This is a genomic window from Streptomyces sp. NPDC093109 (assembly GCF_040701725.1).
In the GTDB taxonomy this organism is placed as follows: Bacteria; Actinomycetota; Actinomycetes; order Streptomycetales; family Streptomycetaceae; genus Streptomyces.
On sequence record NZ_JBFBEZ010000053.1, the window covers coordinates 1 to 46676 of the forward strand.

Genomic DNA, 46676 nt, shown 5'->3' on the forward strand with positions numbered 1-46676 from the left:
TCCAGGGCTTCGCCGGTGAGCGCGGTCCGCTCCCACAGCCCGTGCACCAGCCACAGTGCCTTGGCTGCGACGGGGAGCCATGCGACGGCCAGCCACGCACCGGCGTTGTCCTCGGCGGTGAGAGCGTGTGCGATCAGGACGCCGGTCGCCAGCACCCCGAACGACCAGCCCACGGCGGTCACGCCGTTGGAGTGGTCGCCCTGCGCGGCCAAGCGCCGTTCGTAGGCGAGGGTGGCCAGCCATCCCCCGTCGATCCCGAGACCGACGACCAGCGCGACCGGCCACGGCATCGCCGTACCCAGCCACATCACGACCACGGCCAACGTCAGGACCATCGACACCACCGTCATCGCGACGGCGGGCAACGCGGTCTTGGCACTCATACCGCACCCCCGGCATGGTCGGGGTGCGTGCTGTAGCCGACCAGCCGGACCTGCGCGCCGGCGTAGTCGGCCCGCACACTCAGGACCCGCGTCCGGCCGCTGCTCTGCTCCCCGTACTCCACCGTCTCCGGGCTGATACCGAGAGCGGCGCGCCATGTCTCGAACGCGGCGAAGTCGTCGTGGAACGAGACGGTCAGCAGCTCGGGGTAGATGGTGGAGACGGCCACGTCCGCGGCGGGCAGGGTGGGGAAGTCCACGGCCAGCACCCGCAGCACGGCCAGCGGGGCGGCCATGTCGGTCATGGTCTGGGTGCTCATGCGGCACCTCCCGGCACGAACGCCGGCGCGTCCTGGTTGGCGAGCGCGAGGCGGGCGGCGAGCACCCGGCGGTGGGCCCGGCGGATCCGGCGGGTGTCCAGCTCGGTGAGCGGCCGGTCGAGGGTCATGATCAGCGCGTCGAGCAACTCGACGTCCGCCGCGATGACCGGCATCTCCAGCTCGATCGCGTCCAGCTCGGCGGCGGTGGGCTCCACCCCGTCCGCGAACGCGGTAACGGCCTGTTGAACAGTGACGATGTACGTCATGAGTCGGATCTCTCCTAGCGGATGTAACGGCTCAGGGCGGCTCCGGAGGTGCAACTCCGGGGCCGCTCACCGTTGGTGTGGGTGTGGGTGGTGGTCAGAGTCCGGCCTGTCGGGTGATCTCGGCGCGGATGTCGTCACGGGTCGCGCCGGCGGCGAGTGCGCGGGCCACGGCCCGGTCCCGGTACGCGTTGGCGCGCTTCCCGTGGAGCCCGGCGGGGCCGCTCTTGTCGAGGATCTCGGCGGCGGCGACCTGGGCGGCTTTCTTCCTGTTCACGACGACGCCCCCGGTTCAGACGGTCGCGATGATGAGCGCGGCAACCAGCAGCCACACATGGTGGAAGGACTGGTCAAGCGCGTAGGCGCCGGTCCCCAGATGCGCGGACGGGGTACCGGCGGCGGTGACCGGGTGCGCGGGGTGCGTGCCGGTACCGAGCGAGTAGAACTCGCTCTGGCCGGTGACCCGGGCCAGCCACGCGAGGGTGGAACGCCGGTCGGCCCACCCGTGCGATACGGCGTCGACCAGCAGACCGACGACCACACCCGTCACGGACAGGTCCAGTCCCAGCAGCACGCCGACCGGGGCGAGCAGGGCCGCCTTGGTCACGGTCAGGGTGGCGACGTGGCAGGCGGCGGCGAGGCGGCCGGTCCAGCCGGGCAGTCCCTTCGTGCAGGACTGATGTGAGGTCTGGACCCAGTGGTCACCCACCGAGTGCCCGACCCATAAAGCGATGAACACGGCGGCGAAGACGGAAGCGTGCACGCGGATTTCTCCCCGATCAGCGGCGGGCCGGACTGTCCGGCTCCCCTCACCACCCGTACGGGACGGGCGGATCGGGCAGCCGTCAGTGACCGGGCTGCGCGGTGTGACCAGCGGCGTTACCGGCCGCATTCTGATACGCGGCCTGGTAGTACGGCAGACTCCCCTGCGACGGATGCCCCGGCGTCGACGCGATCTCCTCACACCGCCGGGCCAGACCATCGGCCCGGTTCTGCTCCTCGGCGGCGAACGCCTCGGACGGCTCCTGCCGGCGGCCCATCACCGGGTCCCCTTCGCACGAGCATCGTTCCGGCTCTGCTCGTTCCGTTCGGCATTCCTGCGGGCCAACTCGGCCCGCTCCGCATCTGTCAGACTGACGAACATCAGGTGCCTCCACATCAGGTGCCTGGTACGCGGGTCCCGGGTCTAGCCACCCGGGGCCTGCACTCGTTTTGACCACTCGGCACGAGTAGCCACAGCCACCCGCAGCCGCGCCGTGGCGCGGGTGCCGGTGACTGTGATCACTGGTACGCGGACCGCCCGGTCATCAGGTGACCGGGCGGGCGGTATCGGCTGATCAGCACGAACGGCCACGACCCGGACGGCGAAACCGTCCGGCCCTGGGGCCGTAATGACTCGGGCGGGCCGCCGCCGTGCCGGTCCAGCCCGGCGGCGCCCTGCGTCTTCGGCGGATCACAACGGCCCCTTTCTTGTGACGTGGATGGTTTTGCGTGTCTCCTTCGGGAACACGAGCTCCCGTTTCAGGCAGAGACGTGACCTTTCGGTCTCGATGCCCTCCGGTTGACCAGGGGTCCGGGTCCCTCGGCCCGATCTGTCCCGGGCCCCTTGCTGTGCAGCTTTCGAAGCAGCCCAAAGAAGGGCCGTTCGCGCTCCGCTTTCTGGTGCGCACCAGAAGGTTGACATCTGGTGCGCACCAGAGTCAAGCGGTTCGGTGAGTCGAGCGCCGTACCTGCCTTGCGGTGCGGTTCCAGAAGACCGCGCAGGTGGGGGGTCCCGGTAGCCAACAGCCCTTAACCTCAACGGTGTTAACCCCTGTTGACCTGCGGCGATGTGAGGCATGCTGTGAGGGTCAGCGAGGATCGACCGGCGGGCGGTGGCCAGTGGGTGAAGGACTCCGGGGCGCGCGAAAATCTCGCGGGTGGTCCCAAGAGCGCCTGATTCGAGAGATCGAGGAGTACGCCCGGCGACACCTCACGGACGTCGCGGCCACATCGAGCCTGCGCGTCTACGTGTCCGAGTGGGAGAACAACAAGCGGACCATCTCGGACCGGTACGCCGTGATCCTGCGCCACTTGCTCGGAGTCACGGACGCGGAACTCCGGGCGGCCCCCGCCACGACCGGACCGACCATGGCCGACGGTTATGACGACCTGCTCGCCCGGATCGACTCGGCAAGCAGCGTGGGGGAGTCCATGGTCAAGACGTTCAACGACCAGACCGAGCTACTGCGGACCATGGACCGGCAGATGGGGGCGTCCGGCCTTATCGACCAGATGACCGGTCACCTCGCGGCCCTCGAAGAGGCGCTCAACTTCGCCGTTCTCCCGGGGACGCGGCGGCCCGTGGCGCTCGCGCTCGCCGGCGCGTCCACGCTCGCGGCGTGGCAGGCGCTCGACACGGGAGCGGTCGAACGGGCGTGGCGCCACTACGAACTCGCGAAGAGAGCGGCGCAGGACGCGGACGCGCCCATGTACCTCGCGCACGCCATGGCGGAACAGGCGTACGTGCTGTGCGAGGCGGGCCGTCCGGCGCTCGGGGTCTCCCTCGTACGGGACGCGCAACGGACCGTGGCGGGGAAAGCCTCCCCACGACTCCGGGCATGGCTGTACGCGGCCGAAGCGGAGTTGTGCGCTCAGGCCGGAATGCCGGACGACTGCCGGCGCGCCCTCGAAGCGGCGGCCGGCAGCATCCCGGCCGGGCCCGAAGACCGGGACCCGGACATGCTGAGCATCTTCCTCAACAGCGCTCACCTCGCACGCTGGAACGGCAACGTGCTCGCGATGCTTGGTGATGACGACGCCGTGGGCAGCCTGTACAGCGCGCTCGAAGTGCTGGACCCGTCCTTCGTGCGCGCACAGGCAGGGCTGCGCTGCGACTTGGCCCATGCCCACCTCGCGCGCGGCGAGTACGACCAGGCCAACACGCACCTACGGCAGGCGCGGCTGCTCGCGAACCGTACGGGGTCCGTACGGCAGCGTCGCCGGATCGATCTCCTCAGCGCCCGGCTGTAGCACCCTGAGTGCCACGGTTGGCCAGTACGTGAAGCAGCGCAACGAGCGTGCCGGATCCCATCAGGTCACCCTTGGCCATCAGGCCCGGCACGTCCGACAGCGGCACCCACTCGACATGGCCGGCCTCTTCGAGATCGGTGGGCTCTCCGACGCGCTCGGCACCACGGCCCACGAAGATCTCGTGCGGAGAGTCGACCATCCCGACCATCGGCTGATACGTCACGACGTGGTCCAGTGAGGTGGGGCGCCACCCGGTCTCTTCCTCGACTTCCCGGTACGCCGTGGCCCTGGCATCTTCCCCGGCGTCCACGATGCCGCCCGGGAGCTCCCAACCCCACTGCTGGGGTACGAAGCGATACCGCCACAGCATGAGGACGCGGTCCTGGTCGTCCAGCACGGCGGAGATCGCCACGCGCTGAAGCTTGACCACGTGATGCTCGAAGCGCTCCATGCCGGGAGGCTCTACGTCCCACAGGTCGAGCTTCACCCAACGGTTGTCGTAGACGGTTCGCTCGCCGTGAATCTTCCACGGCTCCAGCCCGGTCGGAGTCTCGACACTCACCCCACCGGGGACCCGGTAGGAACTGCGTCCCCGGACTTCCAAGGCGCCTTCCGAGACCAGCCGCGCGAGCACCTGCCGCAGCGCGGTACGGCCGATGCCCAGTTGTTCCACCAGGGTCCGTTCCGACGGGAGCTTGTCTCCCGGGGCAAGCTCTCCGTTGGCGAGCCAATCCCGGATCGTCTCGTAGACCTTCGTCGTCTTCGGTCCCATCTGTGGAGTACTCCCCGATCGCTCGTTGATTTCGCCCGCTGTCTCGCAACAGATTGCGTTCTTCCCAAGCCTCGCACGTCTTGTTTGCGCGCTGGTTCTCCACGTAGCTCTACGCCGGATCACATCCGGAGTCATGTGCGCCCCTGTGCGCCACTGATCCGTGCTTGTTCCCTTCCTTGTGACGTTTGGTTGTGCGGACACTGAGTGACGAACCAATTCCAGTTGGAATCTCCCGGCAACGTGAGGGGCTGATCGGGCATGGGGACACAGTCCAGGTGCGGAGCACCGACGAAATCAGGAGGGAGCTGCCGGCGGTTGGCGATGGTGGGAACGTCTCGTTGCCAGCAACACCAGGGGTCGTGGTCGGCGTACGACGTGGCCAAGCGCAAGGCTGAAGAGGCCAAGAAGAAGCTGAAGCAACGACGTAAGAAGTAGCTGGTCAGGGGCCCGCGCGGGAGGAGCGCCCGGGCCGGTCGCGGGGCCGTCTGTGGGCCGTCCGAGGCTCGCCAACGGTGACCGACAACGACCAATGACGACCACCCGACGGCAGGCCAGCACGGGCGGTGGGGTGGTCGTCCCAGGGGCATCAGGCGCCCCATGACTTCCTGCGCAACAAGAAGCAGGAGTGGGAGGAGTACCGCTCCGAGGTCACGGCCTTCGAGCTGAAGAAGAACCTGCCGGTGCTGTAGACGGCGGGTGCGGTACGGCCGGCGGGCCGGTGCGGAGCTTCGGCTCCCGCCGGCCCGCCGTGCGTCGCTCCACGGCTGCCGGCGCCGGCAGCACCCCCGTCGCTGCCGGCACCGTGGTCGGCCATCCTGGACCGGACGGTGCCTCCGCCGCCACTCAATTCACGAGAAACGCCAGCGCGTCTGGCCGTACGGGTCCTTGGCGAAGCCGAAGGCCGTGCGGGGGAAGACCGCGAAGACCAGGGCCGTGTTGCCGCCGTTGCCGGTGAAGGCGCCCTCCCGTACCTCGACATGCCAGTCCGGGCCGTACTTGGCCTCCCACGCCCCCGCCAGCGCCGTCAGCCGGCCCTCGTCGGCGACGCGTACGGCCGTTCCCTCGATCACGAGGTCGCAGCCGCCGCGGAGGGTGTTCGTGCCCGTCGTGAGGACGACCTCCGGGCTGTGGGCGAGGTTCCTGGCCTTCCGCTCGCCCGCGCCGGTGCAGAAGTAGAGCGCGCCGTCCCACCACAGGGCCAGCAGCGGGGTGACATGCGGGCGGCCCTCGGGCCGTACGGTCGTCAGCCAGAAGACCTCGGCCCCGGCCAGCAGCTCCACCGCCCGCGGCCAGGGGAGGGGCTCGGCCGCCGGGTCGCCGTAGCGGGGGTCCAGTTCGGTGCGGGGGTCCTTGGGGGAGTTCGGGGGCATGGGGGTGTCTGCCTCTCGTCGGTGCCGGGGTGCGGCTCGTGAGCCGTCCGCTTCCGGATGTATTGACCGTGCCCGTCGCCGCGACTCATCGGATCCTGCGGCTAGGCTCCATCGCAGGGTTTCCGGAGCGTTGAGGACATCCGGAGCGTGGACAGGAGACGGCTACCTATGGCACTGCCGGGGCGCAGAAGCAGTACGTTCACCCGCCTGCTGCGGCACGGCTTCACCGACCCGTCCGCCGCCGAGCGGCTGCTCGGGCTGCCCGAGCTGGCTTCCGTACGGTCCGAGCCGATGTTCCTCGACGCCCTCGGCGGCGCCGCCGACCCCGATCTCGCGCTGCGCTCGCTCGTCCGGCTGGCCGAGGCGCACCGGCCCGACGAGCGGCGGGTGCTGCTGGACACGGTGGTGACGGCGAAGCCCCTGCGGGACCGGCTGCTCGGGGTGCTGGGCGCCTCCGAGGCGCTCGGGGACCATCTGGCCAGGCACCCCGGCGACTGGCACGTCCTGGAGACGTACGAGCCCGCCGACCTGCATCCCGGGGTCCCCGAGTTCGAGCGCGTCCTCGCCGCGGCGACCGACCCCGTCTCGCTGCGGATCGCCTACCGCCGGAGCCTGCTCTCCATAGCGGCCAGGGACGTCTGCGGGACGACGGATGTCGCCGAGACCGCCGCCGAGCTGGCCGACCTCGCCACGGCGACCCTGCGCGCGGCCCTCGCGATCGCCAAGGCCGCCGCCCCCGAGGACGCCGCCGTCTGCCGGCTCGCGGTCATCGCGATGGGCAAGTGCGGCGGCCACGAGCTGAACTACGTCTCCGACGTGGACGTGATCTTCGTCGGGGAGCCGGCCGAGACCGCGGAGGGCGCTCCCGACGCCGACGAGGGCGCGGCCATCCGGGCGGCGACCCGGCTGGCGTCGCACCTGATGCGGATCTGCTCCGAGTCCAACATGGAGGGCACGATCTGGCCGGTCGACGCCAACCTCCGGCCCGAGGGGCGCAACGGACCGCTCGTACGGACACTCAGCAGCCATCTCGCCTACTACCAGCGCTGGGCCAAGACCTGGGAGTTCCAGGCGCTGCTCAAGGCCCGCGCGGTCGCCGGGGACCCGGAGCTCGGCGCGCGGTACATCGACGCCGTCTCGCCGCTGGTCTGGCAGGCCGCCGAGCGCGACCACTTCGTCCCCGACGTGCAGAAGATGCGCCGCCGGGTCGTCGACAACATCCCGCCCGGCCAGGTGGAGCGCGAGCTGAAGCTCGGCCCCGGCGGGCTGCGCGACGTCGAATTCGCCGTCCAGCTCCTCCAGTTGGTGCACGGCCGCAGCGACTCCACGCTGCGCGGCGGCTCCACGCTCGACGCGCTGGCCGCGCTCGCGGCGGGCGGCTACGTGGGCCGTACGGACGCGGCGCAGCTGGACGAGGCGTACCGCTTCCTGCGCGCGATGGAGCACCGGATCCAGCTCTACCGGCTCCGGCGCACGCATCTGGTGCCGGAGGACGAGGCGGACCTGCGGCGGCTCGGGCGCTCGCTCGGGCTGCGCGGCGATCCGGTCGCCGAGCTGAACCGGGCCTGGAAGCGGCACGCCGCCGTCGTCCGGCGGCTGCACGAGAAGATCTTCTACCGGCCGCTGCTCGACGCGGTCGCCCAGCTCGCCCCCGGCGAGACCCGGCTCTCCCCGAAGGCGGCGGGCCAGCGGCTGGAGGCGCTGGGGTACGCGGATCCGGTGGCGGCGCTGCGCCATCTGGAGGCGCTGTCGTCCGGGGTGACCCGCAAGGCGGCGATCCAGCGGACGCTGCTGCCGGTGCTGCTCGGCTGGTTCGCGGACTCGGCCGACCCCGACGCCGGGCTGCTCGGCTTCCGCAAGGTCTCGGACGCGCTGGGCAAGACGCCCTGGTATCTGCGGCTCCTGCGCGACGAGGGGGCCGCCGCCGAGAACCTCGCGCGCGTGCTGTCGGCCGGGCGGCTCGCCCCCGATCTGCTGCTGCGGGCGCCCGAGGCGGTGGCCATGCTCGGCGACCCCAACGGGCTGACACCGCGCGGCCGTGACCATCTGGAGCAGGAGGTCCTCGCGGCGGTCGGCCGCGCGGACACCGCCGAGGGCGCGGTCGAGTCGGCGCGCGGGGTGCGCAGGCGGGAGCTGTTCCGTACGACGGCCGCCGACATCATCGGCTCGTACGGTACGGAGGAGAGCCCGGCGGAGAAGGACCCGGGGGCGCTGGTCGACCGGGTGGGGAACGCGCTCACCGATCTCAACGCGGCCACCCTCGCGGGCGCCCTGCGCGCCGTCGTACGCACCCAGTGGGGCGACACACTGCCGACCCGGTTCGCGGTCATCGGCATGGGCCGGTTCGGCGGGCACGAGATGGGATACGGCTCGGACGCGGACGTGCTCTTCGTCCACGAACCGCGCGACGGCGTCGACGAGCAGGAGGCGGCCCGGGCGGCGAACGCGGTGGTGACCGAGATGCGGCGGCTGCTCCAAGTGCCCTCCTCCGAACCGCCGTTGCTGATCGACGCCGATCTGCGGCCGGAGGGCAAGAGCGGCCCGATGGTCCGGACGCTCGCCTCGTACGCCGCGTACTACCGCCGCTGGTCGCTGGGGTGGGAGAGCCAGGCGCTGCTGCGCGCCGAGCCGATGGCGGGCGACGCGGAGCTGGGCCGCCGCTTCATCGAGCTGATCGATCCGCTGCGCTATCCCGCCGAGGGCCTCGGCGACGAGGCGGTACGGGAGATCCGCCGGCTCAAGGCGCGTATGGAGACCGAGCGGCTGCCGCGTGGCGCGGACCGTACGCTCCACACCAAGCTGGGCAGGGGCGGGCTCTCCGACGTCGAGTGGACGGTCCAGCTCCTCCAGATGCGCCACGGTCACGCGGTCCCCGCGCTGCGCACCACCCGCACCCGCGCGGCGCTGGCGGCGGCCGGCGCGGCGGGGCTGCTCGCGCCGGAGGACGCGCGGATCCTCGACGACGCGTGGGTGCTGGCGACCCGGGTGCGCAACGGCGCGATGCTGGTCCGCGGCCGTCCTGGCGACACCTTCCCTTCGGACGCCCGCGAACTCGGCGCCATGGGCCGCTACCTGGGCTACGCACCCGGCCCCACCGCCTCCCAGGGCACCCGCCCGCCGGCCGCGCCCGCGTCGTACAGCGGGGACATGCTGGAGGACTACCGCCGTACGACGCGCCGGGCGCGCGCGGTGGTGGACAAGCTGTTCTACGGGACGGGGGACTGAGGGGCGGGGCGGGGGCCGAAGAGGGCGGGGCTCAGTCCGGGCAGCCGTTCGGGGAGCCGTCCGCCGTGGAGTCGATGGACACGCGGTAGCCGGATCCGGAGCTGAATTCGGGTCCGGGCTTGCGCTCTTCGTCGAGAGCGAGCACTCCCTCGGCCAGGAAGAAGACGTCCAGTATCGTGCTGTCGTCGTCCTTGCCGAGGGTGAAGCACAGATCCGCGGGTTCCCCCGCTTTCGCCCGCTCCCCGTACTCCCCGGAGGGATCGTAGGCGCCGGACAGCTTCCAGCCGTCGCGCTTCGCCGCCTCCCGGTAGTACGCGGTCACTTCGGCCTTGTCGCCGGGGAATACGTAGGTGCGGTCGGCCCACACATAGGCGGAGCCGCTGTCCGCCCAGCAGCCGGAGTCGACCTCCTCGAAGCCCTTCGGCACGATGGCGCCCTCCGGGTGGGAGCCGAGGACGCCATACGACTCCGCCTCCTCGATCCGGCGCTCGCTGTCCTCGCAGCCCCGGTCCAGCGCGGCGTCCAGAAGTTCGCAGCCGGTGAGCGCGCCGGTCGCGGTTATCAGCGACAGCAGAAGTGCGGCGTAACGGCTGTGACGGCCGTTACGGCCGGTTCCGGGGCGGGGTGCCAAGACGGCCAAGACGACTCCTGTGGTTCAGAGATCAGTACGCCTCCTGCCTCTCGGCGGGGCGTTCCGGGCGCTCTGTCGCGACCCGTCGCGGCAGACGGTACGGCAGCGAGCCGTACCAGAGGGCCGAGACGGCGAAGCCGAACGCCAGGCAGATCATGCCTCCCACGGCGTCCAGCCAGAAGTGGTTGGCGGTGGAGACGATCACCACCAGGGTGGCCGCGGGGTAGAGCAGGCCGAGGATTCTCGCCCAGGGCGCCTTGGCGAGCGCGAAGATGGTCAGGCCGCACCAGAGCGACCAGCCGATGTGCATCGACGGCATCGCCGCGTACTGGTTCGACATGTTCTTGAGGTTGCCGGAGGCCATCGACCCCCATGTCTGGTGGTGCGCGACCGTGTCGATGAAGCCCTCGCCGGTCATCAGCCGGGGCGGCGCCAGCGGATACAGGTAGTAACCGAGCAGGGCCACCAGCGTGGTCGAGAAGAGCACCAGCCGGGTCGCCGCGTAACGGCCGGGATGGCTCCGGAAGAGCCAGATCAGCACACCGATCGTGACAATGAAATGCAAGGTCGCGTAGTAGTAGTTCATGCCGATGATCAACCACGTCACCGAATCCACCGCGTGATTGATCGAACGCTCCACCGCGATACCGAGCGTGTGTTCCGTACGCCAGATCCAGTCCGCGTTACTGAGCGCTTTCGCTTTCTGTTCCGGGACCGCGTTACGGATCAGCGAGTAGGTGTAGTAACTCACCGCGATCAGCAGGATCTCGAACCAGATGCGCGGGCGACGGGGCGTCCGCAGGCGCCGGTGCCAGGCTGTCCGGGGGCCGGCGGCCTCGGGAGGGCCGGGCGGATCTTCGGTCGCCGGGCGGGCCGCCTCGTCAGGGATGGGTGACGGAGGAGTGGCCGTTCGGCTTTCCTGTGTGTTCACGGTGGATTCACCCATGGTGGGAAAGTCTGCCAGATTCGAGCCCCCGACCGATCATCCCTCGGTCCTGTTCGGGGCGCATTCGCTACTACTCAAGTACGACTCACTCCTCAGTACGAGAGCCGAGCCACCGCGTCACCGAGCCATCGCGTCACCGCGGCACGGCGGGGGCCGGACCCGAGGCGGTGGAACCGCGTACGACCAGCTCCGGCATGAAGACGAATTCACTGTGCGGCGCGGGCGTACCGCCGATCTCCTCCAGGAGCGTGCGCACCGCGGCCTGGCCCATCGCCGGCACCGGCTTGCGTACCGTCGTCAGCGGCGGATCCGTGAACGCTATGAGAGGCGAGTCGTCGAAGCCGACGACCGACAGATCCCTGGGCACCTCCAGACCGAGCCGGCGCGCGGCCCTGATCGCGCCGAGCGCCATCATGTCGCTGGCGCACACCACCGCCGTACAGCCGCGCTCGATCAGCGCGGAGGCCGCCGCCTGGCCGCCCTCCAGGGTGAACAGCGACTGCTGGATCAGCTCCTCGGTCTCCTCGGCGGACAGCCCCAGCAGCTCCGGTACGACCGTACGGAACCCCTCGATCTTGCGGAGTACGGGGACGAAGCGCTTCGGACCCACCGCGAGGCCGATCCGCTGGTGGCCGAGCGAGACGAGATGGGTCACCGCGAGCCGGACGGCCGCGCGGTCGTCGGGGGAGATGAACGGCGCCCGCACCTTCGGCGAGAAGCCGTCCACGAGGACGAACGGCACGCCCTGGGAGCCCAGTTTCTCGTACCGCCGCATGTCGGCCGACGTATCGGCGTGCAGCCCGGAGACGAAGATGATGCCGGCGACGTCCCGTTCGACGAGCATCTCCGTCAACTCGTCCTCGGTCGAGCCGCCGGGGGTCTGGGTCGCCAGCACCGGGGTGTAGCCCTGGCGGGTCAGCGCCTGGCCGATGACCTGGGCGAGCGCCGGGAAGATCGGGTTCTCCAGCTCGGGCGTGATCAGCCCGACGAGCCCCGCGCTGCGGCGGCGCAGACGTACGGGGCGTTCGTATCCGAGGACGTCGAGCGCGGCGAGTACGGACTCGCGGGTGGTCGCGGCAACCCCGGGTTTGCCGTTCAGAACGCGGCTGACCGTCGCTTCACTGACCCCCGCCTGAGCTGCGATATCGGCAAGCCGTGCGGTCATGGGAGTGGACTGTACCGGGCGTGTGTCGGATTGCCCACCACGCATGGCTTCCGACCGCGGCAGCAAGCTCTTGCAAGATCTTGCGAACCCTCCGCCGATCGCCCTGTCAGCTCAAGGCCCTCCAGTCAAGGGATTGGCCAACACTCGCCAACGTACGCACGGGACACACCCCGGTAACGATCGGCACTTCTTGCAGAAATATTCCGCAAGGTCTTTCGGCGTTCTTGCATCGCTGTTAACTTCACCACCGACCCGGCGCCGCGACGGAGCGGTACGGCAGTTGTAAGGAGTTCGGATGCGACGTGGCATAACGGCCACCGCCCTGGCCGCGATCCTGGCCCTCGCGGCGACCGCCTGCGGAAGTGACGGCGACTCAGGAAGCGCCGGTGGCAAGGGTGGTGAGCTGTCGGGGACGGTCACCTGGTGGGACACCTCGACCGTCGGCAGCGAGGACAAGGTCTTCAGGAAGCTGGCCGAGGGCTTCACCGCCCAGCACCCGAAGGTCAAGGTCAACTACGTCAACGTGCCCTTCGGCGACGCCCAGAACAAGTTCAAGAACGCCGCGCAGTCCGGCTCCGGCGCGCCCGACGTCATCCGCTCCGAGGTCGCCTGGACCCCCGAGTTCGCCGACCTCGGCTACCTCGCGCCGCTGGACGGCACGCCCGCGCTCAAGGACGAGAAGGACTTCCTGCCGCAGGCCGCCGCCTCGACCCGGTACGACGACAAGACCTACGCGGCGCCGCAGGTCATCGACTCCATGGGCATCTTCTACAACAAGAAGATCTTCAAGGAGGCGGGGGTGGAAGTGCCCGGGACCGTCGACGAGTTGAAGAGCGTCTCGAAGAAGATCAAGAGCAGGACCGGCAAGACCGGCCTCTATCTGCGCGGCGACGACGCCTACTGGTTCCTGTCGTTCCTGTACGGCGAGGGCGGCAACCTGGTCGACGCCAAGTCCAAGACCGTCACCGTCGACGACCCCGCCGGCGTCAAGGCCATGACCGTCGTCAAGGACCTCGTCGACTCCGGCGCGGCCAAGACCGACGCCACCGACGGCTGGGAGAACATGCAGGCGTCGTTCAAGGACGGCGATGTCGCGATGATCATCAACGGCCCGTGGGCCGTCGCCGACACCTACGGCGGCGCGCAGTTCAAGGACAAGGCCAACCTCGGCATCGCGCCCGTACCGGCCGGATCCGCCGGGCAGGGCGCCCCGCAGGGCGGCCACAACCTCGCGGTGTACGCCGGTTCCAAGAACCTCGACGCCTCCTACGCCTTCACCGCGTACATGACGTCCGCCGAGAGCCAGGCCAAGGTCGCCGAGGAGCTCAGCCTGCTCCCGACCCGTACCTCGGTCTACGCGCGCCCGGAGGTCGCGAAGAACGAGATCGTCGGCTTCTTCAAGCCCGTCGTCGACAAGGCCATCGAGCGCCCCTGGATCCCGGAGACCGGCAGCCTGTTCGCGCCGCTCGTCACCGAGTACACCAAGGTCCTCACCGGCCAGACCACCCCGGAGAAGGGCGTCGAGTCCACCGGGGACGCCTACCGCAAGCTGCTCAAGGGCTGGAAGTAGCCATGGCTGTCCACACCGGCCAGTCGGTGGCACCGGCCGCGGACGGTACCCCCGTCCGCGGCCGGAGCCGCGGCACTGGCGACCCGGCCGGGAAGACCCGGACCGACGGCGGGTTCCGGCGCGCCCTCGCGACCCACTGGTACGCCTGGACCATGGTCGCCCCGGTCGTCGTCGTGATCGGCGTGATCATCGGATACCCGCTGCTGCGCGGCGTCTATCTGTCGCTCACCGACGCCAATGAGCGCAACGTCGAGCGGAACATCGGCGTCAACCACATCCCGGCGACCTACGAGTTCGTCGGACTCGACAACTACGCCGACGCTCTGACGGGCAGTCAGTTCCTGGCCACGCTCGGCTGGACCCTGGTGTGGACGGTCTCCTGCGTCAGCGTCACCTTCGCGCTCGGCCTGGGGCTGGCCACCCTCCTCAACCGCCGGATCGCCGGCCGCTCCCTCTACCGGATGCTGCTGATCCTGCCCTGGGCCGTACCGGGCTTCGTCTCCGTCTTCGCCTGGCGCTTCCTCTACAACGAGGACCGCGGCTTCCTGAACAAGCTGCTTGCGGGCGGCGGCATCGACGCGGTGCCCTGGCTCAACGACCCCACCTGGGCCAAGTTCTCGGTCATCGCCGTCAACGTCTGGCTCGGCGTGCCCTTCATGATGGTCGCGCTGCTCGGCGGGCTCCAGGCCATCCCCGGGGAGATGTACGAGGCCGCCGAGATGGACGGCGCGAACGCCCGGCAGCGGTTCCGCCACATCACCGTGCCGGCGCTGCGGCCGGTCAGCACGACCGTGATCCTGCTCTCCACCATCTGGACGTTCAACATGTTCCCGGTGATCTTCCTGCTCACCCGGGGCGGGCCGGGCGAGGCGACCCAGATCCTGGTCACCCAGGCGTACAAGTTCTCCTTCGAGATCAGCCCGCGCGACTACGCGCAGTCCTCCACCTGGGGCGTGCTGATCCTCGTCCTCCTGATGCTCTTCGCCGCGGTCTACCGGCGAGTCCTCCGCAAGCAGGGAGATACGTGGTGACCACCGCCACCGCCACGGCCCGCGCCACCGCCCGCGCCGTCGCTCCGACCGCCAACACGCCGCGCCGCGGGCGGCGTTCGCCGCTCGCCTCCGTCGCGCTGCACATCACGCTCGTCGTCGCGTCCGTCATCGCCGTCTTCCCGGTGCTCTGGGTCTTCCTGACCTCGCTCAAGCCCGCGAGCTACGCGACGACCACCGACTTCTTCCGCGACACGACGTTCGAGAACTACACCGACCTGCTGCGCGACACCCCGTTCCTCACCTGGTTCGGCAACTCGCTCCTCGTCGCCGGCCTCACCACCCTCCTCGGGGTGTTCACCGCCGCCACCACCGGCTACGCGGTCAGCCGCTTCCGCTTCCCCGGCAAGCGCGGACTGATGTGGACGCTGCTGGTCACCCAGATGTTCCCGGTCGCCGTCCTCATCGTGCCGATCTACAACATCATGGCGGGGCTCGGGCTGCTCAACAGGTCCGCCGGCCTGGTCATCACCTACCTGACCATCTCCGTGCCGTTCTGCGCCTGGATGATGAAGGGCTTCTTCGACACCATCCCCCGGGAGATCGACGAGTCCGGCATGGTCGACGGACTGAACCCCTTCGGCACCTTCTTCCGGCTGATCCTGCCGCTCGCGCAGCCGGGGCTCGCGGTGACCGCGTTCTACTCCTTCATCACCGCCTGGGGCGAAGTCGCCTACGCCTCGGCCTTCATGGTCGGCGACGAGAACCTCACGCTCGCCGGCGGCCTCCAGAAGTTCGTCAACCAGTACGGCGCCCAGTGGGGCCCGATGACCGCCGCGTCCGTCCTGATCGCGATCCCCGCCGCGCTGGTCTTCCTCTTCGCGCAGCGGCATCTCGTCACCGGGATGTCGGCCGGGGCGGTCAAGGGCTGACCGGCCGTACGTCTCCTTCAAGACCCAGATATGTCAGACACCCCAGACACCCCAGGGACACCATGACCCAGCACCTCGCTGCCCCTTTCACCGGCACGTCCGACGACGCCCCGGGCCACCGCCACGGCTGGTGGCAGGACGCGGTGATCTACCAGGTCTATCCACGCAGCTTCGCCGACGGCAACGGCGACGGGATGGGCGACCTCGACGGGGTGCGGCGCCGCCTCCCGTACCTCGCCGAGCTGGGCGTCGACGCCGTCTGGCTCAGCCCGTTCTACGCCTCCCCGCAGGCCGACGCGGGGTACGACGTGGCCGACTACCGCGCCATCGACCCGATGTTCGGCACCCTGCTGGACGCCGACGCGCTGATCCGTGACGCCCACGAACTGAATCTGCGGATCATCGTGGACCTCGTCCCCAACCACTCCTCGTCGGAGCACGAGTGGTTCAAGCGCGCCCTGCGCGAAGGGCCGGGCTCCGCGCTGCGCGAGCGCTACCACTTCCGGCCGGGGAAGGGCCAGGACGGCGAACTGCCGCCCAACGACTGGGATTCCATCTTCGGCGGCCCCGCCTGGACGCGGACCACCGACCCGGACGGCGCCCCCGGCGACTGGTATCTGCACCTCTTCGCGCCCGAGCAGCCCGACTTCAACTGGGACCACCCGGCCGTCGCCGACGAGTTCCGCTCCATCCTGCGCTTCTGGCTCGACATGGGCGTCGACGGCTTCCGCGTGGACGTCGCCCACGGGCTGGTCAAGGAGGCAGGACTGCCCGACATCGGCGCGGGCGGCCAGCTGCGGCTGCTCGGCAACGACGTCATGCCGTTCTTCGACCAGGACGGGGTGCACGAGGTCTACCGGCAGTGGCGCACCATCCTCGACGAGTACCCCGGCGACCGCATCGCCGTCGCCGAGGCCTGGACCCCCACCGTCGAGCGCACCGCCAACTACGTACGCCCCGACGAACTCCACCAGGCGTTCAACTTCCAGTACCTGGGCACCTCCTGGGAGGCGTCCGCGCTGCGCGAGGTCATCGAGGTCTCGCTCGCCGCGATGCGCCCGGTCGGCGCCCCGGCCACCTGGGTGCTCTCCAACCACGATGTGACCCGGCACGCCACCCGCTTCGCGAGCCCGCCCGGCGTCGGCACCCAGACCCGGCTGGCCGGCGACCGTACGCTCGGACTGCGCCGGGCCCGCGCGGCGACGCTGCTCATGCTGGCCCTGCCCGGTTCCGCCTATCTCTACCAGGGCGAGGAGCTGGGGCTGCCCGACGTCACCGACCTGCCCGACGAGGCACGCCAGGACCCGTCGTTCTTCCGCGCGGACGGCCAGGACGGCTTCCGCGACGGGTGCCGGGTGCCCATCCCCTGGACGCGCGAGGGGAGTTCGTACGGCTTCGGCGACGGCGGCAGCTGGCTTCCGCAGCCGGCCGGCTGGGGCGCGCACTCCGTCGAGGCGCAGACCGGCGACCCGGACTCCACGCTGGAGCTGTACCGGGCGGCCCTGACCGTACGCAAGGAGCACCCGGGGCTCGGCGCGGGCACGGACGTGGAGTGGTACGAGGCGCCCGAGGGCGTGCTCGCGCTCGGCCGGCCCGGTTTCCGCTGCACGGTCAACACGACGGACGCGCCGGTACGGATCGCGACGCCCGGCCGCCCGCTGCTGGCCAGCGGCCCGGTCCCGGGCGCGGTCCCGGTCCAGGCCGGGGACGACGGCGGCCACACCGAGCTGCCCGCCGACACCACGGTGTGGTGGGCCGTGTAACCGGCCCAGCCCCCCTTTGACGCACCACCCGCACTGCACCCGCACCTTCCCCACCAGTGTTGTTGGAGGAAACATGGCTCGCAGAGCCCGTGTCAGGGGCCCCCTGGCCGCCGCGCTGGCCCTCGTGGCCGGCGCGGCCGTCGCCCTGACGGTCCCCGCCCAGCCCGCCCAGGCCGCGCCGCCGGGGTCCAAGGACGTCACCGCCGTACTGTTCGAGTGGAAGTTCGACTCCATAGCCAAGGCGTGCACGGACACGCTCGGCCCGGCCGGCTACGGATACGTACAGGTCTCGCCGCCCCAGGAGCACATCCAGGGCGCCCAGTGGTGGACCTCGTACCAGCCCGTCAGCTACCGGATCGCCGGCCGGCTCGGCGACCGCGCCGCCTTCTCGAACATGGTCAGCACCTGCCACACGGCCGGTGTCAAGGTCGTCGCCGACACCGTCATCAACCACATGACGGCCGGCAGCGGCACCGGCACCGGCGGCTCCTCGTACACCAAGTACAGCTACCCGGGCACCTATTCGGACGCCGACTTCCACACCTGCCGGTCGGACATCACCAACTACAACGACCGCTCCAACGTCCAGAACTGCGAACTGGTCGGACTCTCGGACCTCGACACCGGTGCCGAGTACGTACGCGGCCGGATCGCCGCGTACCTGAACGACCTGCTCTCCCTCGGCGTCGACGGCTTCCGCATCGACGGCGCCAAGCACATGGCCGCCGCCGATCTCGCCAACATCAAGAGCAGGCTGAGCAGCCCGGGCGCGTACTGGAAGCAGGAGGCGATATACGGCGCCGGCGAGGCCGTCTCGCCGAGCGAGTACCTCGCTACCGGCGACGTCCAGGAGTTCCGGTACGCCCGTGACCTCAAGCGGGTCGTCACCGGGGAGAACCTCGCCTATCTGAAGAACTTCGGCGAGAGCTGGGGCTACATGGAGTCGGGCAGGTCGGCCGTCTTCGTCGACAACCACGACACCGAGCGCGGCGGCGACACCCTCAGCTACAAGGACGGCGCCAACTACACCCTCGCCAACGTCTTCATGCTGGCCTGGCCGTACGGTTCGCCCGACGTGCACTCCGGGTACGAGTTCACCGACCGGGACGCGGGCCCGCCCAACGGCGGTACGGTCAACGCCTGTTACAGCGACGGCTGGAAGTGCCAGCACGCCTGGCGCGAGATCGCCTCGATGGTCGGCTTCCGCAACACCACGCGCGGCCAGGCCGTCACCGACTGGTGGGACAACGGGGCGAACCGGATCGCCTTCGGGCGCGGCTCGGCCGGGTATGTCGCCCTCAACCACGAGAGCTCCGCGCTCACCCGCACCTTCCAGACCTCGCTGCCCGCCGGCGACTACTGCGATGTGCAGAGCGGCAACGCGGTGACCGTCAACGGCTCCGGTCAGTTCACCGCCACCCTCGGCGCCAACACGGCGCTCGCGCTGCACACGGGCGCGCGCACCTGCACAGCGACGCCCGGCGGCTCCGACCCGGATCCCGGCACGGGTACCTCGGGCGCGTCCTTCGGGGTGAGCGCGACCACGGTCCTCGGGCAGGACATCTACGTCACCGGCGACCAGTCCGCGCTCGGCAACTGGAACACCGGCAGCGCGCTGAAGCTCGGCCCGGCGGCCTACCCGGTGTGGAAGCTCGACGTGGCGCTGCCGGCCGGCACGTCCTTCGCGTACAAGTACCTCCGCAAGGACGCGGCGGGCAATGTGACGTGGGAGAGCGGCGCCAACCGTACGGCGACCGTGCCCGCGACCGGAAAGGTCACCCTCTCCGACACCTGGCGCGGCTGACCCGTCCCGCCCCGTTCGACAGGGGGCCGCCCGGTGTACAGCACGCCGGGCGGCCCTTCTGACTGATTTTCGGGCCTAATTGAGCGAGGGGGAGTGACTCTCGGTCGTTTTTGACCGCACACCGACAGGGGTGTCGGTCATGGCGCGAAACGGGTCCAGACTGTCTCCGTGGTGGGGAACATTCCCGAGGAAAAGACAAGCTTCGTGGGGCGCGGGACCGAGCTGGTCCTGCTGGCGCGCGCACTCGAAGAACACCGGCTGATCACACTGACCGGGAGCGGCGGCGTGGGCAAGACCAGGCTCGCGCTGCGGGCCGCGGAGGCCGCGCGGCGCGGCGCGCGCTACCCCGACGGGGTCTGGTGGGCCGACCTCTCGCCGCTCTACGACGAGCGCACCCTGCTCAGCACCGTCTCGGACGCCGTCGGCCTCTGGGACCACTCCCTGCGCACCCCCGTCGAGGCGCTCTGCGAATGGCTCGCCGACCGGCGCGTGCTGCTCGTCCTCGACTCGTGCGAACGCGTGGCCCCCGCCTGCCGGCACCTCGTCGGAGAGCTGCTCACCGCCGCGCCCGGCCTCACCGTCCTCACCACCAGCCGGCAGCCCCTCGACGGCCGGGGCGAACACCGGCTCGACGTACCGCCGTTGCCGCTGGAGGAGGACGACGAGGTCCTCCAGCTCTTCCGCGATCGCGCCGCCGCCTCCGCCCCCCGGCTCTCGCTCGACGACCCGGGTGCCGCCGCCGCGGCCGTCCAGATCTGCCACCGGCTCGAAGGCGTCCCGCTCGCCGTCGAACTCGCCTGCGCCCAGCTCGACAACGCCAACGCCCACGCCTCCGTGGAGCACATGGCCGACGTACTGACCTCCCGGCTCCGCTCCCGGCTCGACACGCTCGTCCACCACACCGGCTGGCCGCAGCGCCACCGCGCCCTGCGCACCGCCATCGGCTGGAGCCACGAGCTGTGCGCGCCCCTGGAACGCCTGCTGTGGGCCCGGCTCTCCGTCTTCCGCGGCGCCATCGGCGCGGCGGACGCGGCGGCGGTCTGCGCCGGCGGCCCGCTCACCGCCGGCGCCGTCGACCGGGCGCTGGCGGGGCTCGTCGCCCAGTCCGTACTGAGCAGGGAGGACGGCCGGTTCCGGATGCTCGACACCATCCGCGAGTACGGCGCGATGTGGCTGGCCGAACTCGGCGAGGAGAAGCTCCTGGCCGACCGGCACGCCGCCCACTTCGCCGGTCTCGCCCGCCGCGCCCACGCGGGCTGGATCGGACCCGAGCAGGTCGCCTGGTACACCAGGATCACCGCGAGCCACGCCGATCTCTGCGCCGCGCTCAACCACCTCCTCGACGCCGACCCCGAGGCCGCCGTCGAGATGGCCGGCCGCGTCGCCTTCTACTGGAGCTGCTGCGGCCACCTCCACGAGGCCCGGATCTATCTGGAGCGCGCCCTCGACGGCGCCCGCACCCGCGGACCGCACCGCACCCGCGCGCTCTGGGCGCTCGGCATCACCGTCATGCTCCAGGGCGACCACCAGGGCGCCCACCGGCTCGGCGAGCGGTGCACCAAGGCGGCCTGGCGCGACCAGGACCCGGAGTCGATGCTCTCCGCCGCGTACCTCCTCAGCATCACCTGTCTCATGATGGGCCGAGCCCAGGCCGCTTTCACCGTCTCCGACCGCGCCCTGCGCGAGCGGCCCGCCGACCCCTTCGACTCCCCGTCCCAGCTGCGCTGCCGGCTGGTGCGGATCTTCGCGCTCACCGCCCTCGGCCGGCTCGACGAGTCCAGCGCGGAGGCCACCGAGCTGCGCCGCGTCTGCCTGGAGCGCGGCGAGTGCTGGACCCGCGCCTACGCCGACTACCAGCTCGCGCTGGTGCATCTGTTCCAGGGCAGGCCGTACGAGGCCGAGGCCCACGCCCGCTCGATGGTCAGCGGCAAGGAGGAGCTGGGCGACAGCTTCGGGATCGCGCTCGGCCTCGACCTGCTGGCCGCCGCCGTCGCCGCGCAGGGCGACGGCGAACGGGCCGCGTACGCGTACGGTACGGGCCAGGCGTTCTGGCGCATGGTCGGCCACCCCCAGCGCGGCACCCCCGAACTGGCCGACGTACGCGCCGAGTGCGAACGCCAGGCCCGCGCGGCGGCGGGGAACCCGGCGTACGAGGACGCCTTCCACCGGGGGCTGGTGGACGACGGGGAGAGCGGCCTGGCCCGCGCGCTCCAGGGGCACTTCCCCGAGCCGTGATCCGGAGCCGTGATCCGGAGCCGTGATCCGGGTCCTCGACCTGCGGTTCTGACGTCGGCGCCTGGCCCAAACGCCATGTGGATCAAGGAAGTTGAGACGAAACTCTTACCTTGTGACCGTGTGAACCGGGCCGGGCGGGACATCAGGTGGGTATGACGTCCACCGACGCGAAACCGGAAGAGAGCCGGCGCGAGCAGCGACTCGCGCGGCTGCCCTGGTGGGGAAAGGTTCCCCTGGCCCTCGTCGTCGTGGCCGCGCTGCTGTTCCTCGGCAGCCGGCTCGACCTGCTGCCCGGCTTCGGCAACCTGTTCGGGGAGGAGACCCACGACCGGACCGGACCGACCCTGCTCCAGTCGATCCAGGACCTGGACCGGTACGAAGCGGCCTCCGGCAACTTCCAGGTCGTCGTGGACCTGGAGAAGGACACCAAGTATCTGCCCGACGCGATCAAGGGCAGCCGCACCCTCTTCGTGGGCGCCGGCACGGTCTCCTCGTACGTCGACTTCAGCGGTATCGGGGAGAAGAGCGTCCAGGTCGACGACGAGCGCACCACCGCGACGATCCGGCTGCCCCATGCGGTGCTCGGCAAGCCGGCGATGGACCCCGACCGCTCCTACGCCGTATCCAAGCAGCGCGGACTGATCGACCGGCTCGGGGATCTCTTCTCCGACAACCCGGCCGACGAACGCGCCGTGAACCAGCTCGCCGCCCGGCACATCGGCGAGGCGGCGGCGGAGAGCGAACTCACCGTCCGCGCCGAGAAGAACACCACCGCCATGCTCCAGGGGCTGCTGCACTCCCTGGGCTTCACCCAGGTCTCGGTCCGCTACGCCTGAACGCGCTGGCCGGGCACGCCCGTCACCGTATCCGCGGCCGTGCCTCCGGCGGGGGCCGCCAGGCCCGCGCCCAGCAGGGACAGCCGGCCGAGGAGATCACCGAAAGCGCCGTCGGCCGGCTCGTCCGCGACCCCGCGCAGCAGGACCGCGGCCATCTCCGCGTCGTACGCGGCGCTCACCGCGGCCAGCGCGCCGAAGTCGTGCACCAGCTGCAACTCCAGCTCGCGCCGCGGGATCCGGCGCCCGTCGAGCCAGAGCAGCGCCGTCGTCTCGGCCAGCGACACCCAGGACCGTACGACCAGCTGGAGCCGGGCGGGCGGCTCGGCGGGATCGACGTCGAGATGCGACAGGATCTGTACGCACGCGGCCTGCCGCACCTCGTCGATCATGGCGTTGGCCATGGAGGAGCCGCCCGCGGGACCGCCGCGCATCAGCGCGCTGAACCCCGGGCCGTGATCGTTGACGAAGTCGAAGAAGCGCCCCGTCACCCGCAGCAGCCGTGCACCCAGGGGCCCTTCGCGCGGTTCGACGAAGCTCGCCGCCAGTGTGTCGGCGGCCCGGCGCAGCGCCGCCTCGTACAGGCTCTGCTTGCCGGGGAAGTAGTGGTAGACGAGCGGGCGGGAGATACCGGCCGCGGCGGCGATCTCGTCGATGGAGACATCGTCGGGGGAGCGGTGGCTGAAGAGTTCGAGTGCCACCCCGATCAACTGCTGCTTGCGCTCCTCGACGCCCATCCTGCGGCGCACCCCGGTCGTCATACGAACAGCCTAACCGGCGGGGCAGGGAGGATCTCGGATACGCTCGCCCTCCATGAGCACATCTGACCAGGACACGGCTGTGGACACCCCGACTCCGGACCTCGACGGCCCGGCGCCGGAGGGGCCGTCGCACCCGGCGGTGGGCGCGGCGGCGGACCCGGCGGACCCGGCGGACTCCGCGGATCCGCTGGACCCGGCGGATCCCGCGTACGACGGACTGACGCCCCGTCAGGCGCGCCTGCTCGGCGTGGCGGTGGCGTCGGTGCTGCTCACCGGGCTGGCCGCGCTGCTGGTCGTACGGCTCGCGGAGCGCACGTCGGTGCTCGTGGTCGGGGTGTACGGGATCGCGATGATCATGTGCGGTGTGGTGATCGAGCTGAGCCGGCACGGGCGTACCCGGCTGGGCACCTGGCTGCTGGGGCTGACCCTGGTGTCGGCGCTGGGCGCGGACTGGCTGCTGCTGCCGTAACACCACCGGGTGTTCCCTCGGATGCGTGTGCCACCCGCTTCACTCGCGTCGCCCGCGCCACGCGTGCCCCATGTCTCTCACATATCCCGCCGTTCGTGGGCGCGGAGGCGGATTGAGGGAGGACGATGGTGCGTATGCGTAAGGAACGATCCCTGGTGGTACTGGCGGCCCTGACCCTGCTTCTCGCGGCGGGCTGTGGCGCGAACGAAGAGAAGGCTCCCGAGGTGCCGAAGGAGGCGACCGGGAGCCTGGAGAAGATTGCCGCGCAGGCGGAGTGCAAGCCGCACATAAGCAGCGAGGCGGCGGAGCTGAGGCAGGCCAACTGCACGACGGACGACGGCAAATGGGTGCTCGCCACTTTCACGACCGACCGCGGTCTGCGTGAGTGGATCAACGAGGCGAAGGACTACGGCGGTTCCTACCTCGTCGGACGGAAGTGGGTCGCCGTCGGTGAGGAGAAGGTCATAGAAGCACTGCGCGGCCGGCTCGGCGGGACCGTGGAGAGCGGCTCGTCGCACCACTCGGGTGAGAGTGGCGACAGTGGGGGGGACGAGGAGCATTCGGGTCACATGAGCTGACCGCGCAGCGCGAATGTGGGGGGCGCGGGGGGTGTGGGGGGAGAAGGAGGGGGAGTGGGCCGGGTCCCGGCCGGTCGGAATCCGTCCGATCGGGACCCGGCCCACTCCCTCACCGCCGCCGGTACCGGCCGACTACGCGTCGGCCGGCCGGCGTCACGGGTGCGTCACTTGCACTTACGGCCTTCGTTGATGCAGCTCACGAGCGTGTTCATGAGGTTCTCGTCGAAGACGTTGATGAAGTCACCGTGGTCGGTGACCGGCTTGTGCAGCTGCTCCGGGAAGGAGTCCACCGCGAAGCCCGGGCCCGGGGGCACGCTGTAGACGATGCGCTGCACGAGCTGCGGGATGGCCTGGAAGCCGTTCTGGCACTGGCCGTTGGCGCCGGCGAACGCGACGTGCGTACGGTGGTTGGCGCTGTCGATGTTCTGACCGTCCCAGCAGCTCTGGAACTTGAACGTACGGACGACCTGGCTGCCCTGCGGGCAGATCGGGTACTTGTCCTTCAGCTGGCGGTTCTCGAACCCGGTGCAGCTCCACGACGCGTTGGCGTTGGCGTTGCCGTTGACGAACGCCTTGGCGTCACCGGTGATGATGCGCAGCAACTTCGGCATGGCGACAACCTTGGACTTCGGGTTGCCGACGAACACGTTCGTCACCTGCGTCGGGCGCTGGATCTTGCCGACGTTGCCTTCGAGACCGCCGCCGTCCTTGTTGGCGTCGACCTCGTTCTCACCGTTCTGGAGGCGGATGACCGGCCAGAAGTACGAGGACTTGTCGCCCTGGTTCTTGCAGGAGGTCTGGCCGTTGGCGAGGGTCTCGTCGGTCGCGAACGCGTCGTTGTTCTGGTTACCGATGTAGTCGTGGAAGTGGTGCGCGCCGTTGCTCACACCGGGCGCCACGATCACATTGTCCGAGTTGAAAATCCCGTTCGCGTTGACACCGCAGTCGCTGCTGAAGGTGCCCTTCGAACCGCCCCGGCCGGTACGGACGTTCTTGACGTTGGGCTGGATGCTCTTGATGTCGGCGAAGTCGGAGGCTTCGGGGCCGTTACCGCCCTGGCCGCCGCCCTGACCGCCATCCTGGCCGCCATCCTGACCCTGGTTCGCACCGTCACCCTGACCGCCGTTCTGGCCCTGGTCGCCGCCGGTGTTGCCACCGGCGTTGTCGCCGCCGCCGGTGTTGCCACCGTTGCCGCCGTTGTTGTTGCCGCCGTTGTTCTGGCCGCCGTTGTTGCCGCCGCCGTTGTTGCCGTTGCCGCCGTTGTTACCGCCGTTGTTGCCGTTCCCCGCCTTCGGGGTGTTGTCGGCCTGAAGCGTGCAGGCGGACAGCGCGTCCAGGCCCGTCGGCTTCTGGGCGACCCGGCCGACCGCGATGGCGATCCGGTCGATGGTGGCGAAACGCTTGGACTGCAGCGGGCCCAGGATGGCGCTCTGCGCGAATCCGGGATCGCGGGCGATCTGCGCCTTCTCGTCGGCGAACCGCTTGTACGCCTCGGTGATCTGTGTGTCCAGCAGTGCGAGGTTGCGGTCCACCTCCGGCCGGGCAGCCTCCGGTACGTTCGCCAGCTGGCTCTGCGTGGCGATGTCCGGGCAACTGATGGTCGACCACGACTGCGCGGCGTTCTGGCTCTGCGCGGAAGATTTGTTCTCCCCCGCAGACGCGTAGACATTGGCCGCTACCAGCCCGCCCCCGCCAAGGAGCAAGGCAGCCCCGGCGGCGATCGCCCGGTTTGCCGTTGTGGAGCGTTTTCTCGATGTACGTGCCATGGAACTAACTCCTCAAGCTTCGTTGCCGGTTACAGGAAAATCGCGGCAGGGGGAGAAGCGAAGCGCTCCGTTCCATACGGGCTTCCTACACGAGGTGTTCAGCGGCTCCGGGAATTCATAGAAATCTCCATTAACAAACCGGGCGTATGCCGTCAATGCGCCCAAGAGGTCCGGACCGGAGGGGCCGGGGTGCCGCGTGCGGTCTCGGTTACGCCGTAAGGGAGTTGACGCGTACGGGCGGAGCGGCGTCCGGTGAGCACGCGGCCGGGGCCGTCCGTACATTCCGGCGTCCGGGGAGTGCCCGGGCACCACCCGGGGATGGGAGCATGTGCGGACCATGACAGACGCCCGGTCACCGATACGCGCCCTGCGCGCCGCCGTCTTCGCGGCGGTCTGCGTGACGCTCGCGGCGGTCGGGCACGCGCTCGCGTCCGGACCTACGGGGCCGCCGGGCGCGTCCGGCGCGTCCGCGCACGCGATGGCGCCCGGCGCGCTGTGGACCGCGTTCGCCGTCACCGGCGCGGTGGCGTGGCTCGCGGCCGGGCGCCACCGGGGCGCAGGGGCGATCGGCGCCGGGCTGCTCACCGTCCAGGCGCTGCTGCACCTGATCTTCGCCGGGGCGCTGCCGTACGGGCTCTCCGCGTCCGTGTCGACGGTCGCGCACACCGGCATGGACATGAGCACCGGTACCGGCACCGACACCGGGTCCGGTACCGCCGTCGACGCCGCCCCCGGGGCGGTGGCCGTCGCCGACGGCCTCCTCGGCGCCTCCGCCGGGATGCTCGCCGCCCACGTCCTCGCCGCCGCCGTCTGCGCCCTCTGGCTGGCCCGTGGCGAGGCCGCGCTGCTCCGGCTCGGGCGCGCCGCCTGCGCGCTGGCCTTCGCCCCGCTCCGGCTCCTCCTCGCCGCAGCCAGGCCGTCCGCCGTGCCCAGGCCGCCGAGGCCCGGCCCCGGCGCCCCGGCGGCGCACCGGCTGCGCGGGGCCGTCCTCGCGCACGCCCTGTCGCGGCGCGGCCCGCCCGTCGGCCGTACCCCCCGCGCCACAGCCCCGGGAGCCGCCGCCCTCAGCACTGTCTGACGTTGGCCGACGGCCGGGGCTCCTTCCCTCGTGCCGACGCCAACTCCTAGGACAGTCATGGCCATTGACGACCCCGTACAGGGGACCGACACCCCTTCCTCCGACACCCCTTCCGCGGCATCCGCATCCGCATCCGGATCCGCGCCGTCCGGATGGAGCGCGCTGCGCCCCCTCGTCCTGCGGCTCCACTTCTACGCGGGCCTGCTGATCGCCCCGCTGCTGCTGATCGCCGCCACCAGCGGCCTTCTCTACGCCCTCTCCATCCAGGGGGAGAAGGTCATCTACCGCCACGAGCTGCGGGCCCCGGTCGGCGACCGCGTCCAGCCGCTCTCCGACCAGCTCGCCGCCGCCCGCGCCGCGCACCCCGAGCGCACGATCACCGGCATACGCCTCCCGTCGGAGGAGGGCGCCACCACCCGGGTCCTGATGGCCGGGGCCAATGACGCGCCGTACACCTCCCTCGCCGTCTTCGTCGATCCGTACACCGCGAAGGTCCGGGGCGAGCTGGACAGCTACGGGAGCTCAGGATCCCTCCCGCTGCGCACCTGGATCTCCCATCTGCACCAGAATCTCCTCCTCGGCGAGTCCGGCCGCCTCTACAGCGAACTCGCCGCCAGCTGGCTCTGGGTGGTCGCCCTCGGCGGCCTGCTGCTCTGGACCGGCCGCCGACGGGCCTCGAAACGCGCGCTGCTCGTGCCCGAGCGCGGCGCCACGGGCCGGCGCAGGACGCTGTCCCTGCACGGCTCGGTCGGGCTGTGGGCGGTGACCGGGCTCGTTCTGCTCTCCGCCACCGGCCTGACCTGGTCGACGTACGCGGGCGAGAACATCAACGCCATCAAGGACCAGCTGGGCAGCGCCACCCCGGCCGTCTCCGCGACCCTCAAGGGCGCCGCCGGCTCCTCGGACGGCGGCGGCCACGCCGACCACGGCTCCACGGCGGACACGCCCGGCATGGAGGGCATGGACCACGGCAAGGACGTGGGGATCGATCTGGCCGTGGTCGCCGCCCGGCAGGCCGGCCTCGACGGCCCGATCGCGGTGACCCTCCCGACCGAGGGCACCGGCTATGTCATCGCGCAGACCGACAAGCAGTTCCCCGTACGGCTCGACTCCGTCGCCGTCGACCCCGCCAACGGCATGATCATCGACGAGCTGCGCTTCGCCGACTACCCCGTGCTCGCCCAGCTCACCCGGATCGGCATCGACGCCCACATGGGGCTCTTCCTCGGGATCTTCAACCAGCTGGTGCTCGTGGCCCTCGCGCTCTCCCTGATCCTGCTCATCGTCCTGGGCTACCGCATGTGGTGGCAGCGCCGCCCCACCAAGGAACGGAAGCTGAGCGCCGGCCGGCCCATCCCGCGCGGCACCTGGCGGAAGGTCCCGCTGACCTGGCTGCTGCCGCTCGCCGCGGTGACCGCGCTGGTCGGCTGGTTCGTACCGCTGCTCGGGATCAGCCTGCTGGTGTTCCTCGCCCTGGACGCGGTGCTCGGACTGGTCGCCCGGACCAGGAAGGACGCCCCCGAGGCGGCGGCGGACGCGTAACAGCGCCGGCCCGCGTCAACGACGGAGCCCCGCAGGCCGGAGATGTCCGGCCTGCGGGGCTCCACCCGTAACGTCCGCCCACAACCGCTGCCTCAGGGCGTGTACTTGTACCCCACCCGCCGCACGGTCTGGATGGTGTGCCGGTGCGCCGCGCCCAACTTGCGCCGCAGCCGCGCCACATGGACATCGACGGTCCTGCCGTCGCCCACATGCCCGTAGCCCCAGACCGTCGTCACCAGCTGGTCGCGCGTGTGCACCCGGTTCGGATGCGCCACCAGATGGGCCAGCAGCTCGAATTCGAGGTATGTGAGATCCAGTTGCTCGCCGTCCACGGCGGCGGTCCGCTGGACGCTGTCGACCCGTACGGACCCGCCGCCCGGCTCCGTACGCCCGGTGGTGTGCGAAACCGCGGCGGCCGGCGCGGCGGTGTGCTGGTCCGCCGGTACGAGCACCAGGTAGCCGATCATCGGCGGCTGCCCCGGCAGGGAGGGCAGGGTGTGCTGCGGCGCCGGCAGCCAGGTCGCGCCCGGCGGCAGGAAGTCCACGACATGGGCCGGTACGGAGGCGGGTACGGGCGGCGCGGTCTCGTCGCGGTCCACGGCCCGCAGCCGGCCCCGGCCGGTGGGCGCGGAGGGCGTGGTGGGTGCGGTGGCGGGAACGGCCGAGAAGGAAAGGGAGTTCGCCATGAGGGGTCAGCTCTTTCGCGCGAAGGAGTCGCCGGAACGACAGGAGGACGGACGGAGAGACGTACGTCTGCGCGGCGGCCGAAGGCCAGAGAATGGCTTTAGAGGGCCGACGCGTTCCTCGCGCGGCAACACACCCGGTCGAAGTCGTGATGCTGCCGGGACGGCCAGAACGGCTCCAGGTCGGTGCGACGACCTGTCACGGTGTGCTGGAAGCTGGCCATGAGTCCATTGAAGCAGACATCGCCGTCCCGCAGCACGCCCCTTTCACCTGTCGATACGAACACGCACCGGCGTCGCACGGCAGCGGGGGGCGACCGCCGTGCGGGCGGTCGCCCCCCGAAGGAGCCGGTGCGGCGCGGAGCCGCGGACCGGATCATCGTGCCATCGGCCGTCAGACGGCCGTCAGATCTGGCCGGCCTTCTCCAGCGCCGTGCAGCAGGTGTCCACGATCAGCCGCGTGACCAGGTACGGGTCGACGTTGGCGTTCGGACGGCGGTCCTCGATGTACCCCTTGCCGTCCTGCTCGACCTGCCACGGGATACGGACGGACGCGCCGCGGTTCGAGACGCCGTAGCTGTACTCGTTCCACGGGGCCGTCTCGTGCAGCCCGGTCAGCCGGTCGTCGATGCCCGCGCCGTAGTGCTTGACGTGGTCGAGCGGCTTGGAGCCCTCGCCCAGCGACTCGCACGCGGTGATGATCGCCTCGTACCCCTCGCGCATCGCCTTCGTCGAGAAGTTCGTGTGCGCGCCGGCGCCGTTCCAGTCGCCCTTCACCGGCTTCGGGTCGAGCGTCGCGGAGACGTCGAAGTCCTCGGCGGTGCGGTACAGCAGCCAGCGGGCGATCCACAGCTGGTCCGCGACCACCAGCGGCGCCAGCGGGCCGACCTGGAACTCCCACTGCCCCGGCATGACCTCGGCGTTGATCCCGGAGATGCCGAGCCCCGCCTTGAGGCAGTTGTCGAGGTGCGCCTCGACGATCGCCCGGCCGAAGATCTCGTCCGAGCCGACGCCGCAGTAGTAGCCGCCCTGCGCCGCCGGGAAACCGCCCTCGGGGAAGCCGAGCGGGCGCGCGCCCTTGAAGAAGGTGTACTCCTGCTCGATGCCGAAGATCGGCTCCTGGCCAGCGAACTTCTCCGCGACCTCGGTCAGCGCGGCCCGCGTGTTGGACTCGTGCGGCGTCATGTCGATGTTCAGGACCTCGCACAGGACGAGGACGTCGTCCCCGCCGCGGATCGGGTCCGGACAGGAGAAGACCGGCTTCAGCACGCGGTCGGAGGCGTGGCCCTCGGCCTGGTTCGTGCTCGACCCGTCGAAGCCCCAGATGGGCAGCTCGGCGCCGTCACTGAGGATCTTCGTCTTCGAGCGCAGCTTCGCGGTCGGCTCGGTTCCGTCGATCCAGATGTACTCAGCCTTGAACGTCACGGGGCCTCATCCTTTGCGGGTGCAGCAGGTTTGGCCCATAGCCTCGCAATATGTGATTTCCCTGCCGTTGCCCCTCCGTGAACCACGTGTTACTCGGGTTTCATTTGTTTCGCGGCGGTGTGTGCGGTTCGCGCGGAACGCGCCCCTTCAGCGGCGTCCCGAAGCAGCGCCCCGAAGCCCGCCGCGTGGATCCGCCGCACCAGCTCCTCGCGCCCGGTGCCCAGGGCCTCCGCCGTCCGGTCCAGGTGCCAGTCGTGCGCGGCCAGCCGGGACAGCAGATGGCCCCGCCTGATCTGCCCGTCGGAGAGCCGGAACGTCTTGAGATACGCGGTACGTCCCTTGTGGTCACTGATCACCTCCCCGATGTGCTGCTCCGCCTCGCGCCGCCCGTACCGCCCGGCGGCGTCACCGCGGTGGAACGACGGCAGGAAGCGCCGCAGCGTGAAGTCCCCCATCCGGTAGACCCGCTCGAAGGAGTACGAGGCGGAGAGCAGCTCCCGGGCCAGCAGCGGCGTGTACGTGTCCGCCCACGCCCGCTCCTGCGCCCGCGCCGCCGCCCGCAGATCGGCGAGCGTCTCCAGGTGCCGTCCGTCGCGGATCCGGGCCTCGAACTCCGGCACCCGGCCGCCGTAGAACGCGTACTGATGCACCAGCTCCCCGAACAGGTCCTGGAGCAGACTCGGGTGCAGCGCACGGTAGTCGTCGGGGTGCGGCACCACGAAGGCGGCGGCGAGCGCGTCCGCCGTGTGGATCAGCACACCGCACTGCCCGGGATGGATCTCGAAGACGCGCAGCGCGTCGCCGAGCCCCCGGACGGTGAGCCCGAGATACGCGTCCTCGGCGCGCGGCGAGAGCCCGTGCCGTACCGCCTGCCGGGACCATTCGTCCCAGGCGATGGACGGACCGCCGAAGTGCAGCGCGAGATAGCCCTCCAGGGCGAGGTGGAGCGGCAGGAAGCGGGCGCGCGTGACGGGGCCGCCTCCGCCTGAGTTCCCTGCCCCTTTGGGCAGGCGCTTCACCATCCGGTGATGGCGGTGCACGCGTACGGTCTCGGGCCGGCCGGTGCCGAGCTGGGTGCCGTACGCGGCGCCCTGCCCGCCGCCCTGCCCGCCGTCCTCCGGTCCTTCGCCGGACCAGTCGGCGACGAACCCGTGCGGTATGTACGACACGTAACGCGTCCCCGGATCCACCAGGACCTCGCCCGCACCGCCGTAGACCTCCCGGCGCAGCCGCAGGCCCGCCATCGGCTCGTCCCGCACCAGCGGTACGAGCCGGATGCCGCCCCAGACCTGCGCGGGACGGGCGGTCAGCCCGTCGAGATCGAGCCGGGGCATCGCCGTACCTCCTCAGCCGCTTCCGCTTCCGTTTCCGCCTCCGCCAGGAACCGCCGCACGCGGCCGTCCAGATACGCCCGCAGCTCGGCCGGGTCGGAACGCCCCTCCGCGAAGCGCGCGATCTCCACCAGGGCCGGCAGATCCTCGGCGTCCCGTATCCCCGCGGTCGGCACGCCAGGAGTGAGCCGGCGCACATCGAACGCGTCCGCGTCGTATACAGGGTTCAGATGCGTGACGGCCGTCCGGTGCTCCCGGTCGAGCCGGGTGCGCCACACCCGCAGCACCTCACCCGCCAGCCCCGGCGGGGCGTTGTCCCAGCCGTCGGAGACGATGACGAGCCGCTCCGGCGCGCCCTCCAGGGCGTCGAGGATCCGGCCGCCGAGCGGGGTCGGACCGTACGGCGCGACAAGCAGCGCATCCGTCCCGCCGGAGGTCCAGTGCGGCGCGTACGCTCCCGGCGCGGCCAGCGCCTCCAGCAGATAACCGCAGGCCAGGGCCGTCGCGAGCGGACGCCGGCGCTTCTCGCCCGAACCCGAGGAGGAGTAACTGTCGTCCAGTACGGCGGCGACCCGCCCCCACGTCCCGGCGTACGGTCCGGCCGCGCGCCTGGCTGCCGCACGCAGGGCGCCGGTCAGCTCCGCGCGGCGGCCGGCGCGTTCGGCCCGGGGCAGGGACAGGACGTACAGCGCGAGCCTGGTGAGCGGCATGACGGCCAGATCGGTACGGCCCCGGCTCTGGTTCCGGGGCTGGGTCCGGTTCTGGGTACGGAGCCGCTCCAGGCGGGTCATCCGGGGTGCCATCCGGGCCAGGAAGACCTCCCGGGCGATGCCGTGCCGGGCCGCGAACCCCTCGGCGGCGGTGAACGGCAGCTCGTACAGCGCGCCCTGCTCGAAGTGGGCGCGGCGGTGGGCGTCGAGGAGCGGGTGCGCGTACCGCTTGCGGCGGCCGGGCGCGAAGAGGAAGTCCCCCAGCTCGCCGTCGCGGGGAGAGGCGGGTGTGGGAGAGGCGGGTGTGGGAGAAGCGGGTGGGGGAGCGGCAGGTGGGTGAGCGGCGAGCGGCAGATGGAAATGGCGCGCGGCGTCCTTGAGTCCGGCGCGGTACTTCACCGCGTCGTACGCCGGATCGGGCCGCGCCGCCAGCCAGTCGCGCACGATCGCGCGCGTGCGGCGGTTGCCGACACCGGCGGTCCTGAGCGCGCGCAGCAGCCGGTAGACGCGCTGCGGCGGCAGCGAGGCCAGCCGGGCGGCGATCAGCCGGCCCTCCGTCCGCTTCTCCCCGGGGGTCGCCTCGCGCGCGGTCCGCAGCAGCTGCTCGATGATCAGGCAGGCGTTGTGGTCGTTGATGTCGAGGGCGAGCGTCGCCGCGTAGACCGGGCGGTAGTTGACCCGTACGTAGTCGTGCAGAAAGCCGAGCGACAGCCGCTGTTCCCGCTGCCCGGAGCGGAACTCGCGCTGTCCCGTCGCGGTGACGGCCGCGTTGACGAAGAGCAGGACGTCCTCGGCCGCGACCAGCTCGGCGAAGGTCTCCGCCATCGTCTTCCTCCCCTCCGGTGCTGCCCGGGTGCCGGCCGGGGCATGGGGGCGCGAACAGCGAAATCAACGCTTCATAGGCATGTCCCGGAAGTCGCGCCGAAGGCCCGCGGCCGGCCCCCGCAACGTAACACCGGCAAGGGGTGGCGCGGCCATTGGATTTCCGGTCCTGGCGGACCTGCCCGCCTCCGGTTTCCTCCCGGGGTGTCCCGTTCTCCGCTCCGACCCGGCACACTGGCCGTCATGACCACGAGCAAGCCACGTATCGGACTCCTCGGCACCGGCCCCTGGGCGGAACGCACCCACGCCCCCGCCCTCGCCGCCCACCCCGACATCGAGTTCAGCGGCGTCTGGGGGCGGCGGCCCGAGGCCGCCGCCGCGCTCGCCGCCGCACACGGCGTCACCGCGCACTCCGGCGAGGCCGGACTCGATGTCCTCTTCGCGGAGAACGACGCCGTGGCCTTCGCGCTGCCGCCCGACATCCAGGCGCCACTGGCGGTACGGGCCGCCGCCGCGGGCTGCCACCTGATCATGGACAAGCCGGTCGCGACGACCGTGGCGGGGGCCCGCGCGGTGGCGGACGCGGCGGCGGAGGCCGGGGTCGCGTCCGTGGTCTTCTGCACGCTGCGGTTCGCGGCGGAGACCGCGGAGTGGGTCGAGAAGCAGGCCGCGCGGGGCGGCTGGTACACGGCCCACGCCTACTGGCTCGGCGGCCTCTTCGCACCCGGCGCGGAGAGCCCGTTCGCCGACTCGCCCTGGCGCCGCGAGAAGGGCGGCCTGTGGGACGTCGGACCGCACGCGCTGTCCGCGCTGATCCCGCTGCTCGGCGACGTCACGGACGTACTGGCGACGCGTACCGGGCCCGACCTCACGCATCTCGTGCTGCGGCATGTGTCGGGTGCGGCCAGTACGGCGGCGCTGAGCCTGAGCGCCCCGCACGCGGGCGCGGGCACCGGGCTCGAACTCCGCGGTGAGCACGGCACGGCCGAACTGCCGGACGCCTGGGGCGATCCGGTCGACACCTTCAGCAGGGCGGTCGACGCGCTGCTCGAAGCGGTACGTACGGGACAGCCGCACGCCTGCGACGTCCGGTTCGGGCTGCGGCTGACGGAGATCCTCGCGGCGGCGGAGGCGCAGATGGAGGCAGGGGCGACGGCCGGATAGCCGGCCTTCGCCCTTTTCCCCGGCCGGTCGGTCAGCCGACGCTCCGGATCGGCTCCTGCGGTGTCGACTCGACGCTCTGGACCCGCTCGATCAGGGCCTTGCGGATCAGGAACTTGCCGTCCTCGCGGACCAGCTCGAACGCCGCGTCGTTGAGCAGGGCGCAGCTTCCGGACACCGAAGTGACCTCTACCGTCGTCGACTTGTTGTTGTCGAGGTTGGTCACCCGGAGGACCGTGCCGGCCGGGAACTGATTGCTGGACGCGGCCGGGGGGCCCGCCTCGCCGGAGAGCGTGACGGTCGAACCGGCGCAGACGACCTCGCCGGCCGCGTTCGCCGCGTCACCGGAACCGGAGCCCTGGGCGCCGCCGCCCGTACTCCCGGCCGCGTCCGAGTTTCCGCCCGCGCCCGCGCTCTCGCCCTCGCTCCCGTTTCCGCCCGCGTTCCCGCCCGCGTTCCCGCCCTCCGCGTCGCAGCCGGACGCCGTCTGCTTCAGCCGGATCTCCTCGATGACCGCGACCCGGTTGGCGATCCGCGCCTCGGACAGCGCGTCAGGGGTGGCGCGTTGAGCGGCGATGAAGCTCTCGTTGTTGCGCAGCGCCGTGGCCAGCCCGTCGCAGACCACCGACGCCTGACTCGTACCGGTCATGATCACCGCCGTACCGCCGGCCAGCGCCGCCGCACCGGCGAGCAGAGCGAGCTTCTTCCGGCCGCTGAAGGTCTTCTTACGGGACATGGGTGGGGGCTCCTGTTCCCGGCCGCGCACGGGCGGGGCCGGTGGGGGGTCGGTGCGCCGTTACATACGCGCGGCCCGCCCGGTCCGCTCAACGCCTCCTTCTCCGAGACCGTCAAATGCCCTCTGGCCAGGGGCGATTGTCAGTGGTGGACGGTAGAATGGAGGTAGTTCGTGAGGGTTCCACCACCGTGCCGGGAGGTCGCCGATGGCTGTTGCCACCATCACCACGAAGTCCGCCGGGAAGTCCGTGAGCAAGTCGGCTGCGAAGCCGGTCCGCACGTCCGCCCGCAAGCCGGGCAGGACACCGTCACCCCTGAAGCGCGCGCCCCTGCCCGCGGGCCGGCCCCGCGAGTGGTACGAGGAGCACAACCGCCGGCTGAAGGCCATGCGCCTGGCCATCGCCCTGCTCGACTCGGGCGTGTACCTGCCGGAGAAGGCGAGCAACCGGAGGATCCGGAGCACGGCGGTCCGGATCGGGATCCACCGTCCTTCCAACACCACCTGCCGCGTGGTGCGCACATTGATCGGCTGATCGGCTGATCGGCTGAACGGCTGAACGGCTGATCAAGGCCGGTGGTGGGCCGGCCGGTTCCGCGTCCGGCCCACCGCCCGCTCACCCGTCGAGGTGCCGCTGCCAGCGCACTTCACCGTCGTACCACTCGTCGGTGGGCGCCAGCCCGAGCGAGGCCGCGACGGCGGCCGACGCCCGGTGGTCCGGGTGGATATGGGCGCGCAGCGTCCGTACGTCCCGCTCCGCCAGCCAGCGGACGAGCCCGCGCGCCGCCTCCTTGGCGATACCGCGCCGCTGCCACGGGGTGCCGACCACCCAGGCGATCTCCGCGACGGGCCCGGCGCCGTGCCGCCCCGGGGCGACGGTCGCCTGCACATAACCGGCGAGCGGGGACCGCCCGTGTCCGTCCGGCATGTCCCGGCTGTCCCGCCCGTCCTCCGGCCGGACGCCGATCACCCAGTTGCACCAGGAGATGACCGGCAGCGGCGAACCCGCCACCATCGCGGCGTACTTACGGCGCAGCTCCTCCGCCGTCGCGGGCTCCCCGCCGATGAAGGTGTGCAGCGCGGGGTCGGCGAGGGCGGCGGCCATCTCCTCGGCGTGCGCCACCCGCAGGGGCAGCAGCGTCAGCCGCTCGGTCTCGATGGACGTCGTGCTCAGGGGTGTCATACGGATCGTCGTCACGCGGGCTCACCCGCCACGGCGTGCAGCCGGCCGTGCTCGATCGCGAAGCGCGGCAGCGAGACCCCGAACTCCGCCGCGACGGCCTCCAGAGCCTCGAACTCGTCGTCCGGATCCAGCGCGGCACCCCGTTCCGCCAGGGCACCCGGTTCCGCCAGGGCACCCGGTTCGGGCGGGCCATCCGGGGCCCCGGCCGGTTCCGTGCCGGGGAAGAGGTCCAGCGGATCGAGGCCCTCCGGGAGCGTGCCCCACCGCTCGAACCCGCCGCCGCGCACCGTGAATCCGTACACGCGCCGCCCGTCCTCCTCGTAGGAGAAGTGGAACGTGCCGCCGCCCGTACCGGTGGCGCTGCCGCTCTCACCGTCTCCCTGGTCGCACCACACCGTGACCGCCGCCGTGCCCCGCGACACCCTGTCGCCGAACCCGCCAGGCTCTCCGGAGAGGTGGTCGAAGTCGAAGGCGAAGCTCCAGCCGCTGCCCACACCCGCCCCCGACCACGCTCCCGCCTCGGTCCCGCACGCGCCGATCCGGGCCACCGCGCCCGCCTCCCGGGCCTCCCGCGCGTCGGCCGGCGCGAGCGGCGCCGCTCGCGGGCCGATCCGTCCGGCCAGCTCGCCCGGCGGGATGTCCCGCACGAGCACGAACCGGTACGGGCGCCGCCGCCGCCCGTCGTCCACGAGCCAGGCGAGCCCGTCCGACCCACCGCCCTCCCCGCTCGCGACCTCGTCCTCGTCCTCGTCCTCGTCCACGGCCTCGTCCGCGTACCGGCCCTCGCCGCGGGGCGTCTCCAGGATGTACCGGCCGCGCTCCGGGGTGATCACCGGACCGAGCAGCGGATCGGCCAGCAGCCCGACCGGGGCCAGCTGCTCGGACCCGTACGGCTCCCAGTCGGCCAGGGCCGTCGCGAGCGTGCGCCAGGCCGCGTCCGTGCCGCCCCAGCGGGCCTGCTCGCGGGCCACCACGACCGCGTCACCGAACGCCCCGGGAGCCTCGTACCGGAACGTACGGTCGCCGACCTCCCCCAGCACGGCGAGCGCCCGCTTCCGGCCGTCCGCGCCCGCCGCGTCGTACGGCCCGGCGAACGCCTCCTCGCCGTCGCCCTGGCGCCCCGCGCGCAACCGCCGCCACGCGGCCAGCGGCAGCAGCTCGCGCGCGTACAGCGGATCGTCCAGGCTCCCGACGGCCCAGGAGACCCCACCTCCATGACCGTCACCACCCCCGCCCCCGCCCCCGCCGCCGCCCTCACCCAGCAGCGCTTCCACCTGCGCCCGCAGCCCATGGGCCCGCGCCCGCCCGGATTCGGACGCCGTCACGAGCAGCCCGAGCGGGCCGTCGGCCTCCGCGCCCTCCAGACAGGCCACGCGCGCGTCCTCGACATCGGCGTCCAGCTCGCGCGTCGTCTCGGTCACGAAGCCGGGCGTGTCCCGGTGCGCGCGGTGGAACTCCCGGAACAGGGCCTGCATCAGCTCCATGAACGTCTCGTACCGCTCCGGCGCGAGCGAGCCCGGCACATGGTGCAGATAGGCCGCCCACTCCCCGTCGGCGTTCACCTCACTGGGAGCGAGCAGCGCGACCACATCGGCGGACTCCACGGACTCCACGGACTCCACGGACAGCCGAACCGCTGTGCCCCACGGGCCACCGCCGTTCCCCTCCAGGTACGGCCGCACGTCGTCCGCCGGACCCAGCAGCGCGACCCGCGAACCGGCCGGACGCCACCCGTCCGTCGTCGCCAGGAAGGACCGGTACGTCGGCGGCAGCGGCACACCGAGCCGCGCCTCCAGCGCGCCGATCCGCTCCTCCCCGGCCGCCGGAAAGCCCAGCCATTCCCCCAGCCATTCCCCCCGCCCCTCCCGCGACCGCTCCCGCGCGGCGGCAGGGGAGCAGCCCCAGTCCGCGCTCCACCGGTCGAGGAACGGACGCCAGTTGTAGGTCTTCATACGGGCATGGTGCCAGCGCCCACTGACAACCACCCGCCCCGCCCGGCTGGCCGCCCCCGCGAACCCGGGGCTAACCTGTCCGTACGGCGGCCTTCCGGGGCGGCCGTACGGCGGTGGGGCCCGCCGTACCCGAACCGCGGCGCCCGGCAGAGCCCGGCCCGCCGCCAACGGTCCCTACTTGCGATGACGCGCGCCCCGACCCGGCGCCCTGCGAGTAGGGAGAGACAGATGCCCCTGGGACACTCCCCACGGACCCCGGCGGTCGTGGCCATCGTGGCCCTGGGCGGCGCGACAGGCGCGGCGGCCCGCTACGGATCGTCCCTGATCTGGCCCACCGCCCCCGGCGCCCTCCCCTGGACGACGCTGGCCGTGAACGCGGCCGGGTGCGCGGTGATCGGTGTGTTCATGGTGGTGATCACCGACGTGTGGCGGGCGCACCCCCTCGTACGGCCGTTCTTCGGCACGGGCGTCCTGGGCGGGTTCACCACGTTCTCGACGTACGCGGTGGATGTCCAGCGGCTGGTGGCCGAGGGGCGGGCGCGCACGGGGCTGGCCTATCTGGGTCTGACACTGATCGCGGCGTTCGTCGCGGTGTGGAGTGCGGTGTGGCTGACACGCCGCGTACTGGCGTGGAGGCAGACATGACAAGGCCAACAGGCGCGGGCGCGCCGGTCCCCGCGCTGCGGATGACGGTCTACGTCGGCGAGTCCGATCTGTGGCACCACAGACCCGTCTACACCGAGATCGTGCACCGCGCGCACGCCGCCGGGCTGGCCGGAGCCAGTGTGTTCCGGGGGATCGAGGGGTTCGGGGCGTCCTCGCTGATCCATACGCAGCGGCTGCTGTCGCTGAGCGAGGAGCTGCCGGTGGCGGTGGTCGTCGTGGACACGGAGGAGAAGGTACGGGCGTTCCTGCCGGACCTGGCCGAGCTGGTCACCGAGGGCCTGGTGACGCTGGACGCGTGCGAGGTGGTCCGGTACGCGGGACGCGGCGAGCCCGAGGGCCGGGGCGGCGGCGAGGCCGGATGAACTGGCTGCTCGTCGTCCTGGGCGCGACGGTCGGCGCCCCGCTGCGCTATCTGACCGACCGTTCCGTACAGCGCGCGCACGACTCCGTGTTCCCGTGGGGGACGTTCACCGTCAACGTCGTGGGCTGTCTCGTCCTCGGGGTCGTCACCGGCGCGGTCACGGCGGGCGCGGCGTCGTCCCGCGTTCAACTGCTGCTCGGTACGGGGCTGTGCGGGGCGCTGACGACGTACTCGACGTTCAGCTACGAGACGCTGCGCCTGGCGGAGGACGGCGCGCGGTTCTACGCGGTGGCCAATGTGGTCGCGAGCGTGGTGGCGGGGCTGGGCGCGGTGTACGCGGGGGTGGCGCTGGCGCAGGCGGTGTGGCGGTGAGGGGCACCGCCACCGGAACGGAGAGGCTCAATCCCCCTCGGCCGGAACGGAGAGACCGAACGGCAGCTCGGGCCGGGCGTCGGCGATCTCCAGCAGCCGGTTGTACTTGGCGACATGCTCCCCGCGCGCGGGACCGCCCGACTTGAGCTGCCCGCAGCCCGCGCCGACGGCGAGATCGGCGATGAACGAGTCGTCCGTCTCGCCGGAGCGGTGGGAGACCATCTGCCGGTATCCGGCTCCCCGGCAGACCCCGATGGCGGCCATGGTCTCGGTGACGGTGCCGATCTGACTGACCTTGATCAGCGCGGAGTTGGCGACGTTCCGGCCGATCGCCTCCGCGATGACCGCCGGGTGCGTGGCGAACAGATCGTCGCCCATCAGCTGCACCCGGCCGCCCAGCCGCGCGGTCAGCCGCTCCCAGCCGTCCCAGTCGTCCTCGGCGAGACCGTCCTCGATGGACCACACGGGGAAGCGGTCGACGATCTCCTCGTACCGGTCGATGAGCTGGTCGGAGGTGAGTTCGTCGCCCGCGACGAGGTAACGGCCGTCCTCCGTACGCAGTCCGCCCGCCGCCGGGTCGAGCGCGATGGCCACACCGTCCCGGCCGGGGGAGTACCCGGCGTCGGTGATGGCGGCGACCATCTCCCGCAGTACGTCCTCGGGCCGCGAGAGCGCGGTCGCGAAGCCGCCCTCGTCGCCGAGGCCGACCGTATGCCCGCCGTCGGCGCCGGCGGCGAGGCGGGCCCCGAGCCGGGCGTGGATCTCCGCGCCCGCGCGTACGGCGTCACCGAGACCGGCCGCCCCGAGCGGAGCGACCATGTACTCCCGGAACCCGCCAAGTCCCGCACCCCCACCCCCACTCCCACCCCCACCCCTACCCCCACTCCCGCCCCCTCCGACGACGGTGAAGTGCGGCACAGGCAGCAGCGGGGGCGCGCCCGAGAGCGCGGCGAGCTGCTGCCAGAGCGCGCGGTCGTACTGCGCGGCCTCGGTACGGGCGGCGACCAGCGAGACCCCGATGAGCGCGTTGGCGCCCAGCCGGTGCTTGTCGGGGGTGCCGTCGAGGTCGATCAGGGTGGCGTCCAGCTCCTCCAGGGAGGAGAAGCGCTGGCCGGTGAGCGCCTGCGCGATCTCGCCGTTCACATGCCCCACCGCCCGCCGTACCCCCTGCCCGTCGTACCGTTCCGGATCGCCGTCACGCAGCTCGACGGCCTCCCGGGAACCGGTGGAGACCCCGGCGGGCACCCCGGCCCGCAGCCGCAGCCCGCTGTCGGTCTCCAGGGTGACGGCGAGGGTGGGGCGGGCGCGGGAGTCGAGGATCTCGATGGCGTGGAGCCGGGCGATACGGAGCACGGGGTCAACCGCCTTCGGACGGACGCCCACCGGCCCGGCCGGTGAGCGGTTCTCCGGCCAGCGGCTCCCGGGACAGCCGCTCCCGGGAAGCCGCGATCTCCGCGTACGCCTCCGCACGCCCCTCCCAGTGGGACCCCTCCACGGATTTGCCGGGCTCCAGCTCCTTGTAGACCTGGAAGAAGTGGGTGATCTCCAGCAGATCGAAGTGGGGGACGTCGCTGATCTCCCGCAGCCCGGCATGGCGGGGGTCGCCGGCGGGAACGCAGAGGACCTTCTCGTCGGGACCGGCCTCGTCGCGCATCATGAACATGCCGATGGCCCGGCACCGGATCACACACCCCGGAAACGTCGCCTGCCCCACCAGCACCAGAGCGTCCAGCGGCTCACCGTCCCGGCCGAGGGTGCCGTCGATGTACCCGTAGTCGGCGGGGTACCGGGTGGCGGTGAACAGCGTCCGGTCCAGCCGGATACGCCCGGCGCGGTGGTCCATCTCGTACTTGTTGCGGGACCCCTCCGGAATCTCCACGGTCACATCGAATGCGTCCACACCAGGATCCGACCACGCCCCGCCACGCCCCGCAGCCGCTGAGGCATTCGGCGCACAGGGAAAGGGCCATGGCGCCGCCCTCGTGGCTACCGCCGCCCTCGTGGCTACCGACACGAAGAAGGCCGCCGACCGCGCCTTGACGGCGGCGGTCGACGGCCTTGCCTCACGAACACCTGGGGGAGCGCCCCGGCTGTGGTCCGCGGCGTACCGGCTTAGATGTCGAAGAACTGATGCGCCGGTTCCGTCACCTGCGACGCGATCCGTCGGCAACGTTCTGACCTGCGTGGTTGTGGTCGTCGTTGGTCGTTGGTGGTCACCGCTGGGCCACCTCGGACGGCCCCACGACGGCCCGGCTGGCCCAACGGTGGCGGTCAGCCGAGAGCATCCGCGATGGCCTCCATCGAGTCGGTCACCGCGACGGCCCCGGCCGCCGCCAACTTGGCGTCCTTGCCCGGCTTGTTCGCGTAGCCGATGGTCGCCACCTCTGCGGCATGGCCGGCCTCTACGTCTCGCGCCGCATCCCCGATGAAGATGCACGACGCGGGTGCGGCGGACGCGACGGACAGGGCATCGAGTAGCAACCGGGGATTGGGCTTCATGGACGTGGGGTCACCCGGCACTCGCCCGAACACCCCCGCGATGTCGTCCGTGAGCCCGTGATCATCGAGATAGGCACGGATCGCATCGCCCGAGTTGTTGCTGATGATCCAGACGGAGCGGCCCGATTCGGCACAGGCGCGAATGGTGGCTTCCCCGCCGGCGGTCCGCTCAGCGACCGCGACCGCCTCCACCTCCAACCGTGTCAGCGTCTCGTCCGCCACGGCCGCCAAGTCCGGACGAACGTCCGCGACCTGCCGCAGCAGCGCGAGCGGGTCCGTCTCCGTGGCCCAATCAGCGGGGGTGTCCCCGGTGAGGGAGGGGAGCAGCGCGCCGTACAGCCGACGTGCGACGTCGGGCGCGGGCAGTCCGGCGAAGACCGAACAGACCGGGCCGTCGAAATCGAGTAGAACGTGCTTGACGGGTCGAAGCACGTCGGTGAGGTGGTTCGTGTTCATGGCTGCCGCTCGTAGGAGATGGTGTTCCATACGCTGTCGAACCAGAGCTGAGACTGCTGAATGTAGAGCGAGCCCAGTGAGGCGTCATCCGGTCCGGCGGTGTGGTGGAAGAGCGTCGTGTCCTTACCGGTGACGTCGAAGAACGTACGCGGCTCGCCCTCAACCGCGAGGGTCCGTTCCCGCAGCGGGTAGAACCCGAAAAAGGCTTCCCGCTTGTTCAGGATGTACAGCTTGAACAGGCTGGATGCCTTGTGGACGCGCACTTCGACGCTGACCGACTTCACCAGTCCGTACTCCGCGAGCACCTCCACGGAGTGCTTGATCCCGCCGGCGTTCGTCAGCGCGATGTTCCGCGCCCGGTCGCGCAGCGCGACTTCATCGCGCAGTTCGTCGACCAGCACCGGGACCGCCATGGGCACGGTCGTGTCGGGCAGGAGCAGACGAACCGTGATCGATTCCGGGGTGAGCCGACCGGACCGGATCTTGTCCAACGGCTCTTGCATGGCGTTGTACAGGGTCTCGCTGGAGAAACCGGCGAAGTCGAGGGTGACCTGAGGTTCGGCAAACGCCGCTTCGATGTGGGGCCGGAGCCCTACCGGCCGCTCTGTGCGCTCCCTCACGAACGACCCGCTGCCCTGCCGAGTGATGATCAGACCTTCACTCCGCAGTAGCTCCAGGGCCTTGTCCACGGTGCCCCGCGCCACGGTGTAGCGCCGGGCCAGCTCAGGGCCAGAGGGAAGTTTGTCGCCGGGGGCGAACCCTTCTTTCTTCGTGAGGATCGCGGCTCGCAGAGAGCTGCTGACCTGCTGATACGGCGGGCGCGGGTCGTCCGGGTCAAGGCTCATCCATCCATGCTAATCCACATGCCCAACATGCACGACTCACCCAACCCTCTTGACCTGCCTAAGCAGGTTGCCTATGTTGAGCATGTCGCCGCGAACGAAGCGGAGACAGCGAGAAGGGCCCTTCTTTGGGCTGCTTCGAACTGCGCCCGAAGGAAAGCCCGCAGGGGCCGGTACGAGGGAAGCGCTGGTTACTTGAGAACTCAACAGTGAACTGAGACAGGGTGAGACCCCCTGTCCCCGCGAGCGGCGGGGTGAGACCGCTCCCCGTGACGACCGGGTGATGTTCGTGGCGGTGCTTTCACGTGCTGGCTCTGGAGAACGCCCCTTCGGGGGCGCCACCCGGCACGAACCGCCCTGCTGATCGCGTCAGAGCAGCGACGATGACGCGCCCGACGAACGGGCTCGGGACCGACCGGCCGTGGCAACGGCCATTCCGGTGAAGCCCCTCTCTTTGCCCCTTCTGAGCAAGGGAGTTGCTGTGATCCGCATACATAGGTGGGCGTCGACCGTGGCTTGACCGGCCCGGCGACTGTGCCCACCGCGTCACCTCGTACCACCCACCGGGCGAGACGGCCCACGGGACGCTCAGCGTTCCCGGGGCATCTCGCGTGGTTCGGCCAGTGTCCGCAGCGCTTCGGCGCTTCGGCCGGTTGCCTCCCTCACCCGGACATCACGCCGGGTGGGGCAGAGGGGAGCCGGAATCCACTGGTCCCAAAAGGCGCGCCGCCCGGAGCGGCAACTCCGGACGACGCAGTACAGGCACCCCATGGAGGTCCCTGTGTTCGTCAGTCTGACAGATGCGGAGCGGGCCGAGTTGGCCCGCAGGAACGCCGAACGGAACCAGCAGAGCCGGAACGACGCTCAGGCGAAGGGGACCCGGTGAGGGGCCGCCGGCAGGAGCAGGGGCCGTCGGAGGCGTTCGCCGCCGAGGAGCAGAACCGCGCCGATGGTCTGGCCCGGCGGTGCGAGGAGATCGCGTCGACGCCGGACCATGCGTCTCGGGGGAGTCTGCCGTACTACCAGGCCGCGTATCAGAACGCGGCCGGTAACGCCGCTGGTCACACCGCGCAGCCTGGAGGTATCGCGTGAAGCCCGTCAACGTCGAAATCGTCTCGTTCGGCTACCTGCACGACGGGCCGCCGCCGGCGCATCTGACCATCGATCTGCGGGCGCACTTCCGGGACCCGCACGTCAGCCCCGAGCTTCGCTACATGACCGCCGCCGATGAGCCGGTGCGTACGGCGGTGCTCGGCACGCCGGGGATCACGGACCTGATCGAGGCGACCGCCCGCGCGGTGGCCGCGTTCGCCTCCGGCCCCAGTGCCGGAACGGTCATCGTCGCCGACGGATGCGCCGGCGGCCGTCACCGCGCCCCCACCTTCGCCGGGGCGCTCGCTGAACGGCTCCGGCAGGACGGTTACACGGTGGCCGTGCGGCACCGCGACATCGGCCGTCCCGTCGTCCAGCGCTGACCAGCAGATTCCACAGCCCCGATGGTCGCAGGCCGGGTTCGACTCCCGGCCGGGGCACTCCACCCACGAACGGCGCACGGCCCCCGGGAGGCAACCCAGGGGCCGTGCTTCGAGCCGTTCCACCTGCTAGGGAGAGCACGACTCATGGAACACATCGTCACTGTTCAACAGGCCGTTACGGCGTTCGCGCCGTGGCTGGAGCCGACGGCCGCCGAGTTGGACGCGATCGAGCGGGAGATGCCCGTCATCGCGGCGGACGTCGAGTTGCTCGACGCGCACATCATGACGCTGGACCGCACGCCGACCGAGCTGGACGTCCGCCGGATCCGCCGGGCCCGCCGCCGCGCGCTCGCCGCCCGCGTCGCCCGCCTCAACCTCACCGCCGCCGCGAGCGTGCCGGGAGGTGCCGCGTGAACGCCGACCTGAACGCGAGCCTGAGCGCCGCTCACGCGGAGGTGAAGGCCGAGATCGCGAAGACCGACAACAAGACCGGGCTGCTGCTGGCGTTCATCGGCGCACTGCTGGCCGGTGTGTGGACGGTCGCCAAAGACGTGCACCTTCCCGCCGCCGCGATCGCCGTCGGCGGCGCCGGGGTGGCGCTGCTGGTGACAGCGGCCGGTGTGCTGCTGCGGGCGGTCCGGCCCAACCTGCGCGGCAACCACGGCTTCCCCATGTGGGCGACCGTGCACCCCGAAGTGTTGCCGGACACGCTGTCCCAGGATCTCGCCGCCACCGTGGTGGGCCTGTCCCGGCTGGCCGTCGCCAAGTTCACCCGCCTGCGTCGCGCGGTCGACCTGACGTGCGTGGCCGGTGTGCTGCTGATCGTGGCTGCTCTGATCGCGGTCGGGGGTGCGCTGTGAACACGACGCCGACGCCGACCTTCGGCGATCTGGCCGTGCCGCTGACCGCCGTCCGGCTGCTGCTGGCCGACTTCCCGCACCTGCCCGCCGTGGACATCCGGGTATCGACGATCTACCCGCAGCGGCTCGAACTCGCCCTGCACGACAACCTCGCCGCGTTCGAGGCGTGGCGGGAAGCCCTCGGCATCGCGCCGGACGCGGTCGCCTGCGCGGAGCTGCCGAGCGTTGTCCAGCTCGAAGTTCTCACCGTGTTCGCCGGTGCCACCGTCCGGCTGTGCGGCTACGCACCGCCCGTACAGCGCTCGTCCGGCGCGGCCGGTACGGACGGTACGGGGTTGTATCCGTGGGAGGTGGCGGTATGAGTGCCAAGACCGCGCTGCCCGCCGTCGCGATGACGGTGGTGTCGATGGTCCTCACGTTGGCCGTGGTCGTGATGTGGCTGGGAACGGCGATGCCGTGGCCGGTCGCGCTGGTCGTCGGTCTGGGGATCGACGGGGGCTGGCTGGCCACCCTCGCCTACGAGCGGCGCTTGGCCGCGCAGGGCGACCACTCCAACGGCGTGACCGCCGTGGGCTGGTCGTTCGGGGTGCTGGCGACCGGCGTCCTGATCGCACACGCCCTCACCGCCGAGGACAACGCCGGCGCATGGCTGGCCGTCGCATGGCTCCCCGTCGCAGCCAAGGCACTGTGGCTGGTGCACGGGCTGTGGGAGCGGACCGCGCTCACCGGCGAAGCCCTGGA

46 protein-coding genes and 3 pseudogenes are annotated in these 46676 nt (G+C 71.2%); 25 read left to right on the forward strand and 24 right to left on the reverse strand.

Annotated features, from left to right (window positions below; translation table 11 throughout):
- The 6 genes and pseudogenes from AB0389_RS33195 to AB0389_RS33220 form a co-directional block, all read right to left on the reverse strand.
- Positions 1 to 383, reverse strand: a pseudogene (locus AB0389_RS33195) (protein spdB); the annotation flags it as partial.
- The gene (locus tag AB0389_RS33200) at positions 380 to 700 is read right to left on the reverse strand and encodes a hypothetical protein (protein WP_366399263.1); all 321 of its coding nucleotides are present in this window, start codon (positions 698 to 700) and stop codon (positions 380 to 382) included. The gene AB0389_RS33200 and the pseudogene AB0389_RS33195, both read right to left, overlap by 4 nt.
- Entirely contained in the window at positions 697 to 966 is a 270-nt protein-coding gene (locus AB0389_RS33205) for a DUF6284 family protein (protein ID WP_366399264.1), read from the reverse strand. Before AB0389_RS33205 ends, AB0389_RS33200 begins: the two co-directional genes overlap by 4 nt.
- A 94-nt stretch (positions 967 to 1060) precedes the next feature.
- Positions 1061 to 1240 (reverse strand): hypothetical protein, encoded by a 180-nt coding sequence (locus AB0389_RS33210; RefSeq protein WP_366399265.1) that lies wholly within the window; start codon positions 1238 to 1240, stop codon positions 1061 to 1063.
- 15 nt (positions 1241 to 1255) lie between these two features.
- On the reverse strand, positions 1256 to 1726 hold the full coding sequence (locus AB0389_RS33215; protein ID WP_366399266.1) for a transcriptional regulator: 471 nt from the start codon (positions 1724 to 1726) through the stop codon (positions 1256 to 1258).
- A gap of 82 nt (positions 1727 to 1808) precedes the next feature.
- On the reverse strand, positions 1809 to 2003 hold the full coding sequence (locus AB0389_RS33220) for a hypothetical protein (protein ID WP_366399267.1): 195 nt from the start codon (positions 2001 to 2003) through the stop codon (positions 1809 to 1811).
- Between the two features lie 970 nt (positions 2004 to 2973).
- Between AB0389_RS33220 and AB0389_RS33225 the strand changes: the two genes are divergently transcribed.
- A complete protein-coding gene (locus tag AB0389_RS33225; protein WP_366399268.1) occupies positions 2974 to 3975 on the forward strand; it encodes an XRE family transcriptional regulator in 1002 nt (333 codons plus the stop codon).
- Here AB0389_RS33225 and AB0389_RS33230 read toward each other — a convergent pair.
- On the reverse strand, positions 3959 to 4747 hold the full coding sequence (locus tag AB0389_RS33230) for a GntR family transcriptional regulator (protein WP_366399269.1): 789 nt from the start codon (positions 4745 to 4747) through the stop codon (positions 3959 to 3961). The two genes, AB0389_RS33225 and AB0389_RS33230, sit on opposite strands and share 17 nt — an antisense overlap.
- 602 nt (positions 4748 to 5349) lie before the next feature.
- Here AB0389_RS33230 and AB0389_RS33235 point away from each other — a divergent pair.
- A pseudogene (locus AB0389_RS33235) lies at positions 5350 to 5436 on the forward strand (glutamine synthetase); the annotation flags it as partial.
- A 159-nt stretch (positions 5437 to 5595) separates the two neighbouring features.
- On the opposite strand, the gene AB0389_RS33240 reads toward AB0389_RS33235, so the two are convergent.
- Positions 5596 to 6117: a pyridoxamine 5'-phosphate oxidase family protein gene (locus AB0389_RS33240; protein ID WP_366399270.1), complete on the reverse strand. Its 522-nt coding sequence runs from the start codon at positions 6115 to 6117 to the stop codon at positions 5596 to 5598.
- 168 nt (positions 6118 to 6285) lie between these two features.
- Here AB0389_RS33240 and AB0389_RS33245 point away from each other — a divergent pair, with 168 nt between their 5' ends.
- Entirely contained in the window at positions 6286 to 9342 is a 3057-nt protein-coding gene (locus tag AB0389_RS33245) for a bifunctional [glutamine synthetase] adenylyltransferase/[glutamine synthetase]-adenylyl-L-tyrosine phosphorylase (protein ID WP_366399271.1), read from the forward strand.
- Between the two features lie 31 nt (positions 9343 to 9373).
- On the opposite strand, the gene AB0389_RS33250 is transcribed toward AB0389_RS33245, so the two are convergent.
- The 3 genes from AB0389_RS33250 to AB0389_RS33260 form a co-directional block, all read right to left on the reverse strand.
- The gene (locus AB0389_RS33250) at positions 9374 to 9982 is read right to left on the reverse strand and encodes a hypothetical protein (RefSeq protein ID WP_366399272.1); all 609 of its coding nucleotides are present in this window, start codon (positions 9980 to 9982) and stop codon (positions 9374 to 9376) included.
- A 22-nt stretch (positions 9983 to 10004) separates the two neighbouring features.
- Positions 10005 to 10919: a phosphatase PAP2 family protein gene (locus AB0389_RS33255; protein ID WP_366399273.1), complete on the reverse strand. Its 915-nt coding sequence runs from the start codon at positions 10917 to 10919 to the stop codon at positions 10005 to 10007.
- A 133-nt stretch (positions 10920 to 11052) separates the two neighbouring features.
- Positions 11053 to 12084, reverse strand: a complete 1032-nt coding sequence (locus AB0389_RS33260; protein ID WP_366399274.1) for a LacI family DNA-binding transcriptional regulator — start codon at positions 12082 to 12084, stop codon at positions 11053 to 11055.
- A gap of 295 nt (positions 12085 to 12379) precedes the next feature.
- On the opposite strand from AB0389_RS33260, the gene AB0389_RS33265 reads away from it, so the two are divergent.
- The 7 genes from AB0389_RS33265 to AB0389_RS33295 all read left to right on the forward strand — a co-directional run bounded on the left by AB0389_RS33265 (position 12380) and on the right by AB0389_RS33295 (position 22213).
- On the forward strand, positions 12380 to 13654 hold the full coding sequence (locus AB0389_RS33265; protein ID WP_366399275.1) for an extracellular solute-binding protein: 1275 nt from the start codon (positions 12380 to 12382) through the stop codon (positions 13652 to 13654).
- A gap of 2 nt (positions 13655 to 13656) precedes the next feature.
- On the forward strand, positions 13657 to 14685 hold the full coding sequence (locus AB0389_RS33270) for a sugar ABC transporter permease (protein ID WP_366399276.1): 1029 nt from the start codon (positions 13657 to 13659) through the stop codon (positions 14683 to 14685).
- Positions 14682 to 15575: a carbohydrate ABC transporter permease gene (locus AB0389_RS33275; protein WP_366399277.1), complete on the forward strand. Its 894-nt coding sequence runs from the start codon at positions 14682 to 14684 to the stop codon at positions 15573 to 15575. The genes AB0389_RS33270 and AB0389_RS33275 overlap by 4 nt, the downstream gene beginning before the upstream one ends.
- A gap of 62 nt (positions 15576 to 15637) precedes the next feature.
- Positions 15638 to 17338 carry an alpha-amylase family glycosyl hydrolase gene (locus AB0389_RS33280; protein WP_366399278.1) on the forward strand — a complete coding sequence of 567 codons (1701 nt, stop codon included), beginning with the start codon at positions 15638 to 15640 and terminating at the stop codon, positions 17336 to 17338.
- A 73-nt stretch (positions 17339 to 17411) separates the two neighbouring features.
- Complete coding sequence (locus AB0389_RS33285) at positions 17412 to 19142, forward strand: carbohydrate-binding module family 20 domain-containing protein (protein ID WP_366399279.1); 1731 nt, start codon at positions 17412 to 17414, stop codon at positions 19140 to 19142.
- Positions 19143 to 19313: 171 nt separating this feature from the next.
- On the forward strand, positions 19314 to 21377 hold the full coding sequence (locus AB0389_RS33290) for an NB-ARC domain-containing protein (RefSeq protein ID WP_366399307.1): 2064 nt from the start codon (positions 19314 to 19316) through the stop codon (positions 21375 to 21377).
- A 152-nt stretch (positions 21378 to 21529) separates the two neighbouring features.
- Positions 21530 to 22213 (forward strand): DUF4230 domain-containing protein, encoded by a 684-nt coding sequence (locus AB0389_RS33295; protein ID WP_366399280.1) that lies wholly within the window; start codon positions 21530 to 21532, stop codon positions 22211 to 22213.
- Here the strand turns inward: AB0389_RS33295 and AB0389_RS33300 are convergent.
- A complete protein-coding gene (locus AB0389_RS33300) occupies positions 22204 to 22971 on the reverse strand; it encodes a TetR/AcrR family transcriptional regulator (protein ID WP_366399281.1) in 768 nt (255 codons plus the stop codon). The genes AB0389_RS33295 and AB0389_RS33300 overlap by 10 nt on opposite strands.
- A 52-nt stretch (positions 22972 to 23023) precedes the next feature.
- Here AB0389_RS33300 and AB0389_RS33305 point away from each other — a divergent pair, with 52 nt between their 5' ends.
- Complete coding sequence (locus AB0389_RS33305) at positions 23024 to 23440, forward strand: hypothetical protein (RefSeq protein WP_366399282.1); 417 nt, start codon at positions 23024 to 23026, stop codon at positions 23438 to 23440.
- A 134-nt stretch (positions 23441 to 23574) separates the two neighbouring features.
- Positions 23575 to 24018 (forward strand): hypothetical protein, encoded by a 444-nt coding sequence (locus tag AB0389_RS33310; RefSeq protein WP_366399283.1) that lies wholly within the window; start codon positions 23575 to 23577, stop codon positions 24016 to 24018.
- A gap of 164 nt (positions 24019 to 24182) precedes the next feature.
- Here the strand turns inward: AB0389_RS33310 and AB0389_RS33315 are convergent, their stop codons facing one another.
- Positions 24183 to 25784, reverse strand: coding sequence for a DUF1996 domain-containing protein (locus AB0389_RS33315; protein WP_366399284.1), 1602 nt, complete (start codon positions 25782 to 25784; stop codon positions 24183 to 24185).
- A gap of 337 nt (positions 25785 to 26121) precedes the next feature.
- Here AB0389_RS33315 and AB0389_RS33320 point away from each other — a divergent pair, with 337 nt between their 5' ends.
- Both AB0389_RS33320 and AB0389_RS33325 read left to right on the forward strand, forming a co-directional pair.
- Positions 26122 to 26862 carry a hypothetical protein gene (locus tag AB0389_RS33320; protein WP_366399285.1) on the forward strand — a complete coding sequence of 247 codons (741 nt, stop codon included), beginning with the start codon at positions 26122 to 26124 and terminating at the stop codon, positions 26860 to 26862.
- 57 nt (positions 26863 to 26919) lie between these two features.
- Entirely contained in the window at positions 26920 to 28404 is a 1485-nt protein-coding gene (locus AB0389_RS33325; protein ID WP_366399286.1) for a PepSY domain-containing protein, read from the forward strand.
- Between the two features lie 92 nt (positions 28405 to 28496).
- Here the strand turns inward: AB0389_RS33325 and AB0389_RS33330 are convergent, their stop codons facing one another.
- The 4 genes from AB0389_RS33330 to AB0389_RS33345 form a co-directional block, all read right to left on the reverse strand.
- Positions 28497 to 29090 (reverse strand): winged helix-turn-helix domain-containing protein, encoded by a 594-nt coding sequence (locus tag AB0389_RS33330; RefSeq protein ID WP_366399287.1) that lies wholly within the window; start codon positions 29088 to 29090, stop codon positions 28497 to 28499.
- 402 nt (positions 29091 to 29492) lie between these two features.
- A complete protein-coding gene (gene glnII / locus AB0389_RS33335; protein ID WP_366399288.1) occupies positions 29493 to 30512 on the reverse strand; it encodes a glutamine synthetase in 1020 nt (339 codons plus the stop codon).
- A gap of 89 nt (positions 30513 to 30601) precedes the next feature.
- Positions 30602 to 31846, reverse strand: a complete 1245-nt coding sequence (locus AB0389_RS33340; RefSeq protein ID WP_366399289.1) for a hypothetical protein — start codon at positions 31844 to 31846, stop codon at positions 30602 to 30604.
- Positions 31819 to 33378 (reverse strand): hypothetical protein, encoded by a 1560-nt coding sequence (locus AB0389_RS33345; protein WP_366399290.1) that lies wholly within the window; start codon positions 33376 to 33378, stop codon positions 31819 to 31821. Before AB0389_RS33345 ends, AB0389_RS33340 begins: the two co-directional genes overlap by 28 nt.
- 240 nt (positions 33379 to 33618) lie before the next feature.
- Here AB0389_RS33345 and AB0389_RS33350 point away from each other — a divergent pair, with 240 nt between their 5' ends.
- A complete protein-coding gene (locus tag AB0389_RS33350) occupies positions 33619 to 34539 on the forward strand; it encodes a Gfo/Idh/MocA family oxidoreductase (RefSeq protein ID WP_366399291.1) in 921 nt (306 codons plus the stop codon).
- Between the two features lie 31 nt (positions 34540 to 34570).
- Here AB0389_RS33350 and AB0389_RS33355 read toward each other — a convergent pair whose 3' ends face one another.
- Complete coding sequence (locus AB0389_RS33355) at positions 34571 to 35272, reverse strand: hypothetical protein (RefSeq protein ID WP_366399292.1); 702 nt, start codon at positions 35270 to 35272, stop codon at positions 34571 to 34573.
- A 205-nt stretch (positions 35273 to 35477) separates the two neighbouring features.
- On the opposite strand from AB0389_RS33355, the gene AB0389_RS33360 reads away from it, so the two are divergent.
- Positions 35478 to 35804 (forward strand): hypothetical protein, encoded by a 327-nt coding sequence (locus tag AB0389_RS33360; protein ID WP_366399293.1) that lies wholly within the window; start codon positions 35478 to 35480, stop codon positions 35802 to 35804.
- Positions 35805 to 35885: 81 nt separating this feature from the next.
- Here the strand turns inward: AB0389_RS33360 and AB0389_RS33365 are convergent, their stop codons facing one another.
- Both AB0389_RS33365 and AB0389_RS33370 read right to left on the reverse strand, forming a co-directional pair.
- Positions 35886 to 36452: a GNAT family N-acetyltransferase gene (locus tag AB0389_RS33365; RefSeq protein ID WP_366399308.1), complete on the reverse strand. Its 567-nt coding sequence runs from the start codon at positions 36450 to 36452 to the stop codon at positions 35886 to 35888.
- 11 nt (positions 36453 to 36463) lie between these two features.
- A complete protein-coding gene (locus tag AB0389_RS33370; RefSeq protein ID WP_366399294.1) occupies positions 36464 to 38404 on the reverse strand; it encodes an SMI1/KNR4 family protein in 1941 nt (646 codons plus the stop codon).
- A 228-nt stretch (positions 38405 to 38632) separates the two neighbouring features.
- Between AB0389_RS33370 and crcB (AB0389_RS33375) the strand changes: the two genes are divergently transcribed.
- From crcB (AB0389_RS33375) to crcB (AB0389_RS33385), 3 genes are read left to right on the forward strand one after another with little or no spacing between them, the layout of a single operon-like run.
- On the forward strand, positions 38633 to 39049 hold the full coding sequence (crcB, locus tag AB0389_RS33375; protein ID WP_366399295.1) for a fluoride efflux transporter CrcB: 417 nt from the start codon (positions 38633 to 38635) through the stop codon (positions 39047 to 39049).
- Entirely contained in the window at positions 39046 to 39432 is a 387-nt protein-coding gene (locus tag AB0389_RS33380) for a DUF190 domain-containing protein (RefSeq protein WP_366399296.1), read from the forward strand. The genes crcB (AB0389_RS33375) and AB0389_RS33380 overlap by 4 nt, the downstream gene beginning before the upstream one ends.
- A complete protein-coding gene (gene crcB, locus AB0389_RS33385; protein ID WP_366399297.1) occupies positions 39429 to 39803 on the forward strand; it encodes a fluoride efflux transporter CrcB in 375 nt (124 codons plus the stop codon). The genes AB0389_RS33380 and crcB (AB0389_RS33385) overlap by 4 nt, the downstream gene beginning before the upstream one ends.
- A 27-nt stretch (positions 39804 to 39830) precedes the next feature.
- On the opposite strand, the gene AB0389_RS33390 is transcribed toward crcB (AB0389_RS33385), so the two are convergent.
- From AB0389_RS33390 to AB0389_RS33405, 4 genes are all read right to left on the reverse strand, one after another.
- The gene (locus AB0389_RS33390; protein ID WP_366399298.1) at positions 39831 to 41156 is read right to left on the reverse strand and encodes an enolase; all 1326 of its coding nucleotides are present in this window, start codon (positions 41154 to 41156) and stop codon (positions 39831 to 39833) included.
- Between the two features lie 4 nt (positions 41157 to 41160).
- Positions 41161 to 41703 (reverse strand): inorganic diphosphatase, encoded by a 543-nt coding sequence (locus tag AB0389_RS33395; protein WP_366399299.1) that lies wholly within the window; start codon positions 41701 to 41703, stop codon positions 41161 to 41163.
- Positions 41704 to 42074: 371 nt separating this feature from the next.
- Complete coding sequence (locus AB0389_RS33400) at positions 42075 to 42758, reverse strand: HAD family hydrolase (RefSeq protein ID WP_366399300.1); 684 nt, start codon at positions 42756 to 42758, stop codon at positions 42075 to 42077.
- On the reverse strand, positions 42755 to 43603 hold the full coding sequence (locus AB0389_RS33405) for a GntR family transcriptional regulator (protein WP_366399301.1): 849 nt from the start codon (positions 43601 to 43603) through the stop codon (positions 42755 to 42757). Before AB0389_RS33405 ends, AB0389_RS33400 begins: the two co-directional genes overlap by 4 nt.
- Positions 43604 to 44482: 879 nt before the next feature.
- Here AB0389_RS33405 and AB0389_RS33410 point away from each other — a divergent pair.
- The 6 genes and pseudogenes from AB0389_RS33410 to AB0389_RS33435 all read left to right on the forward strand — a co-directional run.
- Positions 44483 to 44692 carry a hypothetical protein gene (locus tag AB0389_RS33410; protein ID WP_366399302.1) on the forward strand — a complete coding sequence of 70 codons (210 nt, stop codon included), beginning with the start codon at positions 44483 to 44485 and terminating at the stop codon, positions 44690 to 44692.
- The gene (locus AB0389_RS33415; RefSeq protein ID WP_366399303.1) at positions 44689 to 45075 is read left to right on the forward strand and encodes an RNase adapter RapZ; all 387 of its coding nucleotides are present in this window, start codon (positions 44689 to 44691) and stop codon (positions 45073 to 45075) included. The genes AB0389_RS33410 and AB0389_RS33415 overlap by 4 nt, the downstream gene beginning before the upstream one ends.
- 144 nt (positions 45076 to 45219) lie before the next feature.
- The gene (locus AB0389_RS33420) at positions 45220 to 45489 is read left to right on the forward strand and encodes a DUF6284 family protein (RefSeq protein WP_366399304.1); all 270 of its coding nucleotides are present in this window, start codon (positions 45220 to 45222) and stop codon (positions 45487 to 45489) included.
- Positions 45486 to 45935, forward strand: coding sequence for a Pycsar system effector family protein (locus tag AB0389_RS33425; RefSeq protein WP_366399305.1), 450 nt, complete (start codon positions 45486 to 45488; stop codon positions 45933 to 45935). The genes AB0389_RS33420 and AB0389_RS33425 overlap by 4 nt, the downstream gene beginning before the upstream one ends.
- On the forward strand, positions 45932 to 46297 hold the full coding sequence (locus AB0389_RS33430) for a hypothetical protein (protein ID WP_366399306.1): 366 nt from the start codon (positions 45932 to 45934) through the stop codon (positions 46295 to 46297). The genes AB0389_RS33425 and AB0389_RS33430 overlap by 4 nt, the downstream gene beginning before the upstream one ends.
- A pseudogene (locus tag AB0389_RS33435) lies at positions 46294 to 46676 on the forward strand (protein spdB); the annotation flags it as partial. The gene AB0389_RS33430 and the pseudogene AB0389_RS33435, both read left to right, overlap by 4 nt.

Bases quoted from the DNA above. Each gene is read 5' to 3' on its own strand.
- AB0389_RS33200 (WP_366399263.1), bottom strand. From the start codon at position 700: ATGAGCACCCAGACCATGACCGACATGGCCGCCCCGCTGGCCGTGCTG.
- AB0389_RS33205 (WP_366399264.1), bottom strand. From the start codon at position 966: ATGACGTACATCGTCACTGTTCAACAGGCCGTTACCGCGTTCGCGGAC.
- AB0389_RS33220 (WP_366399267.1), bottom strand. From the start codon at position 2,003: ATGGGCCGCCGGCAGGAGCCGTCCGAGGCGTTCGCCGCCGAGGAGCAG.
- AB0389_RS33230 (WP_366399269.1), bottom strand. From the start codon at position 4,747: ATGGGACCGAAGACGACGAAGGTCTACGAGACGATCCGGGATTGGCTC.
- AB0389_RS33240 (WP_366399270.1), bottom strand. From the start codon at position 6,117: ATGCCCCCGAACTCCCCCAAGGACCCCCGCACCGAACTGGACCCCCGC.
- AB0389_RS33245 (WP_366399271.1), top strand. From the start codon at position 6,286: ATGGCACTGCCGGGGCGCAGAAGCAGTACGTTCACCCGCCTGCTGCGG.
- AB0389_RS33255 (WP_366399273.1), bottom strand. From the start codon at position 10,919: ATGGGTGAATCCACCGTGAACACACAGGAAAGCCGAACGGCCACTCCT.
- AB0389_RS33260 (WP_366399274.1), bottom strand. From the start codon at position 12,084: ATGACCGCACGGCTTGCCGATATCGCAGCTCAGGCGGGGGTCAGTGAA.
- AB0389_RS33265 (WP_366399275.1), top strand. From the start codon at position 12,380: ATGCGACGTGGCATAACGGCCACCGCCCTGGCCGCGATCCTGGCCCTC.
- AB0389_RS33270 (WP_366399276.1), top strand. From the start codon at position 13,657: ATGGCTGTCCACACCGGCCAGTCGGTGGCACCGGCCGCGGACGGTACC.
- AB0389_RS33280 (WP_366399278.1), top strand. From the start codon at position 15,638: ATGACCCAGCACCTCGCTGCCCCTTTCACCGGCACGTCCGACGACGCC.
- AB0389_RS33285 (WP_366399279.1), top strand. From the start codon at position 17,412: ATGGCTCGCAGAGCCCGTGTCAGGGGCCCCCTGGCCGCCGCGCTGGCC.
- AB0389_RS33295 (WP_366399280.1), top strand. From the start codon at position 21,530: ATGACGTCCACCGACGCGAAACCGGAAGAGAGCCGGCGCGAGCAGCGA.
- AB0389_RS33300 (WP_366399281.1), bottom strand. From the start codon at position 22,971: ATGACGACCGGGGTGCGCCGCAGGATGGGCGTCGAGGAGCGCAAGCAG.
- AB0389_RS33305 (WP_366399282.1), top strand. From the start codon at position 23,024: ATGAGCACATCTGACCAGGACACGGCTGTGGACACCCCGACTCCGGAC.
- AB0389_RS33310 (WP_366399283.1), top strand. From the start codon at position 23,575: ATGCGTAAGGAACGATCCCTGGTGGTACTGGCGGCCCTGACCCTGCTT.
- AB0389_RS33315 (WP_366399284.1), bottom strand. From the start codon at position 25,784: ATGGCACGTACATCGAGAAAACGCTCCACAACGGCAAACCGGGCGATC.
- AB0389_RS33320 (WP_366399285.1), top strand. From the start codon at position 26,122: ATGACAGACGCCCGGTCACCGATACGCGCCCTGCGCGCCGCCGTCTTC.
- AB0389_RS33325 (WP_366399286.1), top strand. From the start codon at position 26,920: ATGGCCATTGACGACCCCGTACAGGGGACCGACACCCCTTCCTCCGAC.
- AB0389_RS33330 (WP_366399287.1), bottom strand. From the start codon at position 29,090: ATGGCGAACTCCCTTTCCTTCTCGGCCGTTCCCGCCACCGCACCCACC.
- AB0389_RS33340 (WP_366399289.1), bottom strand. From the start codon at position 31,846: ATGCCCCGGCTCGATCTCGACGGGCTGACCGCCCGTCCCGCGCAGGTC.
- AB0389_RS33345 (WP_366399290.1), bottom strand. From the start codon at position 33,378: ATGGCGGAGACCTTCGCCGAGCTGGTCGCGGCCGAGGACGTCCTGCTC.
- AB0389_RS33350 (WP_366399291.1), top strand. From the start codon at position 33,619: ATGACCACGAGCAAGCCACGTATCGGACTCCTCGGCACCGGCCCCTGG.
- AB0389_RS33355 (WP_366399292.1), bottom strand. From the start codon at position 35,272: ATGTCCCGTAAGAAGACCTTCAGCGGCCGGAAGAAGCTCGCTCTGCTC.
- AB0389_RS33360 (WP_366399293.1), top strand. From the start codon at position 35,478: ATGGCTGTTGCCACCATCACCACGAAGTCCGCCGGGAAGTCCGTGAGC.
- AB0389_RS33365 (WP_366399308.1), bottom strand. From the start codon at position 36,452: ATGACACCCCTGAGCACGACGTCCATCGAGACCGAGCGGCTGACGCTG.
- AB0389_RS33370 (WP_366399294.1), bottom strand. From the start codon at position 38,404: ATGAAGACCTACAACTGGCGTCCGTTCCTCGACCGGTGGAGCGCGGAC.
- crcB (WP_366399295.1), top strand. From the start codon at position 38,633: ATGCCCCTGGGACACTCCCCACGGACCCCGGCGGTCGTGGCCATCGTG.
- AB0389_RS33380 (WP_366399296.1), top strand. From the start codon at position 39,046: ATGACAAGGCCAACAGGCGCGGGCGCGCCGGTCCCCGCGCTGCGGATG.
- crcB (WP_366399297.1), top strand. From the start codon at position 39,429: ATGAACTGGCTGCTCGTCGTCCTGGGCGCGACGGTCGGCGCCCCGCTG.
- AB0389_RS33400 (WP_366399300.1), bottom strand. From the start codon at position 42,758: ATGAACACGAACCACCTCACCGACGTGCTTCGACCCGTCAAGCACGTT.
- AB0389_RS33405 (WP_366399301.1), bottom strand. From the start codon at position 43,603: ATGAGCCTTGACCCGGACGACCCGCGCCCGCCGTATCAGCAGGTCAGC.
- AB0389_RS33420 (WP_366399304.1), top strand. From the start codon at position 45,220: ATGGAACACATCGTCACTGTTCAACAGGCCGTTACGGCGTTCGCGCCG.